Source organism: Williamsia sp. 1138, from assembly GCF_002095435.2.
GTDB lineage: Bacteria > Actinomycetota > Actinomycetes > Mycobacteriales > Mycobacteriaceae > Williamsia.
On the sequence record NZ_MJEJ02000043.1, the window covers coordinates 2,084 to 59,754 of the forward strand.

Below are 57,671 nucleotides of genomic sequence, written 5' to 3' on the forward strand. Positions count from 1 at the left end.
AGCCGGAGGCGGAGCTCGACCATGACGACTGGAGACGAAGCCGGAGGCGGAGCTCGACCATGACAATGGAGACGACTGGGACAGTCCGGGATGAGATGCGCAGTGGGGTAGGCGAGTTCGGTCAAGTCGAGATCAGTTGGGCAGTGGTCAGTGATGTGGGTCTGCTGCGGGAGACCAACGAGGATGCGGCTTTGGTCGGGCCTGGCATGGTCCTCGTCGCGGACGGCATGGGCGGGCACGATTGCGGCGAGCTCGCGAGTGAGGCGGCGCTGTCGGCGTTGTCGGATACCGCGATCACGGGGATCAATCGCACTCGTGATTCGGTCATGGGCCTGCTGAGCGAGGCTCAGCGTCAGATCGAGGACATCGACACTGCGGACTCGGGTCGACGGGCGGGTACGACGATCACCGGGGCGATGCTGGTCGACAACGACGGTGTTCCACACTGGCTGGTCCTCAACATCGGGGATTCCCGGACGTATCGGATGTCTCACGGCCGTCTGGAGCAGGTGACGGTCGATCATTCGCAGGTTCAGGAGCTCGTGGACGCGGGTTTCCTGACCGCCGCACAGGCTCGGGTCGACCCGCGACGAAACGTGATCACCAGAGCTCTGGGTGCGGGTATGGAGCAGGAAGCCGATTTCTTCACGTTCCCGGTGGATGCGGGCGACCGGATCATGGTGTGTTCCGACGGGCTGACCGGTGAGCTCACGGACGATTCGATCGCCGCGATCCTCGGTGACCTGACAGACCCTGCCCAGGCCGCGCAGGCGCTGGTGGCGGCGGCGTTGGAAGCGGGCGGGCGGGACAACATCACGGTGGCGATTGCCGACGCGACGGCTGTTCCGAAGGCCGTGGAGTCCACTGAGCCGTGAGACGCGCATGACCGCAGCGGACACCCCCGATGAGTCACCGATTCTCGCGCAGCAGGCAGATCGTTCGATCCCCGAGACCTTTGTCGACTACTGCGGCGAGAGGTTTCCGGTCAGCCCTGATGAGCCGTTCCACATCGGCCGCGAGGCCGATCTCGACGTCGACGACAATCCGTACCTTCATCGCAAGTTCCTGATGCTCCACCATGAGGAGGGCTTGTGGTGGTTGTCGAACGTCGGCTCGCACTTGTCGGCCGGCGTGGTTGCCGGGGACGCAGGATTTCAGGCGACTCTGGCCCCCGGTGCCCGGGTGCCGCTGGTTTCCGGCGTGAGCGCCGTGGTCTTCTCCGCTGGGCCGACGACCTATGAGCTCGACATTCACTCGGGCACAACACCCTCGGTCACCCTTGAGCCGCCCGTCGAGCCGACGCTGAGTGGGGAGACCACGATCGGAGTGGTCTCGTTGACCGAGAGCCAGAAGCTGCTCATCGTGGTGCTGGCCGAGGAAGTGCTGCGCCGCAACGGCACAGGTGCGAGTTCGATCCCGTCCTCAGCGCAAGCCGCCAGACGCCTGGGATGGTCCATCACGAAGTTCAATCGCAAGCTCGACAACGTCTGCGACAAGTTCGATCAGATCGGCGTCTCGGGTATGCGCGGTGGCTCGGGCCGGTTGGCGAGCAACCGGCGGGTCAAGCTCGTCGAGTACGCGGTCGCGTCGCGGCTGGTGACGCGATCAGATCTCCCTCTGATCGACGCCGAGGCGAAGGTCAACGGCGTCTAGCACGCCTCGTCGTGCCCTGCTCTGCCCCAAGGTCTGCACCATTGGGCAGTCGGGTGGGTTCTCATCGCGAAAAATGCGCTCTAACCTGCGGATATGGGGTGGGTAGTTCTCCCCATCGACACCACTGGGAGGTCGTCTTAGTGTTTGTGTCACGTCCAGAAGAGCGCGGCGGAGCTAGCCGGCCAATACCTACAGGAGAACTTCGATGACCGTATTGCACAACACCTTTGGCGCGCCGGCTCGCACTCGGGTCGGGTATCGGCCGGCAACCCCGGCCAGGATGACGCGAGAGGAGGCTCTGGCGCGGCTGGCCCAGCGCACGATGCCGTTGCCGGGCCGACCGGGCCACGCCGCGTCGGGTAGCACCTGCGCGACTCCGGGTGCCCCCACGTCGAGCGGTCATCAGTCGCGGGCCATGCACGCTTCGATGCCAACTCAGCCGCCGGCCGTGGCGTATCCGAAACCGAAGTTGTCGCAGCGGGAGATCGAGGTGCTGCGGGCGTGGCTGAACCTCGATTCGAAGTCCGCGGTGGCCGAGTCCCTGTTCATCTCGCTGGGCACCGTGAACACGCATCTCGCCCGAATCCGGGTGAAGTACAACGAGGTCGGTCGCGGCGCGCCCACCAAGGCCGCGCTGGTCGCGCGCGCAATCCAGGACGGGATCGTGCACATCGACGACCTGTGAACCCGGCGCCATGGTGCGTGGTGATGATCACTGATGACGGTGGGCAATAATCGTTGTCGGAAAGGGGTCACATGGCCATGGCGATGATCGAGGAGATCCTGCAACTCGAGGCAATCGAGAAGGACATCTATCGAGGACGCGTACATCCGAGTTTTCTGCAGCGGACGTTCGGCGGCCAGGTGGCCGGCCAGTCGCTGGTGTCGGCGACCCGCACGGTCGAGGACAGGTTCCGGGTCCATTCGCTACACGGATACTTCCTGCGCGGGGGCAACCCGAAAGAACCGACGGTCTACCTCGTCGATCGGGTACGGGACGGCCGCTCCTTCTGCACTCGCCGTGTCACCGCGATCCAGGACGGACTGGCGATCTTCACGATGTCGGCCTCGTTCCACGTCGAGGATCAGGGCTACGAGCACCAGGACAACATGCCCAGGGTGCCCCGTCCCGAAGAACTCCCCGACATCCTCGATTCCGAGAACTCCGATCTCACGGCTCCGTATCGTGAGTGGGAGAACTTCGACGTCCGAATCGTCCCTCGTGACCAGCTGATCGGGAGCCGGGATCTGGCGTCCCAGCAGCAGGTGTGGTTCCGATACCGCAATCCACTTCCCGACGACCAGGTCTTTCACGTGTGCACACTCGCGTACATGAGCGACATGACGCTGCTCGGTTCGGCCAAGGTCGCGCACCCCGACGAGGACGCGCAGTTCGCGTCGCTCGACCACGCGATGTGGTTCATGCGCCCGTTCCGGGCCGACGAATGGCTCCTCTACGACCAGACGTCGCCGTCGGCCGGTGGCGGTCGCGCACTGACCCAGGGCAGGATCTACGACCACCGTGGAGTGATGGTGGCGGCGGTGACGCAGGAGGGATTGACCCGCACCGGACGCGCGGTCCCCAAGGATCAGCACGCCAAGCGGGAGAGTTGAGCGCCACACTGCGGATCGGTGTCCTCGCGCTGCAGGGCGACGTCCGCGAACACCACGCCGCGCTCTCCGCCATCGGGGTGGAATCTGTCTCTGTGCGCAGACCCGCCGAACTCGCATCGGTCGACGGGATCATCATCCCTGGCGGGGAGTCGACGACCATGAGCCGGTTGCTCGTCCTCCTCGATCTCCTGGACCCCCTGCGTGCAGCTCTCGCCGACGGCCTGCCCGCGTACGGATCATGCGCGGGAATGATCATGTTGGCGACGAACATCCTCGACACCCGCCCAGACGCGCATCACCTCGATGCTCTGGACATCACTGTGCGTCGCAACGCTTTCGGTCGGCAGGTCGCATCCTTCGAAACGGATCTCGAACTCGACGGCGTTGCCGGGGGCCCGATGCGTGCCGTCTTCATCAGAGCACCATGGGTCGAAGCGACAGGGGACGACGTGGAGGTCTTGGGAGTGGTGCCGGACGGGCCCGCGCAGGGCCGCATCGTCGCGGTTCGCCAAGGCGTCGTCATGGCCACGTCCTTCCACCCCGAGGTCACCGGTGATCGTCGCGTCCACGAGTATTTCGTCGAGATGGCACGCTCGGCACGGTGAACCCACCGAGCCTGCATCTACGCACAGAGGCGCGGGAGTAGGATCGGTCCGCAGTTCAAAGACCCGCCACCGACCACGAATCGACCTCATGCCTACGCCGGGCATCACGAAAGGGGCTTGCGCCAATGAGCGGCCACTCCAAATGGGCCACCACCAAGCACAAGAAGGCGGTGGTTGATGCCAAGCGCGGCAAGATGTTCGCCAAGCTCGTGAAGAACATCGAGGTTGCGGCGCGAACCGGCGGCGGTGACCCGAGTGGCAACCCGACGTTGTTCGACGCGATCCAGAAGGCCAAGAAGTCGTCGGTCCCCAACGACAACATCGAGCGGGCCCGCAAGCGCGGCGGCGGCGAAGAAGCCGGTGGCGCCGACTGGCAGAACATCACGTACGAGGGCTATGGCCCCAACGGCGTCGCGATCCTCATCGAATGCCTCACCGACAATCGCAACCGTGCTGCCACCGAGGTGCGCACCGCGATGAGCCGCAACGGGGGCAACATGGCAGACCCCGGTTCGGTCTCGTACCTGTTCCATCGCAAGGGTGTGGTGACCCTCGAGAAAGCAGGCCAGACCGAGGACGACGTGCTGACGGCCGTTCTCGAGGCAGGGGCCGAAGATGTCACAGACCTCGGCGACACCTTCGAGATCGTCAGCGAGCCAACCGATCTCGTTGCCGTACGGTCCGCGCTCCAAGACGCCGGGATGGACTACGAATCAGCTGAGGCGAGCTTCCGGGCGTCCGTCGAAGTACCTGTCGACGCCGACGGTGCTCGCAAGGTGTTCCGCCTGATCGACGCGCTCGAAGATTCCGACGACGTGCAAGACGTCTATTCGAACGTCCACATCAGTGACGAGGTCCTGGCCGAGTTGGAGGAAGACGACTAGGGGCTGCTGTCCCGGCCGGGTCGGACCGGGGGTGTGCGCTTGTGTCGCCACGGTGTTTTTTCGCTCCGCTTCGCTGCGCGGGGCGTGCGGCCCTTCATCGCGTGCTCTTCCTTCGTCGACTCAGTCGCTGCCCTCCCTCGCTCCTCCGTCCAGAGCACGCGGGGCCGCACGCGGGGCCGCACGCGGGCGGTGTCAGCGCGAGTCGTTCCGACCGCGGTCGGGACTCGGGTGTGTTGGTACCCCGGATTGTCTTGGCGTCCGGCTACGATATCGAACAACTGTTCGCGTTCGCTCGAGGTCTGGTGAGGTTGTCGTAGATGCGGGTGATGGGTGTCGACCCAGGTCTGACCAGATGCGGCATCGCACTGGTCGAATCGGGTGCGGGCCGCGCCGTGACCGCCCTGGACGTCGACGTGGTGCGTACGCCGCCGGAGATGGCCCTGGAGAACCGGTTGCTCGCGATCTACGCCGCCGCTGAGCACTGGATCGAGGTCCACAGTCCTGATGTGGTGGCGATCGAACGGGTCTTCGCTCAACACCAGGTCAGTACCGCGATGGGCACGGCGCAGGCCGGCGGAGTCGTAGCGCTGGCGGCCGCCAAACGCGACATCCCGGTTCGATTCCACACCCCCAGTGAGGTGAAGGCGGCAGTCACCGGCAGTGGCCGGGCGGACAAAGCCCAGGTCACCGCTATGGTGACCCGGATCCTGGGAATGCAGCAGGCACCCAAACCGGCGGATGCCGCGGATGCCTTGGCGCTGGCGATCTGCCATTGCTGGCGGGGTCCGGTGGCCGAGCGGATGGCACAGGCCCAGGCACAGGCTCTGGCACAGCAGAAGGCGTATCGAGAGCGTGTCGCCCAGGCGAAGAAGGCGGTTCAGCGGTGATCTCCTCGGTCCGTGGCCCCGTGGTGGACGTGGCCCTCGATCATGTCGTGATCGACTGCGCAGGAGTCGGTTACCGCGTTCTCGTCACTCCGACCACAGCCGGGTCTGTCCAGCGGGGCGCCGAGGCGACCCTGCTGACGACCATGATCGTCCGCGAGGACTCGATGACCTTGTACGGGTTCACCGAACCTGACGCACGTTCCCTCTTCACGCTGTTGCAGACCGTGACCGGCGTCGGTCCGCGACTGGCGATGGCCACCCTGGCGGTTCTCGAACCCGACGCTTTGCGGCACGCGCTGGCCGGGGAAAACACCAAGGCACTCATGAGCGTTCCCGGGATCGGGAAAAGAGTCGCCGAGCGTCTCGTCGTGGAACTGCGCGACAAAGTCGACCGTCCGCATTCCGCTGCCGGGACGGCAGCCGGGCCCGGGAGTTCCTCGGTCCGTGATCAGGTCATCGAGGCCCTCGTCGGGCTGGGCTTCGCCGCACCGATCGCAGAGAAAACCGTCATCGCCGTCCTGGCAGATCAGCCGGGCGCCGATTCGGCGACCGTGCTGCGTGCCGGCCTGGCGTCGCTGGGCAGATCCAAATGAGCGGCGACACCTTCGACCCCGACGGCGCGGTCGGCCGGGACGGGACGTTTGGTCCCGACGCGGCGTTCGATCCGGACCGGGCGACCGGTATCGATGGCGCCAACAGGACGGTCAACGCCGGTCGTATCGGTGGTGACGGCGATCTCGACAACAGCCTTCGCCCCAAATCGCTCGGCGAGTTCATCGGGCAGCCGCGGGTGTGCGAGCAGTTGGACCTCGTGCTCCAGGCCGCCCGTGGCCGTGGTGGGACACCCGATCACATCTTGCTGTCAGGCCCTCCCGGCCTCGGCAAGACCTCGCTGGCGATGATCATCGCGGGGGAGATGGGTGCCGCCCTTCGGGTCACGTCCGGTCCGGCGCTCGAACGCGCGGGGGATCTCGCCGCGATGTTGTCGAACCTCGTCGAAGGTGACGTGCTGTTCATCGACGAGATCCACCGCATCGCGCGCCCCGCCGAGGAGATGCTCTATCTGGCGATGGAGGATTTCCGCGTGGATGTGGTGGTCGGAAAAGGCCCGGGTGCCACCTCGATACCACTTGACGTCGCGCCGTTCACGCTGGTCGGCGCGACGACCAGATCGGGCGCGCTCACCGGACCTCTGCGTGACCGATTCGGCTTCACCGCGCACATGGAGTTCTACGACACGGGGGAGCTGGAGCGCGTCCTGACCCGCTCCGCCGGGATCCTCGGCATCACCATGCAACCCGACGCCGGTGCCGAGATCGCATCCCGGTCCCGCGGTACGCCGCGCATCGCCAACCGACTGCTGCGCCGCGTGCGCGACTACGCCGAGGTGCGGGCCGACGGCCTCGTCACCTTACCGATCGCCCGGGCGGCTCTCGCGGTCTACGACGTCGACGAGCTCGGATTCGACCGGCTGGACCGGGCCGTACTTGCCGCGCTCGTCCGGGGCTTCGGTGGCGGCCCCGTCGGCGTCTCCACGCTGGCGGTCGCGGTCGGCGAAGAGCCGGCCACGGTCGAAGAGGTCTGTGAACCATTCCTGGTACGTGCCGGGATGATCGCCCGCACCCCCCGTGGGCGGGTGGCCACCGCGGCCGCGTGGCATCACTTGGGTCTCACGCCCCCGGCAGGAGCTCTCAATGCGGCGTTCGGGGTCCGTGCGCGTGACGAGGGCGCCGGAATGATCTCGCTCTTCGACTCGGACGACCAGGACCTCTGAGAGCCGAATTCGGGCGCTGCGGCGCTGGGATGGCACACTGGTTGTGATTGCGGGCGCTGCTCGTGACCACGAACACACAATCGAGGATTGAACACACCATCATGGAATTGATATTCCCTATCCTGCTGGTCTTCCTGGTCGGCATCATGTTCCTGTCCGTGCGTCGCCAGAAGAAGGCAGCCGCGGAGGCCAAGGAGATGCAGGAGAACCTGCAGATCGGCGCACGTATCCAGACGACGTCCGGAATGTACGGCACCATCGCCGGCCTGGCAGACGGCACTGTCGACCTGGAAATCGCCGACGGGGTCGTCACCCGCTGGAACCGGCTCGCCATCCGTGAGGTCGTCCACGCCGATGACCTGGCCGACAGCTACCCCGGGTTCGGGTTGATCGACCCCGACTTCGAGGCGAACGGCATCCATGACGATGATGAGGACCTCGACGCCCTGACCGAGAATGATGAGCACATCAGTCTCGACAAGTCGCGCGGAGACCAAGACAAAGCGTAAGACCAACTCGTCACAGGGGCGCCACACGAGTGGTGCCGCGGCATGCTCGTCGCCGTGGCACGTACCGTGGCAGGCGCCCCTGCGGTGCGTACGGGGCTAGTTGAGCAAATGAGGAGACGTAGGCAGCGTGGCATCGTCGTCGAACCGTGAGGTACCGCCCTTACGGATGTTGATCGTCTTTTTCTTACTGATGATCGTTACGTACGGACTGGTTTTCTTCACCGGTAGCAAGGACCCGACCCCCAAACTCGGTATCGACCTGCAGGGCGGGACCCGGGTCACCCTGACCGCGCGCACGCCCGACGGGAACGCGCCGAGCCGGGATCAGCTCGACAAGGCAAAACAGATCATCGAGAACCGTGTCAACGGTCTCGGGGTCTCGGGGTCCGAGGTGATCATCGACGGCGACAACCTCGTGATCACTGTGCCCGGCGACGACGGCAAACAGGCCCGGACACTCGGTCAGACCGCACTCCTCTACGTACGCCCGGTCGCAACGGTGCAACCGGCGACTCCTCAACCCAACGCCCCACCCCCGCCTGCGGGCCAGACCGCGGAACAAGCCATTGCCGAGGCCAAATCGCTTCGCCAGGCTCCGAAGGATGCCAATCTCGATGCGTTGACCGCACAGATGGCGAAGATGAACTGCGACCCGGCGGCGCCGGATCCGTTGCAGGGCAACGATAACCCGGATGAATATCTGGTGACCTGTTCCGAGGACGGCACCCAGGTCTACCTTCTCGAGCCACAAATCCTGCGCGGTAGCGACATCGCGGAGGCCGAAGCCGGTACCACGCAGGGCGCAGGCGCGTGGATCGTCCGACTCGACTACAAGGGTGGTGCGAGCGAGCGCTGGTCCAGCTACACGGCCCAGAACATCGGCAAGGCAACCGCATTCACCCTCGACTCCAAGGTGGTGAGTGCGCCTCAGATCAACGGCGCCATCAACGGCACCACCGAGGTCAGTGGCGATTTCACCCAGACCGAGGCCAAGGACTTGGCCAACGTTCTCAAATACGGCTCGCTGCCGTTGTCGTTCGAGGCTTCTGACGCAGAGACGGTCTCGGCCACCTTGGGATGGGCGTCGCTACAGGCAGGTTTGATCGCGGGTCTGATCGGACTCATCGCGGTGTTCATCTATGCACTGGCGTACTACCGAATGCTGGGAATCCTCACGATCCTGTCGCTGGTGGCGTCCGGAATCATGGTCTACGGGATCATGGTGCTGCTCGGCCGCTACATCAACTTCACCCTCGACCTCGCCGGGATCGCCGGTCTTGTCATCGGTATCGGTATGACGGCCGACTCGTTCGTCGTCTATTTCGAACGAATCAAGGACGAGATGCGCGAGGGCCGGAGTTTCCGGTCGGCGGTGCCCCGTGGCTGGGCTCGTGCGAAACGAACCATCTGGTCGGGCAACATGGTCAGCTTGATCTCGGCCGCCGTCCTGTATTTCTTGGCGATCGGCGACGTGCGCGGGTTCGCGTTCACACTCGGCCTCACCACCATCCTGGACATCGCGGTGGTCTTCATGGTCACCCACCCTCTGGTGGTGTACGCCTCACGGTCGAAGTTCCTGTCCAAACCGAACGTCAACGGCCTCGGCGCGGTGACAGAGGTCGCACGCGAACGCCGGCAGGCCGCCGACGAGCGGACGTCTGTCACGGCCGGCCCGGGTTCGTCCACTGATCCGACCTCGGGAGGAGAGCCCAATGGCTGAAGCAGATCGCCTCGCACCAACCAGTGACGCGAACTTCGTGTCCGCCAAGAACCGCTCGATCCTCTCGCGGCTGTACACCGGCACCGGGGCGTTCGAGATCGTCGGCCGCCGCCGGATGTGGTTCATGATCACTGCCGCGATGGTGGTGATCTCGCTCGCGAGCATCGGATTCCGCGGTTTCACCCTCGGGATCGAGTTCGAGGGCGGCACGCAGATCTCGTTCCCGAAGACCGGCGAGGTGTCGACCAGCCAGGTCGAGGACACCTACTCGAACGCGCTCGGAGAAGATCCGCAGACGGTACAGACAGCGGGGTCGGGCGGAAGCCAGACCGTGCAGATCCGCACCGAGACCCTCAATGCCGCGCAACTGGTCACGATCACCAATGCGATCGCCGAGGAGTTCCAGATCGCCCCGAATGACGTCAGTTCGTCGGATGTCAGTTCCACCTGGGGCGGTGAGATCACCGAGAAGGCGCTCATCGCGCTGTTGGTGTTCCTCGTCATCGTGACGATCTATATTGCGATCCGCTTCGACAGGGAGATGGCGCTGTCGGCCATGGCGGCACTGTTCTTCGACATCGCCACCACGGCCGGGATCTATTCGCTGGTGGGATTCGAGGTGACCCCGGCCACCGTCATCGGCTTCCTCGCCATCCTGGGATTCTCGCTCTACGACACCGTGGTCGTCTTCGACAAGGTCGAAGAGAACGTCCGCGGCGTGCTGCACACGAGCAGACGAACCTACGCGGAGCAGGCGAACCTTGCCATCAACCAGACCCTCATGCGGTCGATCAACACGACGGTGATCTCCGTACTCCCGGTGCTCGCGTTGATGGTGATTGCGGTGTGGCTGCTCGGCGTCGGAACGCTCAAGGACCTCGGCCTGGTGCAGATGGTCGGTGTCATCACGGGTACGTATTCGTCGATCTTCTTTGCCACGCCGTTGCTGGTGACGCTCAAAGAACGTCGCCGGGACATCGGGTCGCACACCCGCAAGGTGTTGGCCAAGCGCGCCGAGCGGGACACACGGGGCACTGCTACAGCCGCGACCGAGACGGCAGGCACGGGCTCCACGACAACCCTCACCAAATCGGCGCCCGCGACCCGTCGCACGGCAGCCTCGCCGCAACCTGGGGCGCGCCCCTCCGGCAAACGCAGGCGCAAGCGCTAGCCTCACGGGTCATGGGCACCCGCGCGATCATCGGCGCCGCGCTGGCGGCGGTGTCGGTCGGGAGTCTGCTCGTTGCCTGTTCGGAGCCCGCCGAGCCGACGATCAACTACGTGATCGACGGGATCGTGCGCACCTACAACACCGAGACGTTGTCCGGCGCGACCGGCGGCGCGGGGATGGCGCTGTCGCGGGTGCTGCCCGGGTTCAGTTACCTCGGCCCGGACGGCCGGGTCATCGCCGACACCGACATCGGCACAACCGCCGTCGAACAGGTGCCTTCGGGTGCTCTCACGGTCCGATACGACATCAACCCGCGAGCTGTGTACTCAGACGGTGTCCCGCTGACCTGCGATGCGCTGGTGCTGGCGTGGGCGGCCCACAGCGGCCGATTCGATGGCTTCGACGTGGTCAGCACGGCCGGTTATCGCGACATCGAACGGGTGGATTGCCGGCCCGGTGCCAAGACGGCGACGGTGACGTTCAAGCGCGGGCGGGCATACCGCGACTGGCGAGCGCTGTTCGGGCCGGGAACGCTACTGCCACCGCAGGTGATCACCCGGGGCGCCGGTATCGCTGACGTCGTCCGTCCGATCAACCGGCCCGACCAGCGTGTGCTTGCTGACATCGCCAGGATCTGGAGCACGGGATGGACCATGGTCCCGGGGGAGTTCGACCCGGAGGGGTACCCGTCGCTCGGGCCGCTGCGGGTGGATGAGTACACCGGCAACGGCGGTCTAGTCCTCCGCGCGAACGATCGATGGTGGGGTCAGCCCGCCGGCGATCGCCGGATCATCCTGTGGCCGCGACATTCGGCGCTGGCCGACGATCTGGTCGAGGGAAAGGGTGCGGACAGCCTGGACGTCCTCGACATCGCGGCCGGTACCTATGGCGTCGACCCGGTGCCGCGTGGCGTCCAGAGTGCCCCGCCTGCGCCTGCGGCCGGGCTCGCCCCCCTGTCGTCACTCGGGGTCGAGCGCCTCGTGATGGCCGGGTCCGGTGTCCTGGCCGATCCTGCAGCGCGGCGGGCATTCGCGTCCTGCGTACCCCGTGACGGTCTGGCCCGGGAGTTCGGGCGGGGCGCGCCGATCAGCAACAACCACATCCTCGGACCCGACGAACTGTTGACCGGCACCATCAACGCAGAGTTCGGCCGCGACTATCTCCGGGCGGATCCGGTGCGCTCGGCAAACGAGGCGCGTCTCGCGCGTCGCGGCGGCGGAGCTCTGACGATCCGCGTCGGATATCTCGCCCCGGATGGCCGACGAGCACAGATGGTCGCGGCGATGGCAGCGAGCTGTCAGGGGGCCGGCATCACCGTCACCGACGTCGCGTCCGACTCGGTCGGACCGGCAAGCCTGGGTGGGGAAGCAGACGCGCTGATCACGGCGTCCGGCAACGGGTTCGCGGCGACGGGTGCGGCGGATCCGACGTGGGATGGTTACGCCTTCTATGACGGGAACCCCAGCAACATCGGTGGGTACCGGAATGCCAGGGTCTCGGCGTTGATCGACCAATTGGCGGTCACGGTGCCCGCCGCGGATCGGCTTCCGCTGGTACGCGAGATCGAGAGCCTGCTGTGGCGGGACATGCCGGCGCTACCGTTGTTCACCTCGCCCCGAACCCCGCGCGGGGGGGACAATGTCGAACACGTCGTGTCAGGACTGTCACGGTCGGGGACCGGCTGGAACATAGACCGCTGGATGGTGACCAAACCTTGACCGATAGGACATGGCGGACCGGCATGGCTTCGCAACACGACCGACCACAGCGTGAGGACAAGGCGATGAACGCCCAGACACAACCCGGCCGAGAGGCGCTGTCCGCCATCGAGCGTCTGACCCGGAAGGTGGCCGACTTTCCTGCTCCCGGAATCCAATTCAAGGACCTCTCACCGGTTCTCGCGGACGCTGCCGGTCTGCGCGCGGTGATCGCCGGTCTGGCCGGATTCGCCGAGGGCGACGTCGACCTCGTCGCGGGAATCGATGCCCGCGGATTCCTGTTGGGTTCCGGTGTGGCCCTGCACCTGGACACCGGGGTCCTGGCGGTTCGCAAGGCCGGAAAGTTGCCACCTCCGGTGTTCACCGAGGCGTACACCCTTGAATACGGAACGGCATGTCTGGAGATCCCCGCCGACGGGCTGGATCTCGCGGGCGTTCGGGTCCTGGTGGTCGACGATGTCCTGGCGACCGGAGGGACGGTCATCGCCGCGGTCAATCTCCTGCGTCAGGCGGGTGCGGTGCCGGTGGCGATCGCGGTCGTGATGGAACTGGACGGGCTCGGTGGGCGCGCGGCGATCGAGCAGGCCTGCGGCGACATCGAGGTCTCGGCGCTCGCGCCGGGATAGCGCCCAGCCGTCACGCGGACAATGTGATCGGACGACTAGGGTTGATCGGTATCGCCTGCAACGGCGAATCGCACAGCAGGAGGTGGTGAGATGGCAGAAGAGACTCCCGGAGCTCTCACGCAGACCTCTGGTGGCGAGACCGTCGACTCCGGTACGACATCGGCGCCGGCGGGTGAGCCCGGCAAGAGTACCGCCGGGTCGGTCCCCACGTCGGCCTCCCGCCGGGTGCGGGCCCGCCTGGCACGGCGGATGACCGCGACCAAGAGTTCGATCCGGCCGGTTCTGGAACCTCTCGTGGCCCTGCACCGCGACGGCTATCCGAAGGCGGACGTCACCGTTCTGCAGCGCGCCTACGACACCGCGGAGTCGAAGCACAACGGGCAGTTCCGCAAATCCGGTGATCCGTACATCACCCATCCGCTGGCCGTGGCGACGATCCTCGCCGATCTCGGCATGGACACCACCACGCTGGTCGCAGCATTGCTCCATGACACCGTGGAGGACACCGGGTACTCCCTCGAAGCGTTGTCCGAGGATTTCGGGCAAGAAGTCGCGCATCTGGTCGACGGTGTCACCAAACTCGACAAGGTCGCGCTCGGGAACGCGGCGGAAGCCGAGACCATCCGCAAGATGATCATCGCGATGGCGCGCGACCCGCGGGTGCTGGTGATCAAGGTCGCCGACCGGCTGCACAACATGCGGACCATGCGGTTCCTGCCGCCCGAGAAGCAGGCGCGCAAGGCGCGCGAGACCCTCGAGGTCATCGCACCGTTGGCGCACCGGCTGGGAATGGCGACGGTCAAATGGGAGCTGGAAGACCTCGCGTTCGCGATCCTGCATCCGAAACGGTACGAAGAGATAGTCCGTCTTGTCGCCGACCGGGCGCCCTCGCGCGACACGTACCTGGCTCGGGTGCGCGCCGATATCGTCAACGCGCTCACCGGTTCCCGGATCGATGCGACGGTGGAGGGCAGGCCGAAACACTACTGGTCGATCTACCAGAAGATGATCGTCAAGGGACGCGAGTTCGACGACATCCACGACCTCGTCGGCATGCGTATCCTCTGCGACGACCTGCGTGACTGCTATGCCGCTGTGGGCGTGGTGCATTCGCTCTGGCAGCCGATGGCGGGCCGGTTCAAGGACTACATCGCCCAGCCGCGGTTCGGTGTCTACCAGTCCCTGCACACCACGGTCATCGGACCCGAAGGCAAGCCGCTCGAGGTCCAGATCCGTACGCGCGACATGCACCGGACCGCTGAGTTCGGTATCGCTGCGCATTGGCGGTACAAGGAAACCCGAGGAAAGAACTCGGACAAGCATTCCTCCGATGCGGCCGAGATCGACGACATGGCATGGATGCGTCAACTGCTCGACTGGCAAAGGGAGGCAGCCGATCCCGGCGAGTTCTTGGAGTCTTTGCGCTACGACCTCGCGGTCAAGGAGATTTTCGTGTTCACCCCGAAGGGCGACGTGATCACGCTGCCGACGGGGTCGACGCCGGTGGACTTTGCCTACGCGGTGCACACCGAGGTCGGGCACAGATGCATCGGCGCTCGAGTCAACGGACGTCTCGTGGCCCTCGAGCGCACCCTCGAGAACGGCGAGGTCGTGGAGGTCTTCACGTCGAAGGCCGCAACGGCAGGACCTTCTCGAGACTGGGCGACCTTCGTGGTCAGTCCGCGCGCCAAGGCGAAGATAAGGCAGTGGTTCGCAAAGGAGCGTCGCGAGGAAGCCCTCGAGAGTGGCAAGGATGCGATCGCCAAAGAGGTTCGCAGGGGCGGGCTTCCGATCCAGCGGTTGCTGAACAGCGATTCGATGGGCGCCATCGCCAACGAACTGCGGTTCGTGGACGTTTCTGCGCTCTACACAGCAGTCGGCGAAGGCCACGTATCGGCGCGCCACGTCGTCAGCAGGCTGGTGGCCCAACTCGGTGGACTCGAGGACGCCGAGGAGGAACTCGCCGAGCGGTCGACGCCGTCGACGATGCCCTCTCCTGCACGGCAGACCGGTGATGCAGGCGTCGTGATTCCCGGCGCCGAGGGCGTGCTGGCGAAGCTGGCCAAGTGCTGCACACCTGTACCCGGCGACGAGATCATGGGTTTCGTCACCCGCGGGGGCGGCGTGAGTGTGCACCGCACCGACTGCACCAATGCCAGTGCGCTGCGAGAACAGTCCGAACGTCTCATCGAGGTGAAGTGGGCGCCATCTCCGTCCTCGGTGTTCCTGGTAGCCATCCAGGTCGAGGCGCTCGACCGCTCGCGCCTGCTCTCGGACGTGACCCGAGTGCTCGCCGACGAGCGCGTCAACATCCTGTCGGCGTCGGTCACCACCAGTCGCGACCGGGTGGCGATCAGCAAGTTCACCTTCGAGATGGGCGACCCCAAACACCTCGGTCACGTGCTGAACGTGGTGCGCAACGTGGAAGGCGTCTACGACGTCTACCGAGTCACCTCGGCCGCCTGATCTCCAGCCGGCCGAGGCACTCGGTCAATTCGTGATGGTGGCGGTGGTGATCTCCACCGGCAGAACTGGTTTGCCGTCGGTGGGGTTCTCGTCGAGTGATCCGGTCTGCTGGTTCGGACGCAGCCCCGGCGTGATGCCACCTGCGAGCACCTTGTCCAAGACCTGCAGTCCGGGCTCTTCGACCTTGCCGATGACGGTGTAGTCCGCCGGTAGGACGCCGTCCTGGATCACCATGAAGAACTGGCTTCCACCGGTGCCTGCTCCGGTTTCCTGGTTCTTGCCGCTGTTGGCGACCGCAATCGTGCCGCGTGGGTAGGTCACCGGCTGCGCGCCGGACGTCGGATCGGGTTCACCGGCGGGAGCGAATCCGGTCGGCGGCTCGTCGGGACTCTGCCAGCCGGGACCACCGCGGCCTGTTGCCGTCGGGTCGCCGCACTGCAGCACCTTGAGCTGATCGTTGGTCAGCCGGTGGCAGGAGGTGTCATTGAAGTAGTTCTCTTTGATGAGCCCTTCGAACGCACCGACGTTGCAGGGGGCGTCCTTCCGGTTCAGTTGCACGGGGATGTCGCCTTGGCTCGTGGCGAAGACGGCGTCGACCGTGCCTTCTTTGAGCTGCTTGTCCCCGGGGATGGGCGCTTTGCGCTGCTTGGGCGCACCGGCTTTGAGTTCGTCGAGGAACTGCTGAAACTTGGGCTGCTGATCTGCCGGCACCTCGGCCGGAACGGTGTCCGGCAGGCCCGCGAAAGGATCGGTCGGGTCGTCGACGAAGCTGCACGCCGTCCAGCGCGCCTTCTCGTTGTCGTCGGCGACCTTCTTGACGATGAGTGTCGTGGCCACCGCGGCGACTGCCACCACCAGTACGACCGAGGTGGAGATGATGATGATCTTGCGCTTGCGCGCAGCCTGCTGCTGCCGCTCCAACCGCTTCTCCAGCTTGCGTTTAGCCGCCTGCCGTCGTTGCTCGTTGCTCGACACTGCAGAGATCCTCCGTCGAAGTCGTCGTGTGATGCACAGCCCCGCCTGCCGGGACATCCGGTGCGAGTCTGCCAGCAGTTGCTGAGAGCACGTTATATGAGTGGGACGCTGGCGCGCCGTGGACCACTGTCCCGGCCGGGGCCCAGGCGGTTTGAGGTCGCTGGGATGATGGTCGTACACGTTCCCCGACCGAGGAGTACAGACCATGCTGATCACGGGCTTTCCCGCGGGCATGTTCGCCACCAACTGCTATGTGGTGGCGCAACACCCCGGTTCCGATGCGATCATCATCGATCCAGGTCAGGATGCGGCCCCCGGCGTTCGCAAGCTGCTCGCAGAACATGATCTGAACCCGGTGGCGGTTCTGCTCACCCACGGTCACCTCGACCACACCTGGAATGCCACCGAGTTGTGCGACGAATACGGGATACCGGCATTCATCCATCCGGCTGACAGGCACATGCTCGCCGATCCGGCTGCCGGCATCGGCCGGGCCCTCGGCGCGATGATCGGCGACACCGTGTTCCGGGAGCCCGACAAGGTGATCGACCTCGTCGACCGCGAAGACCTCGAGGTCGCAGGCCTGACATTCTCGGTGGATCTGGCTCCGGGCCACACACAGGGGTCGGTGTTGTTCGGAATCGCGGTCGACACCCCGGACGGACAGGTACCCGTTTGCTTCTCCGGCGACGTCTTGTTCGCGGGATCGATAGGTCGTACCGACCTGCCGGGAGGCGACCATCAGCAACTGCTCACCTCGATTGCCGAGCGGATGCTGCCATTGTCCGACGAGACCGTGGTACTACCCGGTCACGGTGAACAGACCAGCATCGGCCAGGAGCGGGCCTCCAACCCGTTTTTGGTCGATCTGCCCGGTGCCGGGCAGGATGGGACGACACATGATCGTCAGAAGGGACGTCACGGACTGTGAATGCCGGATTTCAGGCTCCGCGGGGGATTCCCGACTACCTCCCACCGCAGTCCGCGCAGTTCGTGGCCGTCAGGGACACATTGTCGCGGGCAGCACGGCTGGCCGGCTACTCCCACGTCGAATTGCCGATCTTCGAGGACACCGCGCTCTTCGCACGCGGGGTCGGGGAGTCCACCGACGTGGTGTCGAAAGAGATGTACACCTTCGCCGATCGCGGCGACCGGTCGGTCACCCTGCGTCCGGAGGGAACCGCCGGTGTGATGCGGGCGGTCATCCAGCACGGTCTCGACCGCGGACAACTGCCGGTCAAACTGTCGTATGCCGGGCCGTTCTTCCGATACGAGAAGCCACAGACCGGCCGCTACCGACAATTGCAGCAGGTCGGTGTCGAGGCCATCGGTATCGACGACCCCGCCCTGGACGCCGAGGTGATCGCGATCGCCGACGAAGGATTTCGGGCGCTCGGCCTGACGGGTTACCGACTGGAGATCACTTCACTCGGCGACGACACATGCCGCCCGCAGTATCGAGAAGCGTTGCAGCAGTATCTTTTCGGGCTGGATCTCGATGAGGAGACCAGGCGTCGGGCGGAGATCAACCCGTTGCGCGTCCTCGATGACAAGCGTCCCCACATCCGGGAGGCGACATCAGGTGCACCACTGATGATCGACTACTTGTCCGATTCCGCGCGCGAGCATTACGACGCGGTGATCGTTCATCTTGATCGTCTCGGAGTTCCGTACGAGAAGAACCCGCGGCTGGTGCGCGGGCTCGACTACTACACGAAGACGACCTTCGAGTTCGTCCACGACGGGCTCGGCGCTCAGTCCGGAATCGGTGGCGGTGGCCGCTACGACGGACTGATGAAGCAACTCGGCGGAAAACTGGAGTTGTCGGGTATCGGTTATGGGCTCGGTGTGGATCGCACGGTGCTGGCATTGGAGGCCGAGGGCCTGGCCGCGGCGAGCGATGCGCGGTGCGAGGTCTTCGGCGTGCCGATGGGTGAAGCGGCGAAGAACGAGCTGGTCGCGGTGGCAGGACGATTGCGCGCCAGTGGCGTTCGCGTCGACATCGCCTACGGAGGCCGCGGTCTCAAGGGTGCGATGAAGGCCGCCGACCGATCCGGGGCGCGGTTCGCATTGGTGCTCGGCGACAACGAGATCGACGCAGGTGAGGTCGAGGTCAAAGATCTCGGCAACGGAGAGCAACAGCGAATCAGGCTCGAAGACGTGGTGGCGCACATCAGTTCGCGATTGGCGTCGGAAACGTGAACCGGCGGATCCGACTGTGGTGGTCCGCACTCGCGCTGAGTGTGGTGATCATGGCCGGATCCGTGGCCTGCACGTTCACCGTCAGCGGTGATCCCACTCCCGCTCCTGCGACCGGCCGGACGTGGGGGAGCCAGGCCCACACCCCGACGTTCCCGGTCGCCGAGAACCCGCCCGAATAACCGTCGATCCGACCGGCGGGGCGGGCAGCGTGAGGATCAGCCGAGCTCGGCTTTCAGGACATCGAGGCTGACGCCGCCGAGCGCCAGCGCTTTGCTGTGGAAGTCCTTGAGCGAGTGCGTCGGATTGGTGCGGGCGTACGAGTCGCGGGCCTGCTGCCACACCCGTTGGCCGAGCGCGTAGGACGGCGCCTGTCCGGGCCAGCCGAGATAGCGGTTGAGTTCGAACCTGAGCACGGTGCGGTCCATCGCCACCGCGGCGGTGAGGAAGGCCCAGGCTTTCTCGGCGTCCCAGATGCCGCCGCCCACCGATTCCGGTGCCCGTAGACCACAGTGCACTCCGATGTCGACCACGACTCGTGCGGCCCGAAGTCGTTGAGAATCAAGCATTCCCATACGGTCGCCGGGATCATCGAGCCAGCCGAGCTCGCCCATGAGCCGCTCGGCGTAGAGCGCCCAGCCCTCCCCGTGGCCGGAGGTGAACGAGGCGAGCTTGCGCCATCGGTTCAGTTCAGGACTGACCATCGCGGACCCGAGCTGCAGGTGATGGCCGGGGACACCCTCGTGGAAGACGGTGGTCGTCTCCTGCCACGTGTGGAAGACATTTTGCTGCGGAGGAACCGACCACCACATCCGCCCTGGCCGAGACAGGTTCTCGCTGGGCATCGTGTAGTAGATGATCCCCGTCGCAGCCGGCGCGAGCCGGCACTCGAGTGCGGTCAGTTCTGCCGGGATGTCGAAGTGGACCTTCCCGACTTCGGCGGTCGCACGGTCGGAGAGGTCTTGCATCCAGGCGACGAAGGCGTTGCGATCGGTCATCTGGTAGCGCGGATCGGCATTCAGGGTTGCCAGCGCACCGGCAACCCCTTCTCCGGGAGCGATCTGCTCGGCGAGCATCTCCTGCTCTGCCACAATCGAATCGAGGAGCGCCAGCCCCCATTCGTACGCATCGTCGACGTCGATGTCGGTCCCGACGAACTCGGCCGAATGCAGTAGATAACGATCTCGGCCGACGGCATCGGTGTCCGTGGTGCGGGGAAGCACCTCATCGCGCAACACTGCTGCGAGTGTTGTCATCGCAGCGCCCACCCGGCCGCGCAGGTCGTCGAGGAGCTCGACCTGATCGGTGGATTCGATAGACGTCGCATTGCTGAAGATCGACGCGGTCGCAGTGTCGGCCTGCTCCGCAACAAGTCCGACCTGGCGGCTGGTCAGTGGCGGACCGGAATCGAGGCGGTACCGCAGGCCCTCGATGATCGATTCGACGCTGCCGGGGATCTGGGCGAGCCTGGCGAGGAAGACGGCCTGTTCGGCGGCGGTGGCCGTCGGCATCAGATCGAAGACGTCCCGGACCGACTGCAGCGGCGATTCGATGACGTTCACCTCACCGATACGCAGACCCGCATCGTCGACGGCGAGCGACCGACGGAGCTGATCACTCATGGTGGCCACGGTCACACGATCGACGTCGTCTGCCAACGGTTCACCTGCCAACGCTGCGAGCGCATCACCCCGAGCGGTGGCCCGGTCGGCCTCTCCAGCAGGGGAGAAGTCGGTCAGCAGATGATCGTGGCCGGTCACGCCGAGGTGCGTGGCCTCGATGGGGTTCAGGGCGCAGGAACGTTCGAGATATCCGTCGGCGATGCGGTCGACCCCGCCGGTCCCGCGCGTCACAGGCTGCTCGCCGCGAACGTGTCGCAGGAGTTCGGGTCACCGGCGCTGTAGCCGACGTTGAACCAGCGAACCCGCTGATCGGACGAACCGTGAGTCCAGCCTTCGGGGTTGGAGCTGTCGCCCTGTATGGCGTCGTCACCGATCGCCTTGGCAGTCTGGATGACGTCGTTGATCTGTTGCTGGGTGAGCGGTTCGAGCATCGCATCCGGACCCTTGTCCGCGTGGTAGGCCCAGACACCGGCCAGGCAGTCCGCCTGCAGTTCTATACGCACCGATCCCGAGGTCGGACCCGCGGCGCCCATGCGCTGACCCTTCTGCAGCGCGCCGGTCAGGTATTCGATGTGGTGGCCGTACTCGTGCGCGACGACGTACTCCTGCGCCAGCGGTCCGTCGCCGCCGCCGAGGCGATCGGTGAGAACGTCGAAGAAGGACGGATCGAAGTACGCGGTCTGGTCTCCGGGGCAGTAGAACGGGCCGACGTCCGAGGTGGCCGGCCCACACGCCGTGTCCACGTTGCCCTCGAAGATCTTGGTCTGCGGTGGCTCGTACCCGGGCATGATCTCGGCCCACACGTCGTCGAGGCTGTTCGTGGTCGCCACGATCCGGCAGACCGTGTCCTCGTTGGCTTTCTCGATGGTGCAGCTCTGGATCTGCTCGTCGATGGCCGACTGATCCTGCGACGACGTCGACGAAGTCGTGCTGTCGCTGCCGAGACCAAGTACACCGGGATCGAAGCCGAAGAGCGCGGCGACGATGACGATGATGAGCCCGGCGCCACCGCCGACGGCGAGCTTGCCACGACCACCGCCGCCCCCGGATACGTTGCTCGTGTCGAGTGGTCCGCCACCTCGGAAAGTCATTCGACCAGCATCCCACGAGCAGGGGCGTTCTCGGCTGAATGTCGTCGCCGTAGGATGTTGCACGATACGACTTCAGTCAGCTTCGAGAGGAACACTGTGCTGCGCACCCATTTCGCCGGATCACTGCGAGCCGAGAACGCCGGGCAAACGGTGACGTTGACCGGCTGGGTGTCGCGCCGACGCGACCACGGCGGGGTCATCTTCATCGACCTGCGCGACAGCTCCGGGCTCGCGCAGGTGGTCTTCCGCGACGAGGCCGTCGCGACGCCGGCGCACCGGTTGCGGGCCGAATACTGCGTCCAGGTGACGGGATTGGTCGAACAGCGCCCGGCCGGTAGCGAGAACGCGAACCTCGAGTCGGGCGACATCGAGGTCAATGCCACCGAACTCGTCGTCCTCAACGAGTCGGCCCCGCTACCTTTCCAGCTCGACGAGAATCCGGGTGAAGAGGCCCGGCTCAAGTACCGCTACCTCGACCTGCGCCGCGAAGGGCCCGGCAACGCCCTGCGCCTGCGGTCGAAGGTCAATCAGGCCGCCCGCAACGTCTTGCTGGACCACGACTTCATCGAGATCGAGACACCGACGCTGACGCGTTCGACGCCGGAAGGCGCCCGCGACTTCCTGGTGCCGGCACGCCTGCAGCCCGGCACGTTCTACGCCCTGCCGCAGAGCCCTCAGCTGTTCAAGCAGTTGCTGATGGTGGCGGGTATGGAGAGGTACTTCCAGATCGCGCGCTGCTATCGCGACGAGGATTTCCGTGCCGATCGCCAGCCGGAGTTCACCCAGCTCGACGTCGAGATGAGCTTTGTCGAGCAGGACGACGTGATCAAGGTCGCGGAAGAGATCCTGACCGCATTGTGGAAGTTGATCGGCGTCGAGATCACCACTCCGATCCCGCGGATCACCTACGCCGACGCGATGCGCCGGTTCGGAAGCGACAAGCCGGATCTGCGCTTCGGGCTCGAACTCGTCGAGTGCGCCGAGTACTTCAAGGACACCCCTTTCCGGGTCTTCCAGGCGCCCTACGTAGGCGCCGTGGTGATGCCGGGTGGGGCCGGCCAGCCGCGCAGGCAGCTCGACGCCTGGCAGGAGTGGGCCAAGCAGCGCGGCGCCAAGGGTCTCGCGTATGTCCTTGTCCAGGAAGACGGTTCGCTGGGCGGACCGGTTGCCAAGAACCTGTCGGAAGACGAGCGTGCCGGTCTGGTCGCGCACGTCGGCGCCGAACCCGGGGACTGCGTGTTCTTCGCTGCGGGGCCGGCCAAGGCCCAGCGGGCCCTGCTCGGCGCCGCTCGTGGAGAGATCGCCCAACGGCTCGGCCTGATCAACGACGGCGACTGGGCTTTCACCTGGGTCGTCGATGCCCCGCTGTTCGAACCGGCGGACGACGCCACCGCCAGCGGCGATGTGGCGGTGGGGTCGGGAGCGTGGACCGCGGTGCACCACGCCTTCACGTCACCGAAACCGGAATCGCTCGACGTGCTCGAGTCGGATCCGGGCGCGGCACTGGCGTACGCGTACGACATCGTCTGCAACGGAAACGAGATCGGCGGCGGGTCGATCCGTATCCACAAGCGTGAGGTCCAGGAGCTGGTCTTCAAGATCATGGGCATCAGCCCAGAGGAAGCGCAGGAGAAGTTCGGGTTCCTGCTCGATGCCTTCGCCTTCGGCGCGCCCCCGCACGGCGGCATCGCGTTCGGCTGGGACCGGATCACCGCCCTGCTGGCAGGCCAGCCGTCGATTCGCGACGTGATCGCCTTCCCGAAGTCCGGTGGCGGTGTCGACCCGCTGACCGACGCTCCGGCGGCGATCACCCCGGCCCAGCGCAAGGAATCCGGGATCGACGCCAAGCCTGCAGCCGCGAAGGAAACGGCGCCGAGAGAAAGTGCGGCAAAGCCCGCAGAGGCGGCGACCACCGGTACATAATCAGGCGTGCTGCATCTGCGGATCATCAGTCCGGACAAGCGGTCTGACGACGTGGTAGCAGCATTGCGGGAGTGCCTCGGTGTCACGCATGTGACGCGGGTGCCCGGCGCGGCACTCGAGCCGCCCGGTGACCTGATAGAGGCGGACGTCACGCGGGAAGCCGCGAACGAGCTGCTCAAGCAGCTTCGTGCGCTGGAACTGCCCACCGATGGCGCGATCGTGGTCGAACTGTTGGACACCGTCCTGTCGAATGCGGCCGAACAGGCCGAACGCGATGCCCCAGGCGGCGCTTCTGACGCGATCGTCTGGGACGAATTGGTCGAGCACACCAACGAGGACGCGACCCTCAGTGTCACGTTCCTGGCGTTTCTCTGCCTCGCCTGCCTGCTCGCAGCGGTCGGGGTGGTGACCGATTCGCCGGTGACCGTCGTCGGCGGCATGGTGGTCGGACCCGAGTTCGGGCCGTTGGCCGGGATCGCGGTGGCGATCGTGCGGCGCAGATTCTCTCTGGCCCGCCGATCGGTCCTGGCCCTCGCGGTCGGTTTCCCGCTGGCGATGGTGGTGACGGGGGCGGGAGCCCTGGTCGCCGAACGTCTGGGGTGGATCGCGATGAAGGACGTCACCACCGCGGACCAGCTCGACTTCATCTACCAGGTCGGACCCTTCTCCCTCGTGGTCGCGCTGCTGGCGGGCGCAGCCGGGATGCTCTCGCTCGTGTCGTCGAAATCAGCTGCGCTGGTGGGGGTTTTCATCTCGGTCACCACGGTGCCGGCCGCCGGATACGCCGTCGTTGCGGCGACGCTCGGACAATGGCGGGTGGCCGCAGAATCAACCGCGCAGCTGGTGATCAACCTCGTCGGTATCGTCGCCGCCGGGATCGCGGTCCTGCTGATCCACCGGGCCCACAGCCGTCGCACGACCCGCAAGGTCGAGTTCAGCAGGCACTAGCGCCTGCCGGTGCCGATCAGTGAGCCCGGCGTCATCGCCGAACTTGTGATGAACTTGCAGCCAGGGTTTTACCGGCGCATGGAGGTATTGGTCGTTGACCATCAAGGTGGCACTCGAACACCGGACCACGTACAACTTCGACAGGTTGACGAAGGTCTATCCGCATGTGCTGCGGCTGCGTCCGGCACCGCATTCACGCACTCCCATAGAGGCCTATTCGCTGAAGGTCGAGCCTGCTGAACACTTCATCAACTGGCAGCAGGACGCGTTCAGCAACTATCTTGCGCGACTGGTGTTCCCGGAGCCGACAAGTGTCCTGAGCTTCACCGTCGGCCTGGTGGCCGATCTGACCTCGATCAACCCCTTCGACTTCTTCATCGAAGAGTTCGCCGAGCACGTCGGATTCGCCTACCCCGAGGAGCTGCGGCGGGACCTCGAGGTCTACCTGCGGCCCGTGGACTCGGCGGGCGACGATCCGCTCGTGACCAAATGGGTAGAAGACCATCGGGTGACCGGCAAGACCAGGATCATCGACTACCTCGTCGCGCTCAACAGTGCGGTACGCGACGACGTCCGCTACACGGTGCGACTCGAAGCCGGTGTCCAGGAACCAGAGTTCACCCTCGACAGTGGCATCGGTTCATGCCGGGACTCGGCCTGGTTACTCGTCGCGATCCTGCGCAGGCTGGGCTTGGCCGCCCGTTTCGTCTCCGGGTATCTGGTCCAGCTCACCTCGGACATCAAGTCGATCGACGGCCCGTCCGGGCCCGATGCCGACTTCACCGACCTGCACGCGTGGACCGAGGTGTACCTGCCCGGCGCCGGCTGGGTGGGCATGGATCCGACGTCGGGTCTGTTCGCCGGAGAAGGCCACATCCCGCTGGCCGCGACACCTCACCCCGGCGCGGCGGCGCCGATCACGGGAGCCACCGGCAAATGTCATGCGGTGATGGACTTCTCGAACGAGGTCACCCGATTCCACGAGGACCCGCGGGTGACGCTGCCGTACACCGCCGACCAATGGGGCAAGATCGTCGACCTCGGCGGCGACCTCGATGCCCGGATGGCCGCCAGCGATGTCCGGCTGACCGTGGGTGGAGAGCCGACCTTCGTCTCGCTCGACAACCAGGTCGATCCGGAATGGACCACCGCTGCGGACGGTCCCCACAAGCGCTCGCTGGCGTCCGACCTCACGGATCGACTCAAGAAGATCTACGCACCGTCGGGCCTGGTGCAGCGGGGGCAGGGCAAGTGGTATCCCGGCGAGCCGCTGCCGCGCTGGCAGATCGACCTGATCTGGCGCGCGGACGGCAAAGCCCTGTGGAGCAATCCGGACCTCTTGGACGATCCGTGGCCGACGAAGGCCGCCGCGCAGACGACCATCGATTGGCAGTCTCCGGGCGGACTGGGACCGTCGGATCCGGCGACGGCGAAGTCGCCCAAGGCATTCATCGAAGCCCTGGCACGACGATTGCGACTGCCTGATTCGCAGGTCGTGCCAGCTTACGAGGACCCGCTGCTGCGATTGGCCGAACTGGTCCGCCTACCGGTCGGGGTGCCGCCGGAGGCGGAGGCGGAGGCGACCGCGGCCGTCGAGAAGGACATCGATCCCGAGACAGACACCGACGATCGGCGTCGGCAGCTCCTGGCCGAACTCGATTCGTCGGTCAGTACACCCACGGCGTACCTGTTGCCGATCAGCCGTGCCCCGCGCGGGACCGGCTGGGTCAGCTCGCTGTGGCGTACCCGTCGTGGGCGACTCGTCCTGAGTCCGGGTAATTCCCCCGCCGGGCTTCGACTGCCGCTCAGTGCCCTCTTCTGGGAGGGGCAACCGCAGTTCTTCCAGGCCGACCCCACAGCCTTCGACATCGAGCCTTTGCCGGACCTGACAGTGTTGCCGGAGTTCCCTGCACCGCCGGAAGCGACCGACCCGGCGGCCCAGGAGTCGGACGAACCGGACGCCGCTGCTCCTAAGGCGCCGCCGACCGGGATGGCCGGCGAAATCCTGCCGCGCCCGCGTCCCGGGACATCGTCGACGCCCGAGGGCACACGCGGAGACGGCGAGCCCCTGTGGATCACCCCGGAGATGCAGATCGAACGGGCCAGGGCTGCGGCGGTGCGGGCCGCGCAGGAGGCACAGGATGCTGCCGCTGCCGAAGAGGCCGCTCGTGAGCAGGAGTCGCAGGCCGGTACCGTGGATCGGTCCACCGAGACCGGGTCTCCGGCGGACCTCGTAGACCCCAGTGGGCGTGCGGTGACCGCGCTGGTCGCGGAAGAACGTGGCGGGGTGCTCTACGTGTTCTTGCCACCGACCGAGACCGGAGATGATTTCGCGGAGTTGCTGAACCTGGTCGAGCGCAGCGCGGCCGAGATCGGGAAACCTGTCGTCGTCGAGGGTTACGGCCCGCCCGCGGATCCACGTCTGACCTCCATGACAGTCACCCCTGACCCAGGGGTGATCGAGGTGAACATCCAGCCGACCTCGTCGTTTTCCGAACAATCACAGCTCCTCGAGACCCTGTACGACCAGGCCCGGCGGGTTCGGCTCGGCACCGAGTCGTTCGACCTCGACGGCAGCCACGGTGGGACCGGTGGCGGCAACCACATCACGCTCGGTGGTATCCGCCCGGCCGAGTCTCCGATGCTGCGGCGTCCGGATCTGCTCGTCTCCATGCTCACCTACTGGCAGTTGCATCCGTCGCTGTCGTACCTGTTCTCCGGGCGGTTCATCGGCACCACCTCACAGGCACCGCGCGCCGACGAGGGGCGCGAGAGTGCGCTCTACGAACTCGAGATCGCGTTCGCCGAGATCGACCGGATCTCCGAGGAGATCCAGGCGGGCGCCACCGGATACCACCTGCCGTGGGTGACCGACCGAGCGCTGCGCCACCTGCTCACGGACATCACGGGCAACACGCACCGGGCCGAGTTCTGCATCGACAAGCTGTACAGTCCCGACTCCACCCGCGGCAGGCTCGGGCTGCTGGAATTGCGCGGCTTCGAGATGCCGCCGCACCACCAGATGGCCATGGTGCAGTCGCTACTGGTCCGCAGTCTCGTCTCGTGGTTCTGGGACGACCCGTACCGGGCGCGGCTGCAACGTCACGGCGCCGACCTACACGGACGACACCTGTTGCCGCATTACGTGATCGACGACATCGCGAACGTGGCCGAGGATCTCCGTGAGGCCGGATACGACTTCGACACCGCCTGGCTCGCGCCGTTCACCGAGTTCCGCTTTCCGCGCCTGGGAACCGTCCACATCCGCGACGTCGAGATCGAGTTACGTGGCGCGATCGAGCCATGGAACGTCCTCGGCGAGGAGTCGACCGCCGGTGGTACCTCCCGCTACGTCGACTCTTCGATCGAGCGGGTGCAGGTGCGCGTGCTCGGCGGCGACAACAACCGGTTCATCCTCACCTGCAACGGGGTCCCCGTTCCGCTGACCGGTACCGGTCGGGCGGGGGAGTCGGTGGCCGGGATCAGGTTCCGGGCGTGGCAGCCTCCGAGTGCGCTCCACCCCACGATCACCATCGACACCCCGCTCGTGTTCGACCTCGTCGACACACACAACGGTCGCTCGGTCGGCGGTGCCAAGTACCACGTCGTCCATCCAGGGGGCCGGGCGTACGAGCGCCCGCCGGTCAACGCGGTGGAGGCCGAGTCACGTCGCAACGGCCGGTTCGAGGCCTCCGGTCACCGGGCCGACGCCGTGGACACGGCCAAGCTGCGCGAATTCGCTGCCCGACTCGCGACCGATTCCTGCGTACCGATGATTCTCGACCTACGGCGAGCACGTACAGTCCTTCGGTGACATCGCCCAGGGTTGAACCCACCGGAATTCTGGACCGATATCGGTCTGACCGGTTCGGATTGTTCGATCTGGCCGCCATGCCGCGCAACGCGGACGCGACGTCCGCGGGCACCGTGACCGCACCGCCGACCGGCACCTTCGACGAACTGCTCGACGGGGCCGGGGCGTTGCGTGGCCAATGGGCCGATCTGATCGAAGGTTACGAACGCCTCGGCGACGAGGGCTTGCGTCAGGCCGACCGCCGCGTGCGGACACTCGTCGACGACGACGGGATCACCTACAACGCTCCGGCCGGATCCGGGACTCAGCAGCGACGGTGGCAACTCGACTGCGTACCACTTCTCATCGACGGCGCGCAGTGGCAGGAACTGGAGAAGGCGATCGCGCAGCGCGCACGGGTCCTCGACGCGCTGCTCTCTGACATCTATTCGGATCAGCGAACCCTGACGGCGGGGATCTTGCCGCCCGAGATGGTCTACGGACATCCGGGCTACATCCGGAAAGCGGCCCGGTTTCCTCAGACGCAGAGGCACAGTCTGTTCCTGCACGCCTGCGACATCGGCCGTGCGTCCGATGGCGACTACCTCGCCTTCGCCGACCGGGCGCAGGCGCCGTCCGGTATCGGTTACGCGATCGCTGATCGCCGCCTGATGTCGCGCGCGTTCCCGCGCCTGTTCCAACGCTGCGTCCCGCGACCGACGGCCGCGTTCGCCGCCACGCTGCGACTGGCATTGTTCGAGTACGCACCGCAAGGTATCGAGGACCCCACCGTGGCCGTGCTCACCCCGGGCTCGTTGTCGGAGACGGCGTTCGATCAGGCGTACCTTGCGTCGATACTCGGGTTTCCCCTGGTGGAGGCGGCCGACCTGGTGGTCCGCGACGGGGCTGTCTACATGCGCTCGCTCGGCAAGTTCAAACGCCTCGACGTCATCCTGCGCCGCGTGGACTCGAGCTACTCCGATCCGCTCGATCTGCGGACCGACTCGAGGCTCGGCGTCACCGGACTGGTCGAAGCGATCTCACGGGGCGCGGTCACGGTCGTCAACACCCTGGGCAGCGCTGTGGTGGAGAATCCCGCCCTGAACACCGTCCTCGCGGCGGCGAGCCGGTTTCTGCTCGACGAGACCCTGCTGCTGAACTCGGTCGAAACCTATTGGGCCGGCGACAATCTGCAGCGCTCGAAGCTGGTGGCAGAGCTGTCGGACATGACGTTGACGAACTTCCGGACCGGCGAGGAGTCACTGGGGCCGGAGCTGTCCGGCGGAGACCGCTCAGCCCTCGTCGCCCGCATCGAGGCCGAGCCGTGGCAATGGGTCGGGCGGCGACTGACGCCGTTCTCGGTGGCCCCGTCGACGACTCCGGGACCGTATCGGCCTACCGCGCTCGGCTCGCCGCTGCGACCGGCACCGGTCGGTATCCGGACGTTCAGCGTCGCCCAGGGATCGGGCTACGCGGTGATGCCCGGTGGTCTCGGTCATGTCCTGGCCGACGGACCCGCCGGATCGGCGATGACGACCATTGCGGGCAAGGACGTCTGGGTGACGACGGTGGAGCCGTCGAGTACTCAGGCCCGGGTGCCCGAATCGCCGGACCGGCCCGTGCGGGACGCGGCGATCGAAGGGGGCGGCAATTCCTCTGCGGCGTATCGCGGTTCCGATGCGCCCGTGGTCAGTTCGCCCCGCGTGTTGTCGGATCTGTTCTGGTTCGGCCGTTACGGCGAACGCGCCGAGCTGACGACGCGGATGGTCAGGGTCGCGCGTGAGCGTTACGAGGATTACCGCTACCGGCCGTGGATGACCGGGACGGCGTCCATACCCCTGTTCCTTGCCGCGGTCGCGACGACCACCGGAACGGGCGGAATCGTCAGGGGTGCCAAGAACATCGGTGATGACTCCGGTGAGGGCGCTCCGGAGCCGGACGAGGTCCAGGCGGCGACGCTCCGCCTGCGCGCCATGACCAGTGCGCGCCGGTCCCCGGGGTCTGTGGCATTTGCGGTGGACCGCATGCAGCAACTCGCCAGGGCGGTGCGGGACCAGCTCTCGACGAGTACCTGGATGGTGCTGGGCGCGGTCGACCGCGCACTCACCGAGCTCGGACCGTACCCCGCACTCGAACCCGAAGCCGACGAACCGGATCTGGACGGATCAGGTCTGGGCCGGGCGCAAGACGACATCCTGCACGGATTGCTGGCATTGGCCGGGCTGCAGGCCGAATCGATGGTCCACGACGCCGGCTGGCTGTTCATGGACATCGGCCGCCGGATCGAGCGCGCTCAGGTGCTCGCCGCGCTCACTGCGGCCGTCTTGGTGACGCAGCGCGACGCGGACACCGAACAGGGACTGCTCGAGGCATATCTGGTGGCCAACGAATCAGCGATCATCTATCGGCGGCGCAACCGCGGGATCGTCCGGCTGGGATCGGTCGCGGCGCTCATGCTCTTCGACGAGGGAAATCCGCGAGCGATGATCTACCAGTTGGCCACCTTGCGCGACGATCTGATGTCGTTGCCTGCCGACGTCCGTTCTGCCGCTGCCGAACGTGTCGCCGAGGACCTGGTCTCCGAACTGCGTCGCGTCGACCCGGTCGACCTCGCAGCCATCGGTGCCGGCGGCAGGCGGGTCGAACTCGACGAACTGATGCGCACGCTGAACTCGGGTCTGCGGGAGATCTCGGACGTGTTGGGGCGCACCCGTTTCGCTTACCCCGTGGAGATGCAGCCGCTGTGGGGAGCGGGATCGGAGGTGCGACTGTGAACGAGGAGAACGGTCGGTCGCAGCAGCCTGCTACCCGCCGCTACCGGGTCACCCACCGCACGAGGTACGACTACGACAACGTGGTGTCGAGTTCGTACGGTCGCGCGTATCTGCAGCCCCGTGATCTGCCCGGGCAGCGGGTGCTGACCAGCGAGATCGAGATCGACCCGGAACCGTCCGACCGGTCGACCGGAGTGGACATCTACGGCAACTCCGACAGTTACTTCCACGTCCGCACACCCCACCGTCGCCTCGAGGTCACCGGCATGTCCACGGTGGAGGTCGATCCGGCAGACCGCGGGCTGCTGGACTCACCGGCCGCGCGCGGTCCGTGGGAAGACGCCCGGCCCCTCGGCCCGGCGTCGGCTCGGGCGGTCGAATTCCGGCTGGACCTGTTCCCTCCGGAGATCAGCCCCTCCGTACGCGACTACGCCGCGGCGATCTTCACCCCCGGCGCGCCTCTCATCGATGTGGTGATCGAACTGACCCGACGGATCTTTCGTGACTTCACCTATCGATCGGGCTCGACCCAGATCAGCACCCGGGTCGAGACCGTCCTGGACCGTCGGGAAGGGGTCTGCCAGGATTTCGCCCGGGTGGCGATCGCCTGTCTGCGGTCGCAGGGTCTCGCTGCCCGCTATGTGTCCGGATACCTCGCCACGGACCCACCGCCGGGAAAGGAACGGATCTTCGGTGCGGATGCGTCCCATGCCTGGGCGGCGGTGTGGCTGCCGGGGGACCGGTGGATCGCCTTCGACCCGACCAACGACACCCTGGTCGGCGAACGGCACGTCACCGTCGCGTGGGGACGCGACTACGAGGATGTACCGCCGCTGCGAGGTGTGATCTACACCGAATCCCGCAGGAGCAAAATCGATGTCTCGGTGGATGTCTCCCCGGTTCCCTGACACGAGTTGCCTTATCGACTATGGTTCGCGGCACAGTTGGGTACGTTGTAGGGGATGACTGTTCTAGCCGATAGCCACATCACCGGCGCGGTGCAGGCAGCCGAGCGGCTTCTGGCCGCTCGCGCCGGCTCCCCGGTGTCCTTAGCCGACCCCCAAGACCTCGGCGGGAGTGGGCGCACCGAAGTCGTGCGGGTGCGCGTTGCGCAGAACCCGTTCTCCGGCGATCGCACGCTGGTGATCAAGGTGCTCGGCGACGGCGACGCCATCTCGGGCGAGGCGTTCATCCGTGAGGTTGCATCGTATAAATACGCGACGGCGTTGCCGACGGAGTCGCGCCCGGGACCTGCCCTGATAGCGTTCGACCTGCGGGCCAGGGTGCTGGTGCTCAGCGACCTCGGCGACGGCAGGTCGATGACCGAGCTGCTCGGCAGCAACGATGTGGTGGCCACGTCCAACGCGGTCAGTGCATGGGGACAGGCGCTCGGCCGGATGCATGCCGCAACGGTGGGCGGCGAGAACGACTTCGCCGCGCTGTTGCGGCAGGGCGCCGAGGGCATCGCAGTGGATGCGCTCCGCGCGCAGTTCGATGCTGCGGTCCGCGCCGCTCCGCGGGTGATCGCCGATGTGTTCGGCCTCGCGATCGACCCTGAGGTGCTCGGCGCGCTGGAGAAGGCGGGTGAGCTGTTCCGGGAGGGTGAGCACCGTGCGTTCAGCCCCTCCGATGTCGGACCGGAGAACATCCTCATCAACGACGAGGGTGTGCAGTTCATGGACTACGAGTGGGGTGGCTTCCGGGACGCCTCGCTCGACATCGCTTACGCGCTGGTGACATTCACCCCGTGGCTGTCCGGCGACACCGGCGCCCGTCGGGTGGATCTCGAAACCGCGATGATCGATGCGTGGCGCTCCGAGGTCCAAGGAATCTGGCCGGCGTTGGGATCGGACCGCGAACTCGCCCGCAAGACCGTGCTTGCTCGGCTGGCCTGGGTGTGGTTGTCCACGATGTGGATGCTTCCGGTGGACGAGTCCGATGTGGGTCGCGCGGACGAGCCCCACGGCCTCGCGCTGAGTACCTCCGATCCTCGCGTGATCGTGGACCGCTGGGCCGGTCTTGCCGACGCTGCGCGCCGCGCGGACGCACCGCGATTGGGCGATTTCGCCGACACCGTGGGTCAGGCGCTCGACTCCTCGTGGCTGCACTGATCAACACCTGTGATGACTGACGATCAGGGTGGCCTGTTCGCCGCCCCCGAAGCGCCGCCCGCCACGATCACCGCCGGATTGCCACGACCTACCGCCGGCGCGCCGCTGGCCGTGCGCATGCGTCCGGCCACACTCGAAGAGATTGTCGGGCAAGAGCATCTGCTCGAGTCCGGATCGCCGCTGCGGCGGCTGATCGACGGTTCGGGCGCGGCGTCGGTCTTGTTGTTCGGTCCTCCCGGGACGGGTAAGACGACGATGGCGGCGTTGATCTCTGCGGCCGCCGGTGGCCGTTTCGAGGCGCTGTCGGCACTCTCATCGGGCGTCAAAGAGGTGCGGGCCGTGATCGATGCAGCCCGCCGACGGCTGATCTCGGGGACGCAGACGGTGCTGTTCATCGACGAGGTCCACCGCTTCTCCAAGACCCAGCAGGATGCGCTGCTGGACGCGGTGGAGAACCGGATCGTGCTGCTGGTGGCGGCGACGACGGAGAACCCTTCGTTCTCGGTGGTCGCGCCGCTGCTCTCGCGATCGCTGGTGTTGCAGTTGCGCTCGCTCGGTGGTCCGGACATCCGAAAGCTGTTGATACGGGCAGCGGCCGACCCACGCGGGCTCGCGGGCGCCGTCACGATCGACGAGGACGCGCTCGATCATCTGGAGAAGATCTCGGCGGGTGACGCCCGCCGCGGACTGACTGCGCTCGAGGCCGCCGCCGACACGGCTTTGTCCGACGCGGGCAGCGGCGACGATGAGGCCGTAGCGGTCACGCTCGCCCACGTGGAGTCCGCGGTCGACCGCGCAGCGGTGCGGTACGACCGCGACGGCGATCAGCACTACGACGTCATCAGTGCGTTCATCAAATCCATTCGCGGGTCGGATGTCGACGCGGCCCTGCACTATCTGGCCCGGATGATCAGCGCGGGGGAAGATCCTCGGTTCATCGCGCGCAGGCTTGTCGTCCACGCGAGCGAAGACATCGGGATGGCAGATCCGACCGCGTTGCAGACCGCAGCCGCTGCGGCACAGGCAGTACAGCTAATCGGTATGCCCGAAGCGCGCCTGGCGCTGGCTCAGGCCACCATTCACCTCGCGACCGCGCCGAAGTCGGCAGGCGTGGTCGCCGCGATCGGGGCCGCGGTCGCCGATGTGGAGGGGGGCAAGGCCGGAGCGGTACCCGCCCATCTCCGCGACGGTCACTACGCGGGCGCCGCCAAACTCGGCAACGCAGTCGGATACCGCTATCCGCACGACGATCCCGGCGGGGTCGTGACCCAGCAGTACCCGCCGGACGAACTCGTCGGAGTCGACTACTACATCCCGACAGACCACGGCCACGAGCGGGAGATCGGCCCCCGTCTCGGCCGGTTGCGCAACATCGTCCGCGGTCGGCGATGACGGGCGATGACGGACTGGACGCGGTGGTGCCAGTAGGGTGGATTCGGCTCGTTCGCGGGCGTGTGACAACTGCAGTCGAAACGTGAGGACCCCCAGTGCAGACGCATGAGATCAGGAAGCGGTTCCTGGATCACTTCATCAAGGCCGGGCACACAGAGGTACCCAGCGCGTCGTTGATCCTCGACGATCCGAACCTGCTGTTCGTCAACGCCGGCATGGTGCCCTTCAAACCGTATTTCCTGGGCGAGCAGACACCGTCGTACGACCGGGCGACGAGCATTCAGAAGTGCGTCCGCACCCTCGACATCGAGGAGGTGGGTATCACCACCCGCCACAACACCTTCTTTCAGATGGCGGGCAACTTCTCCTTCGGCGATTACTTCAAACGCGAGGCGATCACGTTCGCGTGGACCCTGTTGACCAACCCGGTCACGGAGGGCGGCTTCGGTATCGATCCGCTACGACTGTGGCCGACCGTCTATCTCGACGATGATGAGGCCGAAGCCATCTGGCGGGACGAGATCGGGGTGCCCGCCGAGCGGATCCAGCGCCGTGGCCTGAAGGACAACTATTGGTCCATGGGCGTACCGGGCCCGTGTGGACCCTGTTCGGAGATCTTCTACGACCGTGGCCCGGAGTACGGGGTCGACGGTGGTCCCGAGGCCGATGAGGACCGCTTCATCGAAATCTGGAATCTCGTCTTCATGGAGAACCAGCGTGGACCAGGTGGCGGCAAAGAAGGCTACGAGATCCTCGGACCGCTTCCCAAGAAGAACATCGACACCGGGCTCGGTATCGAACGCGTCGCGTGCATCCTGCAGGGCGTCGACAACGTGTACGAAACGGACCTGCTGGCCCCGGTCATCGCAGTCGCCGAACGCCTGACCGGCCGGACCTATACCGCCTCCAATGCTGCGGATGCGATCCGGTTCCGGGTCATCGCCGATCACTCGCGGACGGCAGTGATGCTCATCGCCGACGGCATCACCCCGGGCAACGACGGACGGGGCTATGTACTGCGCCGGCTGTTGCGTCGCATCGTCCGGTCCGCCCGACTCCTCGGCGCGAGCAGCACGACGATGGGTGAGTTCATCGAGGCCGTCATCGACACCATGGCGAGTTCGTATCCCGATCTGCCGGAACAACGTTCACGCATCGTCTCCATCGCGGTCGGCGAAGAGGACGCCTTTCTCAAGACCCTGTCGGCCGGTTCGAAGTTGTTCGACGACGCCGCGGCCGCGACGAAGGCGTCCGGCGCAACGCGGATCAGCGGCGGCGACGCATTCGCCCTGCACGACACCTACGGTTTCCCGATCGACCTCACGCTCGAGATGGCAGCAGAAGCCGGGCTCGCGGTGGACCGCGAGGGCTTCACCGCATTGATGGCCGAGCAGCGCAACCGCGCCAAGGCCGATGCCACAGCGAGAAAATCGGGTCATGCCGACCTGAGCGTCTACCGCGAGTTCCTGGACCGTGGCCCGACGTTGTTCACCGGATTCGATGAACTCGCCACCGAGGCACGGGTGTTGGGGCTCGTGGCCGACGGCGGCCGGGTGCGCAGCGCGTCGAAGGGGCAGACGGTCGAGGTGATCCTCGACCGGAGCCCCCTGTACGCCGAAGCGGGCGGGCAGATCGCCGACATCGGCACGATCACCACGTCGGCAGGCCTACGCGTCACCGTCAAAGATGTTCAGAAGCTCGGAAAGTCGGTCTGGCTGCACAAAGCCGTCGTCGACGACGGTGAGATCACCGAAGGTGACGACGTACTCGCCCAGGTCGACAACGCCTGGCGCCACGGCGCGACGCAGGGTCACTCGGGAACCCACCTGGTCGGCGCCGCACTCCGCCAGGTACTCGGTCCCTCGGCCACCCAGGCCGGATCGCTCAACCGGCCCGGATACCTGCGTTTCGACTTCAGCGCATCGGGACCGGTCACCGAGTCCCAGCGGGCAGAGATCGAAGAGATCACCAACTCGGCGGTAGAGGCCAACTATCCGGTCAACACCTTCGAGACCGGCCTGACCGAGGCCAAGGCGATGGGCGCGATGGCGCTGTTCGGTGAGAACTACGGAGACGTGGTGCGGGTGGTGGAGATGGGTGGCCCCTTCTCGATGGAACTGTGCGGCGGGACGCACGTCTCGACCTCGGCGCAGGTCGGGCCGGTCACCTTGCTCGGCGAATCGTCGGTGGGGTCGGGCGTGCGCCGGATCGAGGCCTACGTGGGACTCGACTCCTACCGATATCTCGCCAAGGAACGCTCCCTGCTCGCCGGATTGGCCTCGTCACTGAAGGTTCCGAGCGACCAGGTCCCCGCCCGGGTCGAGAACCTGGTGACCAAGCTCAAGGAAGCCGAGAAACAGATCGAGAAGATGCGGGCCGACGCCGCCCGCGCCTCGGTCGGATCGCTGATCGACGATGCTCACCGGGTCGGCGACGTCCTGGTGGTCGCCGGGTCGCTCGACGGGCTGGACGCGGGCGACTTGCGCACCTTGGCGGCTGACCTGCGCGGCCGGGTGGCGTCGGATGTCGCTGTGGTGGCACTGTTCTCGGCCTCCGGGGACAAGGTGCCGTTCGCCATCGCGACGACTGAATCCGCCCGCAGCGGAGGCATCAAGGCCGGTGACCTGGTACGCGAACTCGCTCCACTGGTGTCGGGTCGGGGTGGCGGCAAACCAGACCTGGCGCAGGGCTCGGGGTCGGACGCAGCGGGGATCGGCCCGGCGTTGGCGCGCCTGCGCGAACTGGTCGGCGAGATTCGATGACCTTGACGCCGCGCGGACGGCGGCTGGCCATCGATGTCGGAAGTGTCCGCATCGGGGTCGCCTCGTGCGATCCCGACGGCATACTCGCCACTCCGGTCGAGACAGTGGCGCGCACACCGAAAGCCGACGGTGACCTGCGTCGTATCGCCGCGATCGTAGACGAGTACGAGGCCGTCGAGGTGATCGTCGGGCTGCCCAAGACCCTGCGTGACGAGCACGGCCACGCGGCCGCCCTGGCCACAGAGTTCGGCACGGCGCTGGGAGAACGGATCTCCCCGGTACCGGTGCTGTACAGCGATGAGCGGCTCAGCACGATCACGGCCCAGCAGGCCCTGCGCTCGTCGGGAGTGCGCGCGAAGGCGCAAAAGAACGTGGTCGATCAGGCTGCCGCAGTCGCGATCCTGCAGGGATGGTTGGATTTACAGACACATCGCCACGATCTGGAGTCGGGCCGTCAGGAAGGTCTCGGGTGAACGACGATCGATCCGAGGGACCGCCTGACGATCCCGGCCACGGCGACCGCACAGAACAGCAGGAGCGGGCGGCCCACCGCCGACGGCGGTCCGGTGGACACCCGGACCCCGAGCGGCTGCGGTACTTCACCCATGGCGATGGCGCGCCTCGCTCCGGTGGTCGTCACGGTCCCCGGGTCATCCCGCTGCAAGATCCGGGTGCCTCTCGTCGTAACCCGCCCGGCCGGGGCAGCCCACCGGCGGCCGGCTCGCCGTGGTCTCCACCCGGGTCCGACGATGGCCGCCGCCCACCGCCGCCGGGGGCTTCTCCACCTTCTTCCGCGGCTCCGCCCGCCCGAGAGCGCGGCCCGGTCGATTCCGGGCCCCTCCGGCCACCTGCCACCGGCCACGAACCTCGGTTCGACCGTCAGGGTCCGCCCCCACACGCCTACGACCCTGCGCCGACGCACGACGCCCCGGGACCGTTCTCTGATCCCGGTCGAGACGAGTACGACCGCAGGCAGGCCGACGCCCGCGAGCGGAGTTCGCGGGCGCAGGCCGCTGTCGGCGCCTCCACCACCGAACGCGACGGGGGACCGTTGCCGGCCCACGACCGCTCGCCGAAACGAAGCGCCGCTGCAGAACGCAGACGCCGGCGGCGCCGAGTCGTCATCTCGATCGCTCTCGTTTTCATGGTGGTGCTGATCGGAGGCATCGGTTACGCGGGACTGCGCGTGGTCGGGTTCTTCGGCGCCGACGACAAGGACTTCACCAACACCGCAGGTACGGCCGATGTGATCGTGCAGATCCCGCAAGATGCGACGCTGACGAAGTTCGGTGAGATCCTCACGGAGAACGACGTGGTGGCCAGCGTCAACGCCTTCACCACGGCGGCCAATGGCGAACCGATATCGGCGGGATTCTACAAGCTCCGCACCGAGATCCCCGCCAGCACGGCGGTGGCGATGATGACGAACACCGAGAACAGGGTGGGCAGGGTCGTCATCCCCGAGGGCCTGCAGCTCGACACCAAGGAAGGTATCGACGGAAAGACGACGCCGGGTATCTTTGCCAGGGTCGCCGAGGCGACCACCGTCGACCTCAACGGTGAGGAAAGCGGCGTCACCGTCGAAGAACTCGCCCAGGCCGCCGCCACGGCGACACCACAGGAGCTGGGTGTGCCGTCCTGGGCGACGGATGCGGTGACCGCGCTGACCGGTGACCACCGGCGGATCGAAGGTTTGATCGCGCCGACGTCGTGGGAGGCCATCGACCCATCCCAGACGCCGGTGCAGATGCTCAATTACCTGATCTCCCGGAGCGCGTCCCTGTTCGCTCAGTGGGGGTTGCCGGAATCGGGAACCTCCACCAGCAATCTGACGCCCTACCAGACACTGGTGACCGCCTCGGTCGTCGAACGTGAGGTGAATCGGGCGGAGGACTACCCGAAGGTCGCCCGGGTGATCGTCAACCGGCTCGGTGACGACCAGGCGCTACAGATGGACTCGACGGTGAACTACACCTCGGCCATCCAGAACATCGACGTCGCGGGCGATGACTTCACCGCGGCAACCAAGTGGAACACCTACCAGCAGAAGGGACTGCCTCCGACGCCGATCGGAGCGGTGGGCCAACCTGCACTGCAGGCCTCGCTCGATCCACCTGCGGGTAACTGGCTGTACTTCGTCTCCGTCGACCAGCAGGGGACCACACTGTTCACCGAGGACTTCGAGCAACACAAGCGGAACCGTCAACAGGCGTGCGACAACGGTGTGCTGAAGACCAACTGTGGATGATTGACGTCGGGATGATTGACTTCGGGATGATTGACGTCGGGGATGAGTGACAACGGGATCAGCGTAATGAAGGGTCCACGCGCGGCAGCGATCTTGGGTTCGCCGGTGTCGCATTCGCGATCACCTGCATTGCACCTCGCGGCCTACGAGGCCCTCGGCCTCACCGGCTGGACGTACGAGCGTATGGAGTGCACGGCCGAGCAGCTACCCGCGCTCGTGTCGGGTCTCGATGAGAGATACGTGGGTCTGTCCGTCACGATGCCGGGCAAGCGCGCAGCCCTGGCGTTCGCGGATCATCGCACCGAGCGGGCGGCGGCCGTGGGTTCGGCCAACACGCTGGTCCGTCGCGAGGACGGCTGGCACGCGGACTGTACCGACGTGGACGGCGCCTCGGCCGCCCTTGTCGACCTCGGGATCACCGACGGAGCCGGCTCGCGAGCTGTCCTGGTGGGGGCAGGCGGCACCGCAGCGCCGGTGGTGGCCGCACTGGCCGCCGCAGGGTTCCGGGAGTTGAGCGTGGTCGCCCGCAGCGCTGGTCGCGCGAGCGAGGTGCTCGCTGTCGCCGACGCGTACGGTATCGCCGCCGAGGTGCTCGCATTCGAGCCGAATTTCACGCTGCGCGAGCGCACCCGCGACTGCGCTGTCCTGGTCAACACGGTCCCGGCCGCCGCAGCAGCTCCCTTGGTCTCGGCGCTGTCGTCCGCGCCGCGCCTTTTCGATGTGATCTACGACCCGTGGCCGACCCCGCTGGCGGCGGCGGTCGAAAGCGCCGGCGGCCTGGTTGTCGGCGGCCTGGTGATGTTGCTGAACCAGGCATACGGGCAGGTCGAGCAGTTCACCGGGATGCCGGCGCCACGGGTGGCGATGGCCGCAGCGCTCACCTGATCCGCGAGTTCTCCACAGATCTGACCGCCATCCCCAGAGTGGTGCTCTGTGGGAGTGTCCTGGCACGGCGATGGTCGATGGTGGACGGATGCAGCTGGTGCTCCCGATACTTGCGATCTGGTTGATCGCTCTGTCGATATCTGACCTGCGCGAGCGCAGACTCCCCAACACCCTGACCCTGCCCGCGCTCTTCGGGGCTGTTGTCGGGGCCGTCACTCATCCCGCCGCGATACCGGCGTTGCTGCTCGCCGCCGCGGCGTACGGCGTGATCCATGCACTGGGTGGCTGCGGGGGTGGCGATCTCAAACTCGTCCCGACGTTGGGCGCGATGTCTGGCTCGCTGCTGGCGGGGGCCGTACTGATCCTGCTCGCCCAGCTGTTCACCCTCGCCGGTGCTGCGGGGTCTGGCCGGAACCCACAGGCACACGGTCCGCCACTCTGTATCGCCGCGGCCCTGTCGTGTGGTGTCTGGTGAGTGTCGCGGCATCTGGTGACGGCGCACCAGTGCAGGCGTGGAACAATTGAGAACTGTGTTGCGCTGGAGTACTGCCGGAGAATCCCATGGTCCCGCTCTGGTCGCTGTCCTGGAAGGGATGGTGGCCGGTGTCGAGGTGACCTCGTCACAGATCGCCGACCAATTGGCTCGTCGCCGATTGGGCTACGGCCGCGGGGCGAGAATGAAGTTCGAGGCCGATCAGGTGACCGTGGTGGGCGGAGTACGCCACGGACTCACCATGGGTGGCCCGGTGGCCATCGAGGTCGGCAACACCGAGTGGCCGAAGTGGGAAACGGTGATGTCTGCGGACCCCGTTCCGCAGGAGGAGCTCGACGGGATCGCCCGCAACGCCCCGCTCACGCGGCCCCGTCCGGGCCACGCCGACTATTCCGGAATGCTCAAATACGGCTTCGACGACGCCCGGCCGGTCCTGGAGCGGGCCAGTGCCCGGGAGACCGCCGCCCGAGTCGCCGTGGGCACCGTCGCCAGGAACTTCCTGCGTCAGGTCCTCGGTATCGACGTGCTGTCGCATGTGATCTCCATCGGCGACTCCGCGCCCTACGTCGGCGCGGCGCCCACGTACCTGGATCTCGAACAGATCGATGCGAGCCCGGTGCGGGCCTACTCCGCCGACGTCGAAGCCGCCATGATCGCGGAGATCGAGGCCGCCAAGCGGGACGGGGACACACTCGGCGGCGTCGTCGAGGTCGTGGCGACGGGCGTACCGGTCGGACTCGGATCACATGTCAGCGGAGACCGGAGGCTCGATTCCCGGTTGGCGGGTGCACTGATGGGCATCCAGGCCATCAAAGGTGTCGAGGTGGGGGACGGCTTCGAGACGGCTCGCCGTCGCGGCAGCGCCGCCCACGACGAGATGGTCCCCGGGCCCGATGGTGCGGTCAGGTCCACAAACCGGGCCGGTGGGCTCGAAGGCGGGATGAGCAACGGTGAGTTCATCCGGGTACGCGCGGCGATGAAACCGATCTCGACGGTCCCACGTGCTCTGTCGACGATGGACATGACCACCGGCGAGCAGGCCACCGCAATTCATCAGCGGTCGGACGTGTGTGCGGTTCCGGCTGCCGGCGTGGTCGCCGAAAGCATGGTCGCCCTGGTGCTGGCGCAGGCGGCCCTCGAGAAGTTCGGTGGCGATTCCGCACTCGAGACCGGCGACAACGTCGCCGGCTATCTCAAACGCGTGGCCGCGCGGCTGCCGCAACCGTGACGGACCGCCAGGGGCCGCGCGCCGTCCTGGTCGGGTTCATGGGATCCGGCAAGACCACGGTGGGACAGCAACTCGCGCGGGCCCTCAAAGTCGCGTGGATCGACAGTGACAGTGAAATCGAACGCCGTGCGGGTCGCTCGATCCCGCAGATCTTCACAACGGACGGAGAGTCTGCGTTCCGCGACCTCGAGGAGCAGGTCGTGGCCGACCTCCTCGCCGAACACACCGGCGTCCTCTCGCTCGGGGGTGGGGCGGTGCTGAGCACGAGGACACGGGAACGCCTCGCAGGCCACCCGGTGGTCTATCTGAAAATGTCTGCCGAACAAGGCTTTTCGCGGGTGTCCAATTCGGACAGGCCGCTGTTGCGGGCCGAGGATCCGGCTGCTGTGTACCGCGATCTGCTGGCCGAGCGCGACCCCATCTACCACACGGTCGCGACGATCGTCGTCGACGCCCACCCCCACCAGCGGCGCGTCGCGGACGACATCATCGCCGCGCTCAGCACTCAGGAGGCGACACAGTGACAGACAACAGCGCACCGATCCGGGTACCGGTGAACAGTGAGAGTCCGTACGACGTCATCATCGGCCGGGGCCTGCTCACCGAATTGGTGGAGGCGGTCACGGGCGCAGACTCGGTCGCGATCCTGTACCAGCCGACGCTGGCCGAGACGGCCGAAGTGATCCGCAAGACGTTGGACGAGAACAACTTCAACGCACACAGGGTCGAGATCCCCGACGCGGAGTCCGGCAAGGAGCTCTCCGTGGCGGCGTTCTGCTGGGAGGTCTTCGGCCGGATCGGCATGAAACGTAACGACGTCGTGATCAGTCTCGGCGGGGGAGCGGCCACCGACCTCACCGGATTCGTGGCCGCGACGTGGATGCGCGGCATCCCGGTGGTGCACGTGCCGACGACACTGCTGGCAATGGTCGACGCCGCGGTCGGCGGTAAGACGGGGATCAACACCGAGGCAGGCAAGAACCTCGTCGGCTCGTTCCACGAACCGCGTGCAGTGCTCATCGACATCGCGACCCTGGAAACGGTGCCGCGCAACGAGATCATCGCCGGGATGGCTGAGGTCATCAAGACCGGCTTCATCGCCGACCCCGTCATCCTGGATCTGATCGAAGCCGATCCCGAGGCCGCACTCGACCCCACCGGTCCGGTGTTGCCCGAATTGATCGAACGTTCTGTGCGGGTCAAGGCAGGTGTTGTCGCCGCGGATCTGCGGGAGTCCTCGCTGCGCGAGATCCTCAACTACGGGCACACCCTCGGACACGCCATCGAACGTCGCGAGAAGTACCGCTGGCGTCATGGCGCGGCCGTCGCAGTGGGTCTGGTGTACGCGGCAGAGCTCGGGCGGCTCGCCGGTCGGCTCGACGACCAGACCGCCGATCGTCACAAGACGATCCTCGAAAGTGTCGGGCTGCCGGTGGGCTACGACCCCGACGCGTTCGGTGATCTGCTCAAGGGCATGGCGGGCGACAAGAAGAACCGCTCGGGGATGTTGCGATTCGTCATCCTCGACGGGCTGGGTACACCGGGCCGTCTGGAGGCCCCGGATCCCGCTCTCCTCGTCGCCGCATACTCGGCGGTGGCCAAGGAGCAACCGTCGGGCGGCGCAATCCTGCTCTGACGGCGCGAGGGCCATCGCCCACCCGAATTCGCGAGGCCCACCCGACGTTTCGGGTGGGCCTCGCAAATTCGGGTGGGTGGTCGACTACTTGGTGAGTCCGACCGGTTGCGTCTGCTGGTACGAGAAGTCGTCGTCGGCCTCGGCATCGCGGGCGGCCTGGTTCTTGCGGTGTTGGCGGCGGGTCAGGAACCGGCCCAGCGCAGCCCCCACCAGGGCGGGCACGAAGATCAGCAGCGTGGTGAACGAACCACCCGCGAAGATCTCGATCGCGAGCGAGTTCTGACCGATGCCCGCCATCACCCAGTTACCCAGGATCCAGCAGACGATCGCGCTGATGAGACCGGCGAAGAGACCGGCCTTGAGCCAGACCATGGTCAGGTCGCGGTAGTCGTCGGGATCCTCGTGTTCGCGACCGTCGACGAGTCCGTCGACACCGCCCCAGATCAGCGCAACGAGGACGACCGCCGCGATGGCGACCGTCTTCCACATCGTCGATTCCAGAGGCCAGGCGACGATGGCCAGACCCAACAGGACCCGGGCACCGATGTGCACCGCCGACATGACCAACCCACGCAACAACCACGCAACCATGCGAGCAGACTACCGATGCCCGGCCGCTTTGTGTGGCAGGGCCCACAAATGAACCCTGTGTCCGGCGTTATCGGGACGTTCCGGCGGGGGAAGGCCCAGTTCGGCTCCGGCCGAACAGCACGCCTTCGGGTACGCCGCGGTCCGCCCCGGCGGGCCCACTCCACTAGCCTTGACACATGAGTGCCACCTCACAGACCTCGCAACAGTCGGCCGGCGTCGCCCGCGTGGCGCCCGACCTGGGTCCGACCGCACAGAGCGCGAGGCGGGACCTGCTGCGCGCCCAGCTCGATACCGCGGGGGTGGACGCGGTGCTGATCACCGATCTGATCAACCTGCGGTATCTGACCGGGTTCACCGGGTCCAACGGCGCTCTCGTGGTGACCGCGACCGGGGCTGACACGATCAGCACCGACGGCCGCTACCTCACCCAGGTGTCCGAGCAGGCGCCGGATCTGAGCGCGATCATCGCCCGCGATTGTCCGAGGGCTCTGATCGAGGACCTGTCCGGCTCCGGGGCCAGGATCGGCTTCGAGAAGCACATCGTGACGGTGGCGACCCACCAACGACTGGTCCCTCTTCTGACCGGCGGGGAGACCCTCGTCGGGGTGGCGCCTCTCGTCGAGGAGCTTCGTATCGTCAAAGACGAGTACGAGGTGGAGCAGATCCGCACCGCGTGCCAGGCGGCAGACCTCGCGTTGGCCGACATCATCGCCGACGGATTGCTCGTCCCGGGACGTACCGAGCGGCAGGTGGCACGAGCGCTGGAATGGGCGATGTTCGAGCGGGGCGCCGAAGCGATCTCTTTCGAGACGATCGTCGCCACCGGGGCGAACTCGGCCATCCCGCATCACCGGCCGACGGACGCCGAGCTCAGCTCCGGCGACCTGTTGAAGATCGATTTCGGGGCGGTCGTCGAGGGCTATCACTCCGACATGACCCGCACGTACGTGCTCGAGACCGTGCAACCGTGGCAACGCGACATCTACGAGGTGGTCGCGGCCGCGCAACTGGCGGGACGCGAAGCGCTCGAACCCGGCGTCGAAGCGGTCGGGGTCGATGCCGCCGCTCGTTCGATCATCGATGATGCGGGGTTCGGCGAGTACTACGTCCACGGCCTGGGCCACGGCGTCGGCCTGCAGATCCATGAAGCGCCGTCGATCGGGGCTCTCAGCACGGGTACACTGCCATGCGGTGCAGCTGTAACCGTCGAGCCCGGCGTCTACCTGCCGGGTAGGGGCGGTGTCAGGATCGAGGACACCCTCGTGGTCCGTGACGGCGAACCCGAACTGCTCACCACCACCGACAAGACATTCACCGTCATCTGATCGCGCGCCCCGGCGCGAGCAGCAGATGGGCGCAGCAACAACATGCCCGGGGCGGGTGAGAGGAAGAACAGCAAAGTGGCAAACACCTCGGATTTCAAAAACGGCCTGGTGCTCAACATGGAGGGCAACCTCTGGCAGATCCTTGAGTTCCAGCACGTGAAGCCCGGCAAGGGGCCGGCCTTCGTCCGGACCAAGCTGAAGAACATCCTGTCGGGCAAGACCGTCGACAAGACCTTCAACGCGGGTGTCAAGGTCGAGACCGCAACGGTCGATCGGCGCGACATGACCTACCTGTACAACGATGGCACCGACTACGTCTTCATGGATGGCGAGACGTTCGAGCAGCTCAACGTCAGCCCGGAGATCGTCGGGGACAGCGCGAACTTCATGCTCGAGAACATCAAGGTCCAGGTCGCGACCCACGAAGGCGTGCCGTTGTACGTCGAGTTGCCCGTCACCGTGGAGTTGGTGGTCTCGCAGACCGATCCTGGCGTCCAGGGCGACCGTTCGACCGGTGGCACCAAGCCCGCGACCCTGGAGACCGGCGCCGAGATCGCCGTCCCGCTGTTCATCAACACCGGTGACAAGCTCAAGGTCGACTCGCGCGACGGTGGCTATCTCGGCCGCGTCAACTCCTGACGCTGGTGAAACAACCAGGTACCCGCCACAAGGCACGCAAGCGTGCCGTGGATCTGCTGTTCGAGGCCGAGGTCAAGAATTGCTCGCCGGTCGATCTGATCGTCCAGCGCCGCGAGTTGGCGATCGGCGACGACAGCGTCGGCAAGATCAACGACTACACCGCCCAGATCATCGAAGGCATCGCCGGCGACACCGCGGGCGTGGACGCGGTCATCTCCTCCCATCTCAAGGAGTGGACGCTGCCGCGGTTGCCCGCGGTCGACCGGGCGATCTTGCGGCTGGCGACATGGGAGCTGTTCAACACCGTCGACGTTCCGACCATGGTGGTCGTCGACGAGGCGGTCGAATTGGCCAAGGAGCTGTCCACGGATGACTCGCCCGCGTTCATCAACGGAGTCCTCGGCCGGATCGTGCTGCTCGCACCGCAGGTTCGGGCCGCACTCACCGCGGAACGGTCGAGCGGGTCGACGACAGACCATCGATCGCAGGGGTCGTAACCACGCCTGATAACGTATGGCGAAGAAATTGTGATGGCGACCGATACATCTACGGATGGGTGGCCATGACAGTGGCCGACATCCTTTAACGATCCGTCCAGAGAGGCGGAGAAGGAGGTCCCGATCACCGTGCCAGCACCCGAGGGCGACGGCACCGACACGGGTCGTGAACTACTCGACGACGCCGATGTCGGGCGGACCATAGCGCGGATAGCGCATCAGATCATCGAGAAGACCGCATTGGACAATTCCGATGCGCCTCGCGTGGTCATCATCGGAATTCCCACCCGCGGAATCTTTCTCGCCCGCAGACTCGCCCAGAACATCGCCGAGTTCGCCGGGGTCGACGTACCCGTGGGATACCTCGACATCACGTTGTATCGCGACGACCTGCGTGCGAAACCACACCGCGCCCTCGAACCCACGGTGGTGCCGGCGGGAGGCGTCGACGGTGCCCTGGTGGTGCTCGTCGACGACGTCCTCTACTCCGGTCGCACTGTTCGTGCGGCGCTCGACGCCCTGCGGGATCTCGGTAGGCCGGCGGCGGTGCAACTCGCGGTGCTGGTCGACCGTGGGCATCGGGAGCTACCGTTGCGCGCCGACTACGTGGGCAAGAACATCCCGACCTCGCGGAGCGAGGACGTGCAGGTCCATCTGCGTGAACACGACGGCGCCGACCGCGTGGTGCTGCGGGCGGGAGCGAGCTGATGCGACATCTGCTGTCCGTGGACGACTTGACCGTCGACACCGCCACCGAACTCCTCGACGAAGCGGAGCGATTCGAGCAAGCCCTGGTCGGGCGCGAGGTTCGTAAACTCCCGACCCTCCGGGGCCGCACGATCATGACGGTGTTCTACGAGAACTCAACACGCACAAGGGTTTCCTTCGAGGTTGCCGGTAAGTGGATGAGTGCCGACGTGATCAACGTCAGCGCGTCCAGCTCGTCGACCAGCAAGGGGGAGTCGCTACGCGACACCGCGAAGACCCTGCGAGCGGCAGGCGCCGATGCCCTGATCGTGCGCCACCCCGCGTCTGGCGCCGCGCACCAGATCGCCCAGTGGACGTGGGAGGACGGCACCGGTCCGTCGGTCATCAACGCCGGCGACGGCACCCACGAACATCCCACCCAGGCGCTGCTCGACGCCCTCACCCTCCGTCAGCGCCTCGGGTCGCTCGCCGGTCGCCGGATCGCCATCGTCGGGGACGTCTTGCATTCGCGGGTGGCCCGCTCGAATGCGCACCTGCTCGCGAAACTGGGTGCGCAGGTGGTGCTCGTCGCGCCACCCACACTGTTGCCCGTCGGGGTCGAGACGTGGCCTGTCGAGATCTCGCACAGTCTCGACGCCGAACTCGCCGCGGTGGACGCAGTCATGCTGCTGCGGGTGCAGGCCGAGCGCATGAACGGCGGATTCTTCCCGTCGGCTCGCGAGTACTCGATCCGCTACGGCTTGTCCGATCGGCGTTCGGCTCTGCTGGCCGATCATGCGGTGGTTCTTCATCCCGGTCCCATGCTGCGCGGCATGGAGATCGGATTCTCGGTCGCGGATTCGTCGAAGGCGACTGTGCTGCAACAGGTATCCAACGGAGTGCATATGCGGATGGCGGTGTTGTTCACCTTGCTGGTCGGAACCGAGAGCGAGGGTCCGGCGTGAGCGGTGAACTCCTGATCAAGAACGTCCGGCCGTACGCAGGCGATCTCGTCGACATCGTGGTCCGAGACGGCGAGATCGCCGAGATCGGCCCGGACCTCACCGCTGCCCCCGAGGTAGAGGTGCTCGACGGAGCCGGGGCGATCGCGTTGCCGGGCTTCGTCGACATGCACACCCACCTGCGCGAACCCGGTCGCGAAGACACCGAGACGATCGAAACCGGTTCGGCCGCGGCGGCTCTGGGCGGCTACACGGCAGTGTTCGCGATGGCGAACACCGATCCCGTCGCCGACACCGCGGTGATCACCGACTACGTGTGGCGCCGTGGACAAGAAGTAGGCCTCGTCGACGTGCACCCCGTCGGTGCGGTAACCGTCGGACTGGCCGGCAAACAACTGGCCGAGATGGGCGCGATGGCCGCCGGTGCGGGCAAGGTGCGCGTGTTCAGCGATGACGGCAAGTGTGTCGACGATCCGCTGCTGATGCGCCGTGCGCTCGAGTACGCCAAGGGTCTCGATGTGCTGATCGCCCAGCACGCCGAAGAGCCGCGGCTGACGGTCGGTGCCATTGCGCACGAAGGTTCGGTGGCCTCTCGACTCGGCCTCGCGGGCTGGCCACGTGCCGCCGAGGAGTCGATCGTCGCGCGGGACGCGCTGCTCGCCAGGGATGCCGGTGCCCGCGTGCACATCTGTCACGCCTCCACCGAGGGCACCGTCGAGCTGCTCGAGTGGGCGCGCGGACAGGGGATCTCGATCACCGCGGAGGTGACTCCCCACCACCTGCTGCTCGACGACACCCGACTGAACACCTACGACCCGGTCAACAAGGTCAATCCACCGCTGCGTGAGGACCGCGATCGCCTCGCCCTTCGCCGCGCCCTTGCCGACGGCATCGTCGACTGCGTCGCCACCGACCACGCGCCCCATGCCGCACAGGACAAGTGCTGCGAGTTCGCCAACGCCCGCCCAGGAATGCTCGGACTGCAGACCGCGCTCTCGATCGTGGTGGAGACGATGGTGCGGCCAGGGCTGATCGACTGGCGCGGCGTCGCCAAGGTGATGAGCGAACGCCCGGCCCAGATCACCGGTCTGCCCGATCAGGGACGGCCGATCGCGGTTGGTGAACCTGCCAATCTCGCCCTGATCGATCCGGACACCGAGTGGACCGTCGAGTCCGGAGCTCTGGCGAGCCTGTCCGAGAACTCACCGTTCGACGGGTTGACGCTGCCTGCGGTCGTGGTGGCCACGGTCTTGCGTGGTGAGGTGACCAACAACGGCGGAAAGGTCCGGTCGCCGCGATGACGGGCGTGGTGGTCGTGCTGATCGTGGTCGCGGCGTGGGGCGGCATCGTCGGTTTGATGCTGCTCGGCTGGCGCGGTCGGGGCAGGCGACAGGAGCAGCTGCTGGGCGCCTTTCCTGAGGTCCCGGCGGCGCTCGGCGCCCGTCGACTCGGTCCGCACTCCGGCCTGTACGTCGGGTCGACGATCGCGCCGAGCTGGCAGGACCGCGTCGCGGTCGGCGACTACGGCGACCGGGCGACTGCCGAGATCAGCCGGTTCGACACCGGCATCCTGATCGAACGCAACGGTGCGAACCCGATCTGGATCCCCGACGACCAGATCACCGCGATCCGCACCGAACGCGGCCTGGCAGGCAAGGTCATGACGGCCGACGGGGTCCTCGTGATCCGCTGGCTGCTCCCGTCGGGTACCGAGATCGACTCGGGTGTGCGCGCCGACGACAAAAGCATCTACCCACATTGGGTGAAACCTCTAGAGCAGGACGGAAAGAAATCGTGACATCAGGTAATCCGGGAAATCAGGCCGTGTTGGTCCTGGAGAACGGCGAGCGCTACGTCGGCACCAGCTTCGGAGCCCGGGGCGAAACGCTGGGTGAGGCGGTCTTCTGCACGGCGATGACCGGGTACCAGGAGACGCTGACAGATCCGAGTTATCACCGTCAGATCGTGGTCGCCACCGCACCGCAGATCGGCAACACGGGCTGGAACAAAGAGGACGGCGAGAGCCGTGCAGGGTCGGATGACTCGGGGAAGATCTGGGTTCGCGGCTACGCGGTCCGGAACCCGACCCGCCGGGTGTCCAGCTGGCGCGCCACCGGTTCGCTCGAAGACGAGCTGATCGAGCAGGGAATCGTCGGGATCGCGGGCATCGACACCCGCACCGTCGTACGTACCCTGCGTGATCACGGGTCCATGCGGGCGGGCATCTTTTCCGGAGATGCGCTCGCCGGGACCGACGAATTGTTGCGGCGCGTCGTCGAGGCGCCGCAGATGGCGGGTGCGAACCTCGCCGGCGAGGTCTCGACCACGGACGGATACGTCGTCGAACCGGATGGCGAGGTGAGGTTCACCGTCGCTGCGATCGACCTCGGGATCAAGACGAATACCCCGCGTATGTTCGCGCAGCGCGGGTTCCGGGTGCATGTGCTGCCGGCAGGCACCGCGTTCGACGCCATCGAGGATCTGAAGCCCGACGGCGTCTTCTTGTCGAACGGGCCCGGTGACCCGGCGACCGCGAACCAGGTCGTCGATTTCACCCGCGAAGTCCTCGGCGCCGACATCCCGCTCTTCGGCATCTGTTTCGGAAATCAGATCCTGGGCCGTGCACTGGGCCGCGACACCTTCAAGATGAAGTTCGGTCACCGCGGCATCAACATTCCCGTGATCGAGCACTCCACCGGTGCGGTCTCCATCACGGCTCAGAACCACGGGTTCGCACTCGAGGGAGAAGCGGGCGAGGAGTTCGCCTCGGATTTCGGAACCGCGCGCGTCAGCCACGTCTGCGCCAACGACGGCGTCGTCGAGGGCGTCGAATTGGCCAGCGGCAGAGCGTTCTCCGTGCAATACCACCCGGAGGCTGCGGCCGGCCCGCACGATGCGGCCTACCTGTTCGACAAGTTCACCACCCTGCTGCAAGGAGCACGTGCCTGATGCCCCGCCGTACCGACCTCTCGCATGTTCTGGTCATCGGCTCCGGTCCGATCGTCATCGGTCAGGCCTGCGAGTTCGACTATTCCGGAACCCAGGCGTGCCGAGTGCTCCGCGCCGAGGGCCTGCGCGTGAGCCTGGTGAACTCCAACCCGGCCACGATCATGACGGACCCCGAGTTCGCCGACGCCACCTACATCGAACCGATCACCGCCGCCTACGTGGAGAAGGTGATCATCGCCGAACGCGACGCCGGTCATCCGATCGACGCCGTGCTCGCCACGCTCGGCGGACAGACCGCCCTCAACTGCGCGGTCGCGCTCCATGAGGAGGGCATCCTCGAGCGGTACGACATCGAGCTGATCGGTGCCGACTTCGAGGCGATCCAGCGTGGCGAGGACCGCCAGAAGTTCAAGGACATCGTGGCCAAGGTCGGCGGGGAGAGCGCCAAGTCGGCCGTGTGTTACACGATGGAGGAGGTCCACGAGACCGTGGCCGAACTCGGCTACCCCGTCGTCGTCCGGCCGTCCTTCACCATGGGCGGGCTCGGGTCCGGCATGGCCTATGACGAGAACGACCTGAACAGGATCGCCGGCGGCGGCCTCGCCGCCTCACCGACCGCCAACGTGCTCATCGAGGAGTCGATCCTCGGCTGGAAAGAGTACGAACTCGAGTTGATGCGCGACAACCGCGACAACGTCGTGGTGGTCTGCTCGATCGAGAATGTCGACCCGGTCGGGGTGCACACCGGTGACTCGGTGACCGTCGCGCCGGCCATGACACTGACCGACCGCGAGTACCAGGACATGCGTGATCTCTCGATCGCGATCCTGCGCGAGGTCGGTGTCGACACCGGCGGTTGCAACATCCAGTTCGCGATGGACCCGGCCGACGGGCGCCTCGTCGTCATCGAGATGAACCCGCGGGTGTCCCGCTCGTCCGCGCTGGCATCGAAGGCAACCGGTTTCCCGATCGCCAAGATCGCCGCCAAGCTCGCTGTCGGCTACAGCCTCGACGAGATCGTCAACGACATCACGAAGGAGACGCCGGCCTGCTTCGAGCCGACGCTCGACTATGTGGTCGTCAAGGCCCCACGCTTCGCGTTCGAGAAGTTCCCCGGCGCCGACGACACCCTCACCACCACCATGAAGTCGGTGGGTGAGGCGATGTCTCTGGGTCGCTCCTTCGCCGAGGCGCTCGGCAAGGTCATGCGGTCCCTCGAAACCAAGGCTGCGGGCTTCTGGACCGAACCCGTCGATCCCGATGCCGTTCCCGAGTTGCTCCCCGAACTCCTCGAACGGCTTCAGACGCCCAAAGACGGCAGGCTGTACGGGATCATGCGGGCGTTCGCCCTCGGCGCGACAGTCGAGCAACTCTTCGATTCGACCAAGGTCGATCCGTGGTTCCTCGCCGAGATCGAGGGCATCCACGAACTCGGCAACCGCATCAGGTCCGCGGACACCATCGACGAGTCCTTGCTCCGCGAGGCCAAGAGTTCAGGTATCTCCGATCGCCAGATCGCAGCCCTGCGAGACGACCTCGCCGACGAGGCGGCAGTGCGCAGTCTGCGCCATACCCTCGGCGTGCGTCCGGTGTACAAGACGGTCGACACCTGCGCCGCGGAGTTCGAGGCCGCGACGCCGTACCACTACTCGACCTACGAGCTCGATCCCGCAGCCAAGACCGAGGTCGCACCGCAACGTGATCGTCCCAAGGTCTTGATCCTCGGGTCGGGCCCGAACCGCATCGGCCAGGGCATCGAGTTCGACTACTCGTGCGTGCACGCCGCGACGACGTTGTCGGAGGTGGGTTACGAGACCGTCATGGTCAATTGCAATCCCGAGACCGTGTCCACCGACTACGACACCGCCGACCGTCTGTACTTCGAGCCCCTGACGTTCGAGGACGTCCTCGAGGTGTTCCACTCCGAATCGGAGTCGGGCACCGTGGCCGGCGTGATCGTGCAGCTGGGCGGCCAGACACCTCTCGGCCTCGCGCATCGCCTGCAATCGGCCGGCGTCCCGATCGTCGGCACCAGCCCCGAGGCCATCGATCTCGCCGAGGATCGCGGCGAGTTCGGCAAGGTCCTGGCCACCGCGGGCCTGCCTGCCGCCAAGTACGGCATGGCCACGACTTTCGCGCAGGCCAAGACCATCGCAGGCGACATCGGATACCCGGTGCTCGTGCGCCCGTCCTACGTTCTGGGCGGCCGCGGGATGGAGATCGTCTACGACGAAACGTCGCTCGAGGGTTACATCTCCCGGGCCACCGAGATCACGCTCGAGCACCCCGTCCTGGTAGACCGCTTCCTCGAAGACGCCATCGAGATCGACGTCGACGCCCTCTACGACGGCACGGACTGCTACATCGGCGGCGTGATGGAGCACATCGAAGAGGCAGGTATCCACTCCGGTGACTCCGCGTGCGCGTTGCCGCCGATCACGCTCGGACGCTCCGACCTGGAGAACGTGCGTCGGTCCACCGAGGCTCTCGCGAAGGGGATCGGCGTCCGCGGACTGCTCAATGTCCAGTACGCCCTCAAGGACGACATTCTTTATGTCCTCGAGGCCAATCCGCGGGCGAGCCGAACGGTGCCTTTCGTATCCAAAGCGACCGCGGTGCCACTGGCCAAAGCCTGCGCCCGCGTGATGCTCGGGGCGACGATCGCGGAGTTGCGCGCCGACGGGATCTTGCCCGCGGAGGGAGACGGTTCGGCACTGTCGTCGTCGTCGCCGATCGCGGTCAAGGAAGCGGTGCTGCCGTTCAACCGCTTCCGAAGGGCCGACGGCAGCGGCGTCGATTCGCTGCTGAGCCCGGAGATGAAGTCGACGGGCGAGGTCATGGGTATCGACGCGGACTTCGGTCGCGCATTTGCCAAGTCGCAGACCGCCGCCTACGGTTCGCTGCCGACCACGGGGAAGATCTTCGTATCGGTCGCCAACAAGGACAAGCGTGCTCTGCTGTTCCCGGTCAAACGGCTCGCGGACCTCGGCTTCGAGATCCTCGCCACCGAGGGGACTGCGGACGTGCTGCGGCGCAACGGTATCGATGCCACCCAGGTGTTCAAGCACTCAGACACCGACCTGCCTGATGGTGAGGTGACGATCGTCGAACGGATCCGCTCGGGTGAGATCGCCATGGTCATCAACACGCCGTACGGCAATTCGGGTCCCCGCATCGACGGCTACGAGATCCGCAGCGCGGCGGTCTCGGTGAACATCCCCTGCATCACGACCGTGCAGGGGGCGAGCGCGGCGATCCAGGGTATCGAAGCTGCCATCAACGGAGCCATGGGTGTGCAATCGTTGCAGTCACGACATCTGTCGATGCTGGGTGGCTAGATGAGTGTGGATCTGAGTGTGGCGCGGACGTTCCGGTCTCGCTACCGCGAGGTGGTGGCGGACCGTGGCCGGTTGTGCGCCGGCGTCGACCCGCATCCAGAACTGCTGGAGCAATGGGGGCTTCCCGTCAGCGGGGCCGGCGTCCACGCGTTCGGAGAGATCTGCGTCGAGGCGCTCGGTCCGGTCGCCTCGGTGATCAAACCGCAGGTCGCCTTCTTCGAGACGTTCGGGTCGGCCGGTTTTGCGGCTCTCGAATCAGTGATCGCCGGCTGCCGCGCCGAGGGTGCGCTTGTGATCGCCGATGCCAAACGCGGCGACATCGGCTCGACGATGGCAGCGTACGGACGCGCCTGGCTCGATCCGGCGTCGCCGCTGTCCTCGGATGCTGTCACCGCGTCGCCCTACCTCGGATTCGGTTCGCTGGAACCGGCCATCGATCTGGCGCGCAAGACGGGGCGGTGTGTCTTCGCGCTGGCCCGCACCTCGAATCCCGAAGGCGCGCCGGTGCAACTCGCTCACCGTGACGGCGTCAGCGTGGCGCAGCGGATCATCGATGCCGCAGCGTCGGCCAACACCGATGGTTCGTCGACGCTCGGCGTGGTAGTCGGGGCGACCCGGGAGCACGGACTGGACCTCGGCGGCCTGAACGGCCCCGTCCTCGCGCCGGGCCTGGGGGCACAGGGGGCGAGCGCCGACGATCTGCGTGGTGTGTTCGGCGGTTCCGATCTGTCGTGGTTACTGCCTGCCAGCTCGCGCGCGGTCCTGCGGGCAGGACCCGACCCACAACAGTTGCGCACTGCCTATCAGCAGGCCCGCGACGAGGTCGAGACGGCCTTGGGGCGATCGATCAGCTGAGAGCCGCAACAGGCAACGCGTCGAGGAACCCGTCGATGCGCGGCCAGGTGTCGCGGGCCGCGTCCGGTCCTGCAATCAGGCCCAGGTGACTGGACTCGACAGTCGTGAAATGCACCTGTGGCGACGACCCGAACAGTTCCACCCCGTGGTGGGCCGCCTGCCATGGCACGATTGCATCGCGGTGACTCCCGAACAGCTGGATGGGCACGGCGATCGACGTCAGGTCGATGCTCCGATCTCCCAGCGTCACCACCCCGCGAGCGAGCTCGTCGTGATAGATCAACCGCTCCCACATCTGCTCGACCAGGAGCCCCGGGTAGCCGGGGAACTTCCGCTGGAAACGGTTCACGACCTCCATACGGGCGAGGGTCTCCGTCTCGCCGAGGTTGTTGAGGATGAACCATGGCTTCTTCAGTTCGCGCTCCCAGGCGGTCGCGCGGTAGGCGAGCTGAACCAGCGGCGCGGGGATCCCGCCGAGCGCCTTGAGCACAGCCGTGACGGCCCGGCCTCCGGTGGGGGCGGTCATGGCCCGGACGACGGGGTAGGGCGGCACCAGCGCGTAGTTGAGTGGGGTCCCGACGGCGGTGATCGATCGCACCGGCAACTCGGGATGCGCTGCCAGGCTCAGGAAGCTGACGGTTCCGCCCAGACTCCAGGCGATCACGTCGACCTCGGTTCCCGCGGGACCGTTGAAATCGGCGAGCACCCGATCGACGGCCTGCGGGACGATGTCGTCGATGAAGTCCTCGAAACCGATCTTCCGGTCTGCCCGGGTCATCTCGCCGTAGTCGACGACGTAGGGCACTCGTCCCGTGTCGAGGAGGTGTCCGACCAGCGAGTGTGCCGGTCCCAGGTCGTAGCACGTCGCGGGAGCCGCCAGCGGCGGTATCAGCAACACCGGACCGCGGCCGTCGCCGCGGGCGCGCTGGAGGCTGCTCAGGTCACCGTAGCGGCGGAGCTCTCGATGTGGCTCGGAGTGCAGGACGACGTGTTCGGTCCGGAACTCCGGGCGGATCCCGTCACCCACGGTCAGGGCGCGCAGGTTACCGAGCTGAGCTCGCAACCGATCGAGAAGGGGGCTCGAGTCGCCGTCGATCCCCGAATCGGCTGCTTCCTCCGCCTCGATCATCGTGCCTGTCATCGACTCCGCCCTCGTCGTGTGAATGTCTGCGTCGTCATCTAACACCACCCGCGTTCGTCACCGGTGTGCTGACCCGCCGGCCGGTATTCGCGGAGCTCGCGACGCCTCCGTGCAGGTCACACGCGCAGCCGACACGCGCGTGCGAGCAAAAATCTCAGAAAGATCCCGCCGCGGAACTCCCGTCACAGGCGTATCGGCGATGTGACCTACGTCATGTATGTTCACCTTTACCGGCGCCATCCCGAACGCTGTTGTACCGCAGCAGATTTGACGATATCGAAGCATCTGAACCCCGAAATTCCCGATCTGCATACTCAGCTCCACGCCAGCTCGTTCGAAAGGCTTACAACACCGGTTTTCGTGGGGGAATGCCGGGGTGGGGGTCGCAAATCCCTGCTCACGTGGGTACGGTCGCATTCGCTGCCCCCACACAAGGGCAGCCGCCCCGGCACCACCGGTGACGGGGCAAAGAACACACAGACGAAATCGGAGGAACCGTGGCCCTTCCCCAGTTGACGGATGAGCAGCGTGCAGCTGCCTTGGAGAAGGCAGCTGCCGCTCGCCGGGCCCGGGCGGAGCTCAAAGAGCGCCTGAAGCGAGGCGGCACCGATCTGCAGCAAGTGCTCAAGGATGCCGAGAACGATGAGATCCTTGGCAAGATGAAGGTGTCGGCCCTGCTCGAGGCTCTGCCCAAGGTCGGCAAGGTCAAGGCGCAGGAAATCATGACCGAACTCGAGATCGCCCCGACCCGCCGCTTGCGTGGCCTGGGTGATCGCCAGAAGAAAGCTCTCCTGGCCAAGTTCGACTTTGCCTGATCGCTCGCATACGTGAGCCGAGATCAATCACAGAGGGGCCGGCTGCTGGTTTTGGCCGGCCCTTCTGCTGTCGGCAAGTCGAGTGTTGTCCGACGGCTTCGTGAACTGTTACCCGACCTGATGTTCAGCGTGTCCGCGACGACCCGGGATCCACGGGCCGGAGAA

Annotated in this window: 50 protein-coding genes (1 of these 50 cut by a window edge); 45 read left to right on the top strand and 5 right to left on the bottom strand. The window is 66.3% G+C overall.

All coding sequences use genetic code 11. The annotated features are described in order from the left end of the window. The 15 genes from BH683_RS13575 to BH683_RS13645 form a co-directional block, all read left to right on the top strand. Positions 1–875, top strand: an 875-nt coding sequence (locus tag BH683_RS13575; RefSeq protein WP_348639224.1) for a protein phosphatase 2C domain-containing protein, incomplete at its 5' end; no start/stop codon positions are given. A 7-nt stretch (positions 876–882) separates the two neighbouring features. Next, positions 883–1,653: a hypothetical protein gene (locus BH683_RS13580; protein WP_246833366.1), complete on the top strand. Its 771-nt coding sequence runs from the start codon at positions 883–885 to the stop codon at positions 1,651–1,653. 205 nt (positions 1,654–1,858) lie between these two features. Beyond that, complete coding sequence (locus tag BH683_RS13585) at positions 1,859–2,338, top strand: helix-turn-helix transcriptional regulator (protein ID WP_084836802.1); 480 nt, start codon at positions 1,859–1,861, stop codon at positions 2,336–2,338. 77 nt (positions 2,339–2,415) lie between these two features. Further along, positions 2,416–3,267 (top strand): acyl-CoA thioesterase II, encoded by an 852-nt coding sequence (locus tag BH683_RS28990; protein WP_246833378.1) that lies wholly within the window; start codon positions 2,416–2,418, stop codon positions 3,265–3,267. Next, the gene (gene pdxT / locus BH683_RS13595; protein WP_246833367.1) at positions 3,264–3,872 is read left to right on the top strand and encodes a pyridoxal 5'-phosphate synthase glutaminase subunit PdxT; all 609 of its coding nucleotides are present in this window, start codon (positions 3,264–3,266) and stop codon (positions 3,870–3,872) included. Before BH683_RS28990 ends, pdxT begins: the two co-directional genes overlap by 4 nt. A 125-nt stretch (positions 3,873–3,997) precedes the next feature. After that, entirely contained in the window at positions 3,998–4,756 is a 759-nt protein-coding gene (locus BH683_RS13600; protein WP_084836805.1) for a YebC/PmpR family DNA-binding transcriptional regulator, read from the top strand. Positions 4,757–5,073: 317 nt separating this feature from the next. Next, complete coding sequence (gene ruvC / locus BH683_RS13605) at positions 5,074–5,643, top strand: crossover junction endodeoxyribonuclease RuvC (protein WP_084836806.1); 570 nt, start codon at positions 5,074–5,076, stop codon at positions 5,641–5,643. Then, positions 5,640–6,236 carry a Holliday junction branch migration protein RuvA gene (gene ruvA, locus BH683_RS13610; protein ID WP_084836807.1) on the top strand — a complete coding sequence of 199 codons (597 nt, stop codon included), beginning with the start codon at positions 5,640–5,642 and terminating at the stop codon, positions 6,234–6,236. Before ruvC ends, ruvA begins: the two co-directional genes overlap by 4 nt. Further along, a complete protein-coding gene (gene ruvB / locus BH683_RS13615) occupies positions 6,233–7,417 on the top strand; it encodes a Holliday junction branch migration DNA helicase RuvB (protein WP_084836808.1) in 1,185 nt (394 codons plus the stop codon). Before ruvA ends, ruvB begins: the two co-directional genes overlap by 4 nt. 101 nt (positions 7,418–7,518) lie before the next feature. Further along, a complete protein-coding gene (yajC, locus tag BH683_RS13620) occupies positions 7,519–7,926 on the top strand; it encodes a preprotein translocase subunit YajC (protein ID WP_084836809.1) in 408 nt (135 codons plus the stop codon). A 166-nt stretch (positions 7,927–8,092) separates the two neighbouring features. Further along, entirely contained in the window at positions 8,093–9,646 is a 1,554-nt protein-coding gene (gene secD, locus BH683_RS13625) for a protein translocase subunit SecD (RefSeq protein ID WP_210405212.1), read from the top strand. After that, a complete protein-coding gene (secF, locus tag BH683_RS13630) occupies positions 9,639–10,817 on the top strand; it encodes a protein translocase subunit SecF (protein ID WP_084836811.1) in 1,179 nt (392 codons plus the stop codon). The genes secD and secF overlap by 8 nt, the downstream gene beginning before the upstream one ends. Positions 10,818–10,828: 11 nt before the next feature. Next, entirely contained in the window at positions 10,829–12,535 is a 1,707-nt protein-coding gene (locus BH683_RS13635; protein ID WP_084836812.1) for an ABC transporter substrate-binding protein, read from the top strand. 65 nt (positions 12,536–12,600) lie between these two features. After that, positions 12,601–13,161: an adenine phosphoribosyltransferase gene (locus BH683_RS13640; protein WP_084836942.1), complete on the top strand. Its 561-nt coding sequence runs from the start codon at positions 12,601–12,603 to the stop codon at positions 13,159–13,161. 90 nt (positions 13,162–13,251) lie between these two features. Then, a complete protein-coding gene (locus BH683_RS13645) occupies positions 13,252–15,627 on the top strand; it encodes a RelA/SpoT family protein (RefSeq protein WP_084836813.1) in 2,376 nt (791 codons plus the stop codon). Between the two features lie 24 nt (positions 15,628–15,651). Here the strand turns inward: BH683_RS13645 and BH683_RS13650 are convergent, their stop codons facing one another. Then, a complete protein-coding gene (locus BH683_RS13650; RefSeq protein WP_084836814.1) occupies positions 15,652–16,602 on the bottom strand; it encodes a peptidylprolyl isomerase in 951 nt (316 codons plus the stop codon). Between the two features lie 205 nt (positions 16,603–16,807). Here BH683_RS13650 and BH683_RS13655 point away from each other — a divergent pair, with 205 nt between their 5' ends. From BH683_RS13655 to BH683_RS13665, 3 genes are read left to right on the top strand one after another with little or no spacing between them, the layout of a single operon-like run. Beyond that, positions 16,808–17,533, top strand: a complete 726-nt coding sequence (locus tag BH683_RS13655) for an MBL fold metallo-hydrolase (RefSeq protein ID WP_084836815.1) — start codon at positions 16,808–16,810, stop codon at positions 17,531–17,533. Beyond that, positions 17,530–18,804, top strand: coding sequence for a histidine--tRNA ligase (gene hisS, locus BH683_RS13660; RefSeq protein ID WP_084836816.1), 1,275 nt, complete (start codon positions 17,530–17,532; stop codon positions 18,802–18,804). Before BH683_RS13655 ends, hisS begins: the two co-directional genes overlap by 4 nt. Then, positions 18,801–18,983 (top strand): hypothetical protein, encoded by a 183-nt coding sequence (locus tag BH683_RS13665; protein ID WP_084836817.1) that lies wholly within the window; start codon positions 18,801–18,803, stop codon positions 18,981–18,983. The genes hisS and BH683_RS13665 overlap by 4 nt, the downstream gene beginning before the upstream one ends. A 36-nt stretch (positions 18,984–19,019) precedes the next feature. Here the strand turns inward: BH683_RS13665 and BH683_RS13670 are convergent, their stop codons facing one another. Continuing rightward, on the bottom strand, positions 19,020–20,654 hold the full coding sequence (locus tag BH683_RS13670; RefSeq protein WP_084836818.1) for a DUF885 domain-containing protein: 1,635 nt from the start codon (positions 20,652–20,654) through the stop codon (positions 19,020–19,022). After that, the gene (locus BH683_RS13675) at positions 20,651–21,514 is read right to left on the bottom strand and encodes a neutral zinc metallopeptidase (protein WP_084836819.1); all 864 of its coding nucleotides are present in this window, start codon (positions 21,512–21,514) and stop codon (positions 20,651–20,653) included. Before BH683_RS13675 ends, BH683_RS13670 begins: the two co-directional genes overlap by 4 nt. Positions 21,515–21,610: 96 nt before the next feature. Between BH683_RS13675 and aspS the strand changes: the two genes are divergently transcribed. The 15 genes from aspS (at position 21,611) to aroB (ending at position 43,707) form a co-directional block, all read left to right on the top strand. Then, positions 21,611–23,437: an aspartate--tRNA ligase gene (gene aspS / locus BH683_RS13680; RefSeq protein WP_084836820.1), complete on the top strand. Its 1,827-nt coding sequence runs from the start codon at positions 21,611–21,613 to the stop codon at positions 23,435–23,437. Positions 23,438–23,443: 6 nt separating this feature from the next. Next, positions 23,444–24,385, top strand: a complete 942-nt coding sequence (locus BH683_RS13685) for a DUF389 domain-containing protein (RefSeq protein WP_084836821.1) — start codon at positions 23,444–23,446, stop codon at positions 24,383–24,385. A gap of 94 nt (positions 24,386–24,479) precedes the next feature. Continuing rightward, positions 24,480–28,199 carry a transglutaminase family protein gene (locus BH683_RS13690; protein WP_084836822.1) on the top strand — a complete coding sequence of 1,240 codons (3,720 nt, stop codon included), beginning with the start codon at positions 24,480–24,482 and terminating at the stop codon, positions 28,197–28,199. A 77-nt stretch (positions 28,200–28,276) separates the two neighbouring features. Then, complete coding sequence (locus BH683_RS13695) at positions 28,277–30,952, top strand: circularly permuted type 2 ATP-grasp protein (protein ID WP_084836943.1); 2,676 nt, start codon at positions 28,277–28,279, stop codon at positions 30,950–30,952. Continuing rightward, complete coding sequence (locus tag BH683_RS13700; RefSeq protein ID WP_084836823.1) at positions 30,949–31,860, top strand: transglutaminase family protein; 912 nt, start codon at positions 30,949–30,951, stop codon at positions 31,858–31,860. The genes BH683_RS13695 and BH683_RS13700 overlap by 4 nt, the downstream gene beginning before the upstream one ends. A gap of 54 nt (positions 31,861–31,914) precedes the next feature. Further along, positions 31,915–33,063: a hypothetical protein gene (locus BH683_RS13705; RefSeq protein ID WP_084836824.1), complete on the top strand. Its 1,149-nt coding sequence runs from the start codon at positions 31,915–31,917 to the stop codon at positions 33,061–33,063. 12 nt (positions 33,064–33,075) lie between these two features. After that, the gene (locus BH683_RS13710; RefSeq protein ID WP_084836825.1) at positions 33,076–34,455 is read left to right on the top strand and encodes a replication-associated recombination protein A; all 1,380 of its coding nucleotides are present in this window, start codon (positions 33,076–33,078) and stop codon (positions 34,453–34,455) included. Between the two features lie 95 nt (positions 34,456–34,550). After that, entirely contained in the window at positions 34,551–37,217 is a 2,667-nt protein-coding gene (alaS, locus tag BH683_RS13715) for an alanine--tRNA ligase (RefSeq protein WP_084836826.1), read from the top strand. Further along, positions 37,214–37,690, top strand: coding sequence for a Holliday junction resolvase RuvX (gene ruvX / locus BH683_RS13720; protein WP_084836827.1), 477 nt, complete (start codon positions 37,214–37,216; stop codon positions 37,688–37,690). Before alaS ends, ruvX begins: the two co-directional genes overlap by 4 nt. Continuing rightward, positions 37,687–39,465, top strand: a complete 1,779-nt coding sequence (gene mltG / locus BH683_RS13725; protein WP_246833368.1) for an endolytic transglycosylase MltG — start codon at positions 37,687–37,689, stop codon at positions 39,463–39,465. Before ruvX ends, mltG begins: the two co-directional genes overlap by 4 nt. 66 nt (positions 39,466–39,531) lie before the next feature. Beyond that, positions 39,532–40,350, top strand: coding sequence for a shikimate dehydrogenase (locus tag BH683_RS13730; protein WP_084836829.1), 819 nt, complete (start codon positions 39,532–39,534; stop codon positions 40,348–40,350). Between the two features lie 88 nt (positions 40,351–40,438). Next, entirely contained in the window at positions 40,439–40,825 is a 387-nt protein-coding gene (locus BH683_RS13735; protein WP_168187045.1) for an A24 family peptidase, read from the top strand. A 37-nt stretch (positions 40,826–40,862) separates the two neighbouring features. Further along, positions 40,863–42,071, top strand: coding sequence for a chorismate synthase (aroC, locus tag BH683_RS13740; RefSeq protein WP_084836831.1), 1,209 nt, complete (start codon positions 40,863–40,865; stop codon positions 42,069–42,071). Beyond that, positions 42,068–42,595, top strand: a complete 528-nt coding sequence (locus BH683_RS13745) for a shikimate kinase (RefSeq protein ID WP_308203573.1) — start codon at positions 42,068–42,070, stop codon at positions 42,593–42,595. The genes aroC and BH683_RS13745 overlap by 4 nt, the downstream gene beginning before the upstream one ends. Further along, complete coding sequence (gene aroB, locus BH683_RS13750; RefSeq protein WP_084836832.1) at positions 42,592–43,707, top strand: 3-dehydroquinate synthase; 1,116 nt, start codon at positions 42,592–42,594, stop codon at positions 43,705–43,707. The genes BH683_RS13745 and aroB overlap by 4 nt, the downstream gene beginning before the upstream one ends. Before the next feature lie 84 nt (positions 43,708–43,791). On the opposite strand, the gene BH683_RS13755 is transcribed toward aroB, so the two are convergent. Next, positions 43,792–44,298: a B-4DMT family transporter gene (locus tag BH683_RS13755; RefSeq protein WP_084836833.1), complete on the bottom strand. Its 507-nt coding sequence runs from the start codon at positions 44,296–44,298 to the stop codon at positions 43,792–43,794. A gap of 176 nt (positions 44,299–44,474) precedes the next feature. Between BH683_RS13755 and BH683_RS13760 the strand changes: the two genes are divergently transcribed. From BH683_RS13760 to pyrF, 10 genes are all read left to right on the top strand, one after another. After that, the gene (locus BH683_RS13760; RefSeq protein ID WP_084836834.1) at positions 44,475–45,623 is read left to right on the top strand and encodes a Xaa-Pro peptidase family protein; all 1,149 of its coding nucleotides are present in this window, start codon (positions 44,475–44,477) and stop codon (positions 45,621–45,623) included. 75 nt (positions 45,624–45,698) lie between these two features. Then, complete coding sequence (gene efp, locus BH683_RS13765; RefSeq protein ID WP_084836945.1) at positions 45,699–46,262, top strand: elongation factor P; 564 nt, start codon at positions 45,699–45,701, stop codon at positions 46,260–46,262. A 5-nt stretch (positions 46,263–46,267) separates the two neighbouring features. After that, positions 46,268–46,759 carry a transcription antitermination factor NusB gene (nusB, locus tag BH683_RS13770; protein WP_084836835.1) on the top strand — a complete coding sequence of 164 codons (492 nt, stop codon included), beginning with the start codon at positions 46,268–46,270 and terminating at the stop codon, positions 46,757–46,759. 129 nt (positions 46,760–46,888) lie between these two features. Then, complete coding sequence (pyrR, locus tag BH683_RS13775) at positions 46,889–47,467, top strand: bifunctional pyr operon transcriptional regulator/uracil phosphoribosyltransferase PyrR (RefSeq protein ID WP_084836836.1); 579 nt, start codon at positions 46,889–46,891, stop codon at positions 47,465–47,467. Next, the gene (locus tag BH683_RS13780) at positions 47,467–48,411 is read left to right on the top strand and encodes an aspartate carbamoyltransferase catalytic subunit (protein ID WP_084836837.1); all 945 of its coding nucleotides are present in this window, start codon (positions 47,467–47,469) and stop codon (positions 48,409–48,411) included. Before pyrR ends, BH683_RS13780 begins: the two co-directional genes overlap by 1 nt. Continuing rightward, positions 48,408–49,709 carry a dihydroorotase gene (locus BH683_RS13785; protein WP_084836838.1) on the top strand — a complete coding sequence of 434 codons (1,302 nt, stop codon included), beginning with the start codon at positions 48,408–48,410 and terminating at the stop codon, positions 49,707–49,709. Before BH683_RS13780 ends, BH683_RS13785 begins: the two co-directional genes overlap by 4 nt. After that, positions 49,706–50,206: a transporter gene (locus tag BH683_RS13790; RefSeq protein WP_084836839.1), complete on the top strand. Its 501-nt coding sequence runs from the start codon at positions 49,706–49,708 to the stop codon at positions 50,204–50,206. The genes BH683_RS13785 and BH683_RS13790 overlap by 4 nt, the downstream gene beginning before the upstream one ends. Beyond that, positions 50,203–51,357 (top strand): glutamine-hydrolyzing carbamoyl-phosphate synthase small subunit, encoded by a 1,155-nt coding sequence (gene carA, locus BH683_RS13795; RefSeq protein WP_084836840.1) that lies wholly within the window; start codon positions 50,203–50,205, stop codon positions 51,355–51,357. Before BH683_RS13790 ends, carA begins: the two co-directional genes overlap by 4 nt. Then, positions 51,357–54,695: a carbamoyl-phosphate synthase large subunit gene (gene carB / locus BH683_RS13800; RefSeq protein WP_084836841.1), complete on the top strand. Its 3,339-nt coding sequence runs from the start codon at positions 51,357–51,359 to the stop codon at positions 54,693–54,695. The genes carA and carB overlap by 1 nt, the downstream gene beginning before the upstream one ends. Next, a complete protein-coding gene (gene pyrF / locus BH683_RS13805; protein ID WP_084836842.1) occupies positions 54,696–55,550 on the top strand; it encodes an orotidine-5'-phosphate decarboxylase in 855 nt (284 codons plus the stop codon). Here pyrF and BH683_RS13810 read toward each other — a convergent pair. Beyond that, on the bottom strand, positions 55,543–56,691 hold the full coding sequence (locus BH683_RS13810; RefSeq protein WP_246833369.1) for an alpha/beta hydrolase: 1,149 nt from the start codon (positions 56,689–56,691) through the stop codon (positions 55,543–55,545). The two genes, pyrF and BH683_RS13810, sit on opposite strands and share 8 nt — an antisense overlap. A gap of 497 nt (positions 56,692–57,188) precedes the next feature. Here BH683_RS13810 and mihF point away from each other — a divergent pair, with 497 nt between their 5' ends. Next, on the top strand, positions 57,189–57,506 hold the full coding sequence (gene mihF / locus BH683_RS13815; RefSeq protein WP_023959453.1) for an integration host factor, actinobacterial type: 318 nt from the start codon (positions 57,189–57,191) through the stop codon (positions 57,504–57,506). Between the two features lie 45 nt (positions 57,507–57,551). After that, positions 57,552–57,671: the start of a guanylate kinase gene (gmk, locus tag BH683_RS13820; protein ID WP_210405215.1), read on the top strand. Its footprint extends 438 nt past the window's final position; 120 of the gene's 558 nt are visible here — the first part of the coding sequence; the start codon lies at positions 57,552–57,554; its stop codon lies beyond the right edge, outside the window.

Coding starts and splice junctions, on each gene's coding strand:
- BH683_RS13580 (WP_246833366.1), top strand. CDS start 883: ATGACCGCAGCGGACACCCCCGATGAGTCACCGATTCTCGCGCAGCAG.
- BH683_RS13585 (WP_084836802.1), top strand. CDS start 1,859: ATGACCGTATTGCACAACACCTTTGGCGCGCCGGCTCGCACTCGGGTC.
- BH683_RS28990 (WP_246833378.1), top strand. CDS start 2,416: ATGGCGATGATCGAGGAGATCCTGCAACTCGAGGCAATCGAGAAGGAC.
- BH683_RS13600 (WP_084836805.1), top strand. CDS start 3,998: ATGAGCGGCCACTCCAAATGGGCCACCACCAAGCACAAGAAGGCGGTG.
- ruvC (WP_084836806.1), top strand. CDS start 5,074: ATGCGGGTGATGGGTGTCGACCCAGGTCTGACCAGATGCGGCATCGCA.
- ruvB (WP_084836808.1), top strand. CDS start 6,233: ATGAGCGGCGACACCTTCGACCCCGACGGCGCGGTCGGCCGGGACGGG.
- yajC (WP_084836809.1), top strand. CDS start 7,519: ATGGAATTGATATTCCCTATCCTGCTGGTCTTCCTGGTCGGCATCATG.
- secD (WP_210405212.1), top strand. CDS start 8,093: ATGTTGATCGTCTTTTTCTTACTGATGATCGTTACGTACGGACTGGTT.
- secF (WP_084836811.1), top strand. CDS start 9,639: ATGGCTGAAGCAGATCGCCTCGCACCAACCAGTGACGCGAACTTCGTG.
- BH683_RS13635 (WP_084836812.1), top strand. CDS start 10,829: ATGGGCACCCGCGCGATCATCGGCGCCGCGCTGGCGGCGGTGTCGGTC.
- BH683_RS13640 (WP_084836942.1), top strand. CDS start 12,601: ATGAACGCCCAGACACAACCCGGCCGAGAGGCGCTGTCCGCCATCGAG.
- BH683_RS13645 (WP_084836813.1), top strand. CDS start 13,252: ATGGCAGAAGAGACTCCCGGAGCTCTCACGCAGACCTCTGGTGGCGAG.
- BH683_RS13655 (WP_084836815.1), top strand. CDS start 16,808: ATGCTGATCACGGGCTTTCCCGCGGGCATGTTCGCCACCAACTGCTAT.
- BH683_RS13675 (WP_084836819.1), bottom strand. CDS start 21,514: ATGACTTTCCGAGGTGGCGGACCACTCGACACGAGCAACGTATCCGGG.
- BH683_RS13695 (WP_084836943.1), top strand. CDS start 28,277: ATGCCGCGCAACGCGGACGCGACGTCCGCGGGCACCGTGACCGCACCG.
- BH683_RS13705 (WP_084836824.1), top strand. CDS start 31,915: ATGACTGTTCTAGCCGATAGCCACATCACCGGCGCGGTGCAGGCAGCC.
- BH683_RS13710 (WP_084836825.1), top strand. CDS start 33,076: ATGACTGACGATCAGGGTGGCCTGTTCGCCGCCCCCGAAGCGCCGCCC.
- ruvX (WP_084836827.1), top strand. CDS start 37,214: ATGACCTTGACGCCGCGCGGACGGCGGCTGGCCATCGATGTCGGAAGT.
- BH683_RS13730 (WP_084836829.1), top strand. CDS start 39,532: ATGAAGGGTCCACGCGCGGCAGCGATCTTGGGTTCGCCGGTGTCGCAT.
- BH683_RS13735 (WP_168187045.1), top strand. CDS start 40,439: ATGCAGCTGGTGCTCCCGATACTTGCGATCTGGTTGATCGCTCTGTCG.
- BH683_RS13755 (WP_084836833.1), bottom strand. CDS start 44,298: ATGGTTGCGTGGTTGTTGCGTGGGTTGGTCATGTCGGCGGTGCACATC.
- BH683_RS13760 (WP_084836834.1), top strand. CDS start 44,475: ATGAGTGCCACCTCACAGACCTCGCAACAGTCGGCCGGCGTCGCCCGC.
- BH683_RS13780 (WP_084836837.1), top strand. CDS start 47,467: ATGCGACATCTGCTGTCCGTGGACGACTTGACCGTCGACACCGCCACC.
- BH683_RS13790 (WP_084836839.1), top strand. CDS start 49,706: ATGACGGGCGTGGTGGTCGTGCTGATCGTGGTCGCGGCGTGGGGCGGC.
- carB (WP_084836841.1), top strand. CDS start 51,357: ATGCCCCGCCGTACCGACCTCTCGCATGTTCTGGTCATCGGCTCCGGT.
- pyrF (WP_084836842.1), top strand. CDS start 54,696: ATGAGTGTGGATCTGAGTGTGGCGCGGACGTTCCGGTCTCGCTACCGC.
- BH683_RS13810 (WP_246833369.1), bottom strand. CDS start 56,691: ATGACAGGCACGATGATCGAGGCGGAGGAAGCAGCCGATTCGGGGATC.